General features: G+C 72.9%; 28 protein-coding genes, 1 tRNA gene and 1 pseudogene. 15 read left to right on the top strand and 15 right to left on the bottom strand.

All coding sequences use genetic code 11. The features are described from left to right. Positions 1-386 precede the first annotated feature (386 nt). From ACLQ2X_RS26965 to ACLQ2X_RS26955, 3 genes are all read left to right on the top strand, one after another. Positions 387-1,754: an FGGY family carbohydrate kinase gene (locus ACLQ2X_RS26965; RefSeq protein ID WP_425683883.1), complete on the top strand. Its 1,368-nt coding sequence runs from the start codon at positions 387-389 to the stop codon at positions 1,752-1,754. Between the two features lie 121 nt (positions 1,755-1,875). Then, on the top strand, positions 1,876-4,419 hold the full coding sequence (locus tag ACLQ2X_RS26960) for a sensor histidine kinase (RefSeq protein ID WP_425683882.1): 2,544 nt from the start codon (positions 1,876-1,878) through the stop codon (positions 4,417-4,419). Beyond that, on the top strand, positions 4,416-4,838 hold the full coding sequence (locus ACLQ2X_RS26955; RefSeq protein ID WP_425683881.1) for a roadblock/LC7 domain-containing protein: 423 nt from the start codon (positions 4,416-4,418) through the stop codon (positions 4,836-4,838). Before ACLQ2X_RS26960 ends, ACLQ2X_RS26955 begins: the two co-directional genes overlap by 4 nt. A gap of 61 nt (positions 4,839-4,899) precedes the next feature. Here ACLQ2X_RS26955 and ACLQ2X_RS26950 read toward each other — a convergent pair whose 3' ends face one another. Next, positions 4,900-6,393: a GH1 family beta-glucosidase gene (locus tag ACLQ2X_RS26950; RefSeq protein ID WP_425683880.1), complete on the bottom strand. Its 1,494-nt coding sequence runs from the start codon at positions 6,391-6,393 to the stop codon at positions 4,900-4,902. Between the two features lie 830 nt (positions 6,394-7,223). On the opposite strand from ACLQ2X_RS26950, the gene ACLQ2X_RS26945 reads away from it, so the two are divergent. Further along, a complete protein-coding gene (locus ACLQ2X_RS26945; protein ID WP_425683879.1) occupies positions 7,224-10,130 on the top strand; it encodes a glycoside hydrolase family 48 protein in 2,907 nt (968 codons plus the stop codon). Positions 10,131-10,418: 288 nt separating this feature from the next. On the opposite strand, the gene ACLQ2X_RS26940 is transcribed toward ACLQ2X_RS26945, so the two are convergent. Beyond that, positions 10,419-11,102 carry a DUF3159 domain-containing protein gene (locus ACLQ2X_RS26940; RefSeq protein ID WP_425683878.1) on the bottom strand — a complete coding sequence of 228 codons (684 nt, stop codon included), beginning with the start codon at positions 11,100-11,102 and terminating at the stop codon, positions 10,419-10,421. Between the two features lie 90 nt (positions 11,103-11,192). Between ACLQ2X_RS26940 and ACLQ2X_RS26935 the strand changes: the two genes are divergently transcribed. Both ACLQ2X_RS26935 and ACLQ2X_RS26930 read left to right on the top strand, forming a co-directional pair. Beyond that, positions 11,193-12,074 carry a phosphatase PAP2 family protein gene (locus ACLQ2X_RS26935; RefSeq protein WP_425683877.1) on the top strand — a complete coding sequence of 294 codons (882 nt, stop codon included), beginning with the start codon at positions 11,193-11,195 and terminating at the stop codon, positions 12,072-12,074. 6 nt (positions 12,075-12,080) lie between these two features. Continuing rightward, the gene (locus ACLQ2X_RS26930; protein WP_425683876.1) at positions 12,081-12,752 is read left to right on the top strand and encodes a maleylpyruvate isomerase N-terminal domain-containing protein; all 672 of its coding nucleotides are present in this window, start codon (positions 12,081-12,083) and stop codon (positions 12,750-12,752) included. A 3-nt stretch (positions 12,753-12,755) separates the two neighbouring features. Here the strand turns inward: ACLQ2X_RS26930 and ACLQ2X_RS26925 are convergent, their stop codons facing one another. Then, positions 12,756-13,595: a DUF1028 domain-containing protein gene (locus ACLQ2X_RS26925; RefSeq protein WP_425683875.1), complete on the bottom strand. Its 840-nt coding sequence runs from the start codon at positions 13,593-13,595 to the stop codon at positions 12,756-12,758. Here ACLQ2X_RS26925 and ACLQ2X_RS26920 point away from each other — a divergent pair. Then, complete coding sequence (locus ACLQ2X_RS26920; RefSeq protein ID WP_425683874.1) at positions 13,551-14,687, top strand: LLM class F420-dependent oxidoreductase; 1,137 nt, start codon at positions 13,551-13,553, stop codon at positions 14,685-14,687. The genes ACLQ2X_RS26925 and ACLQ2X_RS26920 overlap by 45 nt on opposite strands. Position 14,688: 1 nt before the next feature. After that, the gene (locus tag ACLQ2X_RS26915) at positions 14,689-15,489 is read left to right on the top strand and encodes an SDR family oxidoreductase (protein WP_425683873.1); all 801 of its coding nucleotides are present in this window, start codon (positions 14,689-14,691) and stop codon (positions 15,487-15,489) included. 225 nt (positions 15,490-15,714) lie between these two features. On the opposite strand, the gene ACLQ2X_RS26910 is transcribed toward ACLQ2X_RS26915, so the two are convergent. The 5 genes from ACLQ2X_RS26910 to ACLQ2X_RS26890 all read right to left on the bottom strand — a co-directional run bounded on the left by ACLQ2X_RS26910 (position 15,715) and on the right by ACLQ2X_RS26890 (position 24,413). Further along, a complete protein-coding gene (locus ACLQ2X_RS26910; protein WP_425683872.1) occupies positions 15,715-18,114 on the bottom strand; it encodes a transglutaminaseTgpA domain-containing protein in 2,400 nt (799 codons plus the stop codon). Continuing rightward, positions 18,090-19,244, bottom strand: a complete 1,155-nt coding sequence (locus ACLQ2X_RS26905; protein WP_425683871.1) for a DUF58 domain-containing protein — start codon at positions 19,242-19,244, stop codon at positions 18,090-18,092. The genes ACLQ2X_RS26910 and ACLQ2X_RS26905 overlap by 25 nt, the downstream gene beginning before the upstream one ends. A 2-nt stretch (positions 19,245-19,246) precedes the next feature. Continuing rightward, positions 19,247-20,242: an AAA family ATPase gene (locus ACLQ2X_RS26900; RefSeq protein ID WP_425683870.1), complete on the bottom strand. Its 996-nt coding sequence runs from the start codon at positions 20,240-20,242 to the stop codon at positions 19,247-19,249. Between the two features lie 23 nt (positions 20,243-20,265). Further along, positions 20,266-22,878 carry a fibronectin type III domain-containing protein gene (locus ACLQ2X_RS26895; RefSeq protein ID WP_425683894.1) on the bottom strand — a complete coding sequence of 871 codons (2,613 nt, stop codon included), beginning with the start codon at positions 22,876-22,878 and terminating at the stop codon, positions 20,266-20,268. A 155-nt stretch (positions 22,879-23,033) separates the two neighbouring features. Next, positions 23,034-24,413, bottom strand: a complete 1,380-nt coding sequence (locus ACLQ2X_RS26890) for a hypothetical protein (protein ID WP_425683893.1) — start codon at positions 24,411-24,413, stop codon at positions 23,034-23,036. A 13-nt stretch (positions 24,414-24,426) separates the two neighbouring features. Between ACLQ2X_RS26890 and ACLQ2X_RS26885 the strand changes: the two genes are divergently transcribed. Next, complete coding sequence (locus ACLQ2X_RS26885; RefSeq protein WP_425683895.1) at positions 24,427-24,972, top strand: hypothetical protein; 546 nt, start codon at positions 24,427-24,429, stop codon at positions 24,970-24,972. Between the two features lie 1,259 nt (positions 24,973-26,231). Here ACLQ2X_RS26885 and ACLQ2X_RS26880 read toward each other — a convergent pair. Further along, positions 26,232-26,435 (bottom strand): annotated as a pseudogene (locus tag ACLQ2X_RS26880) (tetratricopeptide repeat protein); the annotation flags it as partial. A 200-nt stretch (positions 26,436-26,635) separates the two neighbouring features. Here ACLQ2X_RS26880 and ACLQ2X_RS26875 point away from each other — a divergent pair. Then, positions 26,636-26,719 (top strand) — tRNA-Leu (locus ACLQ2X_RS26875). A 22-nt stretch (positions 26,720-26,741) separates the two neighbouring features. Here ACLQ2X_RS26875 and ACLQ2X_RS26870 read toward each other — a convergent pair. Beyond that, the gene (locus ACLQ2X_RS26870) at positions 26,742-28,220 is read right to left on the bottom strand and encodes a recombinase family protein (protein WP_425683869.1); all 1,479 of its coding nucleotides are present in this window, start codon (positions 28,218-28,220) and stop codon (positions 26,742-26,744) included. Between the two features lie 426 nt (positions 28,221-28,646). Here ACLQ2X_RS26870 and ACLQ2X_RS26865 point away from each other — a divergent pair, with 426 nt between their 5' ends. Together ACLQ2X_RS26865 and ACLQ2X_RS26860 are read left to right on the top strand one after the other, a co-directional pair. Further along, positions 28,647-29,846 carry an exonuclease SbcCD subunit D gene (locus ACLQ2X_RS26865; protein WP_425683868.1) on the top strand — a complete coding sequence of 400 codons (1,200 nt, stop codon included), beginning with the start codon at positions 28,647-28,649 and terminating at the stop codon, positions 29,844-29,846. Then, positions 29,846-32,893 (top strand): SMC family ATPase, encoded by a 3,048-nt coding sequence (locus ACLQ2X_RS26860; protein WP_355093846.1) that lies wholly within the window; start codon positions 29,846-29,848, stop codon positions 32,891-32,893. The genes ACLQ2X_RS26865 and ACLQ2X_RS26860 overlap by 1 nt, the downstream gene beginning before the upstream one ends. Before the next feature lie 179 nt (positions 32,894-33,072). On the opposite strand, the gene ACLQ2X_RS26855 is transcribed toward ACLQ2X_RS26860, so the two are convergent. From ACLQ2X_RS26855 to ACLQ2X_RS26845, 3 genes are all read right to left on the bottom strand, one after another. Next, positions 33,073-34,217, bottom strand: a protein-coding gene (locus tag ACLQ2X_RS26855) for an IS3 family transposase (RefSeq protein ID WP_425683867.1) whose coding sequence is annotated in 2 segments (ribosomal slippage) — positions 33,073-33,983 and positions 33,983-34,217 — 1,146 coding nt in all. Because the reading frame shifts where the segments join, the coding sequence is not laid out codon by codon here. 126 nt (positions 34,218-34,343) lie between these two features. Next, positions 34,344-35,186, bottom strand: coding sequence for a hypothetical protein (locus ACLQ2X_RS26850; protein ID WP_425683866.1), 843 nt, complete (start codon positions 35,184-35,186; stop codon positions 34,344-34,346). Positions 35,187-35,246: 60 nt separating this feature from the next. Then, positions 35,247-36,500, bottom strand: a complete 1,254-nt coding sequence (locus ACLQ2X_RS26845; RefSeq protein ID WP_225854805.1) for a tetratricopeptide repeat protein — start codon at positions 36,498-36,500, stop codon at positions 35,247-35,249. A gap of 324 nt (positions 36,501-36,824) precedes the next feature. Here ACLQ2X_RS26845 and ACLQ2X_RS26840 point away from each other — a divergent pair, with 324 nt between their 5' ends. Then, positions 36,825-37,370 carry an AfsR/SARP family transcriptional regulator gene (locus ACLQ2X_RS26840; RefSeq protein ID WP_425683865.1) on the top strand — a complete coding sequence of 182 codons (546 nt, stop codon included), beginning with the start codon at positions 36,825-36,827 and terminating at the stop codon, positions 37,368-37,370. Between the two features lie 123 nt (positions 37,371-37,493). After that, positions 37,494-38,537: a DUF808 domain-containing protein gene (locus ACLQ2X_RS26835; protein WP_425683864.1), complete on the top strand. Its 1,044-nt coding sequence runs from the start codon at positions 37,494-37,496 to the stop codon at positions 38,535-38,537. Positions 38,538-38,554: 17 nt separating this feature from the next. On the opposite strand, the gene ACLQ2X_RS26830 is transcribed toward ACLQ2X_RS26835, so the two are convergent. Together ACLQ2X_RS26830 and ACLQ2X_RS26825 are read right to left on the bottom strand one after the other, a co-directional pair. Beyond that, the gene (locus ACLQ2X_RS26830; protein WP_425683863.1) at positions 38,555-38,740 is read right to left on the bottom strand and encodes a hypothetical protein; all 186 of its coding nucleotides are present in this window, start codon (positions 38,738-38,740) and stop codon (positions 38,555-38,557) included. Between the two features lie 253 nt (positions 38,741-38,993). Continuing rightward, positions 38,994-39,854, bottom strand: a complete 861-nt coding sequence (locus tag ACLQ2X_RS26825; RefSeq protein ID WP_425683892.1) for an NADP-dependent oxidoreductase — start codon at positions 39,852-39,854, stop codon at positions 38,994-38,996. 587 nt (positions 39,855-40,441) lie between these two features. Here ACLQ2X_RS26825 and ACLQ2X_RS26820 point away from each other — a divergent pair. After that, on the top strand, positions 40,442-43,995 hold a 3,554-nt coding region (locus tag ACLQ2X_RS26820), incomplete at its 3' end, for an AMP-binding protein (protein ID WP_425683862.1).

Below are 43,995 nucleotides of genomic sequence, written 5' to 3'. Positions count from 1 at the left end.
CGGGCCGCGGGCGCTCCGCCCCCGGGCACCACGTCCCGGGGGGCGGCCCCGCCCCGGCCCCCGCGCCCCCCCGGCGCGGGGGCGCGGCCGCCCGCGACGGCGGCGAGCGGGTCGGACGGGTGGGTCATCGGGTCTCCTCGGTGGGCCGGTGACCGCCGCGACGGCGACCCGGGATGCCGGGGAGGACCGGCGGCCGCCTTGTCGGGCGGCCGCGTGGGAAAGCTACGCGCGGGGGTGGGCCGCCGGGTCGGCGGGCCACCAGCAGGACAGGGGCGCGAGCATGCCGGTCACAGTACGCGATCGGCCGGTGGCGCGGAACCCGGTCCCACGGCGGCGGCTAGGGATCTTGGCGTGGCCGTCCGTGGGGCCGGGTAGGTTGACCGGCGATGGACATTCTCGCGCTGGATCTGGGCACCTCCTCGGTGCGGGCCCTGGTGCTGGACGCGGACGCGGTGCCGCGCCCGGGCGCGCTGGCCCGCCGCCGCGTGCGCCTGGCCACCGGGGACGACGGCACCGGGACGCTCGACGGCCCCGGCTACCTGGCGTGCCTCGTGGAGTGCCTGGACGAGTTGGCCGCGGACGGGCGCCTGCGCGGGGTGGGCCTGGTGGCGACGTCCGCCCAGTGGCACTCGGTGCTGCCGCTGGGCGCCGACGGCAGTCCGGCCGGGCCGGTGTTGACCTGGTTGGACACCCGCCCAGAGCCGCCCGCCGGGGCCACCGGCCCGGCCGATCCGGCGGACTTCCACAGGCGCACCGGCGCCTGGTGGCACCGCTGCTACTGGTCGGTGCGGCTGCCCTGGCTGCGGGAGCGGGGCGTGTCCACCGACCGGGTCGTGGGCCTGGCCGAGTACGTGCTCGGCGAGCTGCTCAACGACGCACCGATGTCCCTGTCCCTGGCATCCGGCACCGGACTGCTGAACCTGGGCCGGATGGACTGGGACGAGGAGGCGTGCGCGATGGCCGGCGTAGGCCACCAGCACCTGCCGGCGCTGGCCCCCGACGGCTGGCGTGGTCGGCTCGCCCCCCGGTACGCCCGGCGCTGGCCGCAGCTGGCCGAGGCCGGCTGGGCGCCACCGGTCGGCGACGGCGCGGCGTCGAACGTCGGTTCCGGTTGCGTCGACCCGACCCGGGCCGCGGTGACCGTGGGCACCTCCGCCGCGGTACGCGTGATCCAGGCCGCGCCGGCCGGTGCGGAACCGCCGCCGTTGCCCGACCAGCTCTGGCGCTACCGGGTCGACCACCGGCACGTGGTGACCGGGGCGGCGTACTCCAGTGGCGGGAATCTGTTCGCCTGGGCCAACCGGGAGCTGCGGCTGCCGGAGGGCGCGGCGCTGGAGGCGGCGCTGCGCCGGGCCACCCCGGTGCCGGCCAACCCGCGCCTCGGCGGTGACCGGCCACCGGGGACGGCTCCGGCCGGCGCGGGTGAGCTGCACGGACTGAGCTTCGGCACCACCGCGGTCGACGTCCTCGCCGGCCTGATGCGCGCGCTGTGCCGCCTCGTCGCCGACGACCTGGGCCGGTTGGAGGCCGGCGGCGCCGATCCGACGGAGGTGATCCTCGGGGGCGGGGCGCTGACCGCGTCGCCGTGGTGGCGCGCGGCCTTCGTCGACGCGTTGGCGCCACGGAGCGTGCGCTGGCAGACCAACCCGGAGATCGGCGCCACCGGCGCCGCGCTGGTGGCGCTGGGCCGGGTCGCGGAGGCGGCCCGGATCGGTGGCATCGGCCGTACCGACGAGGGCACCCCGCACGCGTGACCGCCCGTCCTGCCCGCTGACCGTCCTGGTCATGCCGTCCGGGCGGCCGTTGACACCGATCGCCGGCCTGGTTGGATGGACTCCGCTCCCCGCCGTGGTGGAGTGGGACGAGGAGGCGAGTGTGGGCGCAGGTCCCGATCCGGCCCGCGACGCGGCGCCGCAGCCGCATCGACGGCGTTCGGGGTTCCGGCTGAGGGACTGGCGGATCGGCACGAAGCTCGCCACGGTGCTGGTGATCCCCACCCTGGCCTTCCTGGTCCTGGCCGGGCTCCAGACCCGAGGTCTGGTCGGACGGACGAACACGCTGAGTGACTTCGCCGAACAGGTCGGCATCGGTCGGCAGATCGTCGGCGCGGTGGACCGGCTCCAGCACGAGCGGGACCGCACCGCCGGTGAGCTGGCGGCGTTGCGCCGCGCCGGGGTGGACCGGGACGCCGCGGTCGCCGCGCTGGCCCCGCTGCGGGAGGCCACCGACCGGGCCATGGCGGAGCTGCGTACGGCGGCCGGGCCGTTGGCCGACGCCGACGCCGCCTGGCGGGTGTCCTACTCGGAGGCGTGGGAGGCCTACGACCAGGTGGTCAACATCCGGGCCGCGGTGCCGACCGCCGTGCTGTCCAACGAGACCGTGCTCGGCAACTACCACCGGTCGGTGGCGGCCCTGCTCGACCTGCTGGCCGAGCCGTCGCCCGGTGACGGCCGGCAGGATCTCACCGAGGCGGTACTGCGGTACGTGCAGCTGTCCCGGGTCAAGGAGCTGTCCTCGCGCATCCGCGCCGAGCTGTACGCTGCGGGCCGCTCCGGCCGGTACGACGGGGACGACCAGGTGACGCTGAGCGACCTGCGTGCCCAGCAGCTCACCGCGTTGGGCACGTTCCGGGTCGCGGCGACCGACGACCAGATTCGCCGCTACGACCGGACGGCGGTCGATGCGGCGTTCGTCGCGGCCACCCGGATGGAGGAGCGGACGCTGCCCGGCGGTGGCGCGGTGCCGCAGGTGCTGCCGGCCGCGGACTGGTGGGCGGCAAGCGAACAGCGGCAGGAGTTGTTCCGCCAGTTGGAGCGTGACGTCCTCGACGACGCGGTCCGCCGGGCCGACGACGCCAGTACCCGGCAGTTGCGCGACACGCTGCTGGTGGCCGGCGGGGTCGCCGCGGTGCTGCTGGTGGCGGTGCTGATCTCGCTGCTGGTGGGCCGGTCGTTGGCCCGCTCCATCCGGCAGCTGCGGCGCCAGGCGATGCGGATCGCCCAGGTGGACCTGCCGCTCACGCTGGACCGGCTGCGCGCGGTGGACCGCCCGGTGGGCGCGATCGAGGTCCCGCCGGCGGTGGTGGACGCGCACGACGAGATCGGTGAGCTGGCGGAGGCGTTCGTCGCGGTGCACCGCAGCGCCGTCGACGTGGCGGTCGAGCAGGCCCTGATGCGGCGCAACGTCAACGCCATGTTCGTCAACCTGGCCCGGCGAAGCCAGGTGCTCGTCGAGCGGCAGTTGGAGTTGCTCGACGACCTCGAACGCGAGGAGAGCGACCCGGAGCAACTGGAGAACCTGTTCAAACTCGACCACCTCGCCGCCCGGATGCGCCGTAACGACGACAGTCTGCTGGTGCTCGCCGGCACCGAGTCGACCCGGCGGTGGAACCGGCCGGTGGGTCTGGGCGCGGTGCTGCTGGCCGCGAGCGCGGAGATCGAGCAGTACCAGCGGGTGCGCCACGAGAACCGGACGGACCTGTACGTCGTCGGGCACGCGGTGGGTGACCTGGTGCACCTGTTCGCGGAGCTGCTGGAGAACGCCACCGCCTTCTCCCGGCCGGACACCGTGGTGCGGGTCGTCGCCGAGGCGGCCGGGTCCGGCGCGCTCGTGGAGATCGTCGACGAGGGGCTCGGCATGAGCCCGACCGCGGTCGCCGAGGCGAACGCCGTGCTGGCCGAGCCGCCGACGGCGGACGTGTCGGCGTCGGAGCGGATGGGCCTGTTCGTGGTCAGCCACCTGGGCGCCCGGCATGGCGTGCGGGTGGGGCTGCGTGCCGGCCGGGTGGGCCTGACCGCCCGGGTTCGGATCCCCACCGAGCTGCTGGCCGAGCCGCCCGCGCCGGGACTGGAGCCACCCGTGCCGGCCCGGATGCTGACCGGTCAGGCCGCCGCGGCCTCCCGGGCGCTCGGCGCGGCGACGGCGGAGTTGCCGGTGACCGGACGGGTCCCGGCGCAGCCGGTCCCGGCCGCGGCGTTGCCGGTGTCGCCGTTGACCGGTCGCCCGCTGGGTGCGGCGGCGGAGCCGGTCACGCCCGACGCGCCGGCGCCCGCCGGGCCGCCGGCCGCCGCGCAGCGCCCCCGGCCGCCCCGGGCCGGGGGCGTGTCCGCCCCGGCTGCCGACGTGGGTGGCGGCTGGTTCAGCCGCCACGGGCCGGCCAGGTCGACGCCCGGTGTGACGCCCGCGCCGGTCGCGACGCCGGTGACCGGAGGAACCAACGAGCGGGGCCTGCCGGTACGCGTGCCGATGGCCCAGCTCGCCTCGGTGTCCCCGTCGGGCCGGCCGGCGGTCCGGCACGAGCCGGACCCGGAGGCGGTCGGCGGGATGCTGTCCCGCCTGTACCACGGGGTGCGGCGGGCCGAGGCGGAGGAGACCACCGAGCTGTACCTGCCACGTGACGAAGGGGGACGACGACAGTGACGACGTTGAGCCAGGAGGCCCGGGACCTGAGCTGGCTGGTGCACGGGTTCGCCGAGCGGGTGCCGGGAGTGGCGCACGCGGTGGTGGTGTCCTCCGACGGGCTGCTGGTGGCGATCTCGGCGCACCTGCCGCGGGACCACGCGGACAAGTTGGCGGCGGTGACCTCCGGGCTGATGAGCATCACCGCGGGCGCGGCCCAGATGTTCGACGGTGACATCGTCAAGCAGACCGTGGTGGAGATGGGCCGGGGCTACTTCCTGGTGATGCAGATCCGCGACGGTTCGATCCTGGCCACCCTGGCCGGGGCGGACGCGGACATCGGCGTGGTCGGGTACGAGATGGCGCGGCTGGCCAAGCAGGCCGGTGAGATGCTCACCCCGGCGCTGCGGGCGGAGTTGCAACAGGCGTTGCCGCGCTGAGACGGGTCGGGTGCCGCCGTGCCGGGCCCGGCACGGCGGCCCTGCGACCGGATCCGGCCGGCTACAGCCCGTTGCGGCGGATGACCTCGCGGTACCAGTGGGCGCTGCGCTTGAACACGCGCCGCTGGGACTGGTAGTCCACGTACACCAGGCCCCAGCGCTGGTCGTACCCTTCGGCCCACTCGAAGTTGTCCAGCAGCGACCAGACGTGGTAGCTCTCCAGCGGCACCCCGTCGCGGACGGCCCGGTGGGCGGCGGCGACGTGGTCGCGCAGGAAGATGACCCGGCCGGCGTCGTCGACGGTGCCGTCCGATCCGGGCACGTCCGGGCAGGGCAGGCCGTTCTCGGTGATGGTGATCGGCACCCGGCCGTAGTCGCGGGTGACCCGGGTGAGGGTGTCGTACAGGCCCTGCGGGTAGATCTGCTGCCAGTCCGCCTCGGAGGTGGGCCACTTGCGGACCGTGCCGCCGGCACCGGTGACGTAGATCGGGGTGTAGTACTGCACGGCGAGCAGGTCCACCGGGCTGGAGATGGTCGCCAGGTCACCGTCGCGGATGCCGCGGACCATCCGGCTGTCCGGCCCGAGGTCGGCCAGCACGTCCTGCGGGTACGCCCCCTTGAAGATCGAGTCGAGGTAGAGGCGATTCTCGTAGCCGTCGTGGAGTCGGGCCGCGGCGGCGGCCCCGGCGGTGTCGTCGGCGGGGTAGCAGGGGTGCAGGTTGAGCGCCGGGCCGATCCGCCCGGTCGCCCCGGAGGCGCGCAGCGCCCGCACGGCCAGGCCGTGGGCGAGCTGGAGGTGGTGGGCCACCAGGTACGCCGCGGCGGCGTCCTGACGGCCGGGCGCGTGGTGGCCGGACAGGTAGCCGTTCTGCACCACGGTCTTCGGCTCGTTGATGGTCAGCCACACCGGCACCCGGTCGCCGAGGGCGTGGAACACCGCGTCGGCGTAGTCGGCGAAGCGTTCGGCGGTGTCCCGGTTCTCCCAGCCGCCGTCGTCCTGCAACGCCTGGGGGAGGTCCCAGTGGAAGAGCGTGGCCATCGGCGCGATGTCGCGTTCGTGCAGCCCGTCCAGCAGCCGGCGGTAGAAGTCCAGGCCGCGCTGGTTGGGGCGGCCGGAGCCGTCGGCCTGGATGCGCGGCCAGGAGATCGAGAACCGGTAGCTGCGCAGCCCCAGCTCGCGCATCAGGTCGAGGTCCTCGGCGTACCGGTGGTAGTGGTCGGCCGCGACGTCGCCGGTGTCGCCGTTGCGGGTGCGGCCGGGGGTGCGGCTGAAGGTGTCCCAGACGGACTCACCCCGGCCGTCCTCCTTGGCGGCCCCCTCGATCTGGTACGCCGAGGTCGCCGCGCCCCAGCCGAAGCCGTCCGGGAAACGCAGCCCGGGGTCCGGCGCCGGCTCGGGGTCGCGCGCGGGTGTGTCCTCGCAGCCGCCGACGGCGGTGGTGGACGCGGCGAGCCCGGCCGTGGTCGCGCCGGCGAGCCCGGTCCGGGCGGCGCTCGCCGCGCTCGCGGAGAGGGCGGCGCGGCGGAGCAGGCGCCGTCGGGTGAGTAACGACATGGGGTTCTCCTCGGAATGACGGGCCGCCTTGGGCCGGGAGCGCTCCCAGCATAGGCCGGAGGCGGCCGGCTCCGGTCCGGCGGTCGCGATGGGGGACGCGGCACTGCCGGCGGGAGGCCGGATAAGGGGTGGGCGGATCTCGCTCGGGGGCGGCGCGAGCGGCGAGGGGTGGGGCGGATAGCGCGAAAGGCCGTCCGGGTGGCGTGTCACGCCTGTCCCGTCGGCCTCTTTTGCCGTCGACAACGGGGGTTTAGTGTGGGGACGGGGGAGGGCAACCCCCGTCCCCACCGTTGGTGCACACACGCACGAAGTGGATTGGCGTCCGTCGTGCGCGTCGCGCGGGAGCCGGGCCACGCGAGTGGCTCTGGTTCCACCTCCCTCCATTCTGGCGGGTGATGGCCGGTGGCGGCGTCCGGGCTGGTCCGCCGCCGGCCTTGGCCGACGCGCCGGGCACAGGTGCACCCGACGATCCAGTACTTTGCATCTCCGTCGATGGAAGCGCTCCCATCGGCGATGTTGCGACTGTAACGCTCGTCACGGGTTTGGAAAAGACCCTAAACGAGATCGAAACATGGACGTGTGTATCTGCGCTGGCCGTTGTGGTGGGAGCGCTTCCATGTCACACTCTCGTCACGCACTGGAGCCAGCACCACGCCAGCGCGGGCCGCCGAGGGCACCCGGTGACAACCGGTGCGGCGCCCCGATCCCCGGCACGACCGGGGCGACCACCTTTCCGGACGCCTCCGTCCCCCCGCGTACGCCACGGCGACGCGTGGAGGCGCCCTGCCGGGACCCACGGTCCCGGCCCGGTCCGAGGAGACACCGCCCACATGAGACTTCAGGCCAGACGTCGCCGCACGGCGATGTTCGCCGCCACCGCCCTCGCCATCGGCGGGGTGGCCCTGCCCGCGGGCGCCGCACAGGCCGCACCCGCGTGCGACGTGAGCTACGCGACAAACGACTGGAACAACGGGTTCACCGCCAACGTCACCATCAAGAACCTGGGCGACGCGCTGAACAACTGGTCGTTGAAGTTCACCTTCCCGAACAGCAGCCAACGCGTGACCCAGGGCTGGTCGGCCAGGTGGAGCCAGTCCGGCAGCGAGGTGACCGCGAGCAGCGAGGCGTGGAACGGCAGCCTGCCCACCGGCGGGTCGACGAGCATCGGCTTCAACGGCACCTTCAGTGGCAGCAACCCGAAGCCCACCGCGTTCACGCTCAACGGGGTGGCCTGCAACGGCGCCACCGCCAACCAACCGCCCACGGTGTCCCTCGGCGTGCCGGCCGGCCCCTTCGAGGCGCCCGCCGACGTTCCGTTGACCGCCACCGCGAGCGACACCGACGGCACCATCAGCAAGGTCGAGTTCTACCGCAACGGCCTGCTGGTCAACACCGACACCACCGCCCCGTACGGTTACGACCTGCTCGACCTGCCGGCCGGCAGCTACACCGTGCAGGCCAAGGCGTACGACAACGCCGGTGGCACCGCGCTGGCGGAGAAGTCGTTCACGGTCAGCGCGGCCACCGGGCCGAAGCTGGTCGCCACCCCGTCCGCGGTCAGCGTCGAGGAGGGCGGCAGCGCCACCGTCCGGTACACGCTCAGCGCGGCGCCCAGCGCCAACGTGCCGGTCACCCTCGCCGTCACCGGGGACAGCGACGTCACGGCCTCGCCGACCACGCTGACGCTCACCCCGAGCAACTGGAGCACCGGCGTCACCGCCACCGTCTCCGCCGCCGAGGACGCCGACACCGTCAGCGGCACCGCCACGGTCACCGCGTCGGCCACCGGCTTCGCGCCGGTCGCGGTCGTCGCCACCGAGGTGGACAACGACAGCCCGGGCGGCGACAACGCCTACATCAAGAAGTTCCTCGACCAGTACGGCAAGATCAAGAACTCGGGCTACTTCAGCGCCGAGGGCGTGCCGTACCACTCGATCGAGACGCTCATCGTGGAGGCGCCCGACCACGGGCACGAGACCACCTCGGAGGCGTTCAGCTTCTGGCTCTGGCTGGAGGCGCAGTACGGCCGGGTCACCCAGAACTGGGCCCCGTTCAACAACTCGTGGACGGTGATGGAGAAGTACATCATCCCGTCGCACGCCGACCAGCCCACCGCCGGCGCCGCCGGCACCGCGCAGTACGCCTCCGAGCACAACCTGCCCAGCCAGTACCCGTCGACGCTGGAGGCAAGCGTCCCGGTCGGCCAGGACCCGCTGCGCTCGGAGCTGCAGTCCACCTACGGCACCGGTGACATCTACGGCATGCACTGGCTGCTCGACGTCGACAACACCTACGGCTTCGGGCGGTGCGGCGACGGCACCACCCGGCCGGCGTACATCAACACGTTCCAGCGGGGCACCCAGGAGTCGGTGTGGGAGACCGTGCCGCAGCCGTCCTGCGACACGTTCAAGCACGGCGGCACGAGCGGCTACCTCGACCTGTTCGTCAAGGAGTCCAGCGCCCCGGCCAAGCAGTGGAAGTACACGAACGCCCCGGACGCCGACGCCCGCGCCGTGCAGGCCGCGTACTGGGCGCTGACCTGGGCCAAGGCGCAGGGCAAGCAGGCCGACGTGGCGGCCACCGTGGCCAAGGCCGCGAAGATGGGCGACTACCTGCGCTACGCGCTGTTCGACAAGTACTTCAAGAAGATCGGCAACTGCGTCGGCGCGTCCACCTGCCCGGCCGGCACCGGCCGTGACTCGGCGCACTACCTGCTGTCCTGGTACTACGCCTGGGGCGGCGCGTACGACACCTCGCAGAACTGGTCGTGGCGGATCGGTTCCAGCCACAACCACTTCGGCTACCAGAACCCGTTCGCGGCCTGGGCGATGACGAACGTCGCGGAGCTGAAGCCCCAGTCGCCGACCGCGGTCGCCGACTGGCAGAAGAGCCTCGACCGGCAGTTGGAGTTCTACACCTGGCTCCAGTCCGCCGAGGGCGGCATCGCCGGTGGCGCCACCAACAGCTGGGACGGCAGCTACGCCCAGCCGCCGGCCGGCACCGCCACCTTCTACGGCATGTACTACGACGTCGACCCGGTCTACAACGACCCGCCGTCGAACCAGTGGTTCGGCATGCAGGCCTGGTCGATGCAGCGCATCGCCGAGCTGTACCTGGAGACCGGCAACGCCAAGGCCAAGGCGCTGCTGGACAAGTGGGTGCCGTGGGCAATCGCCAACACCACCACCGGCACCAACTGGTCGATCCCGTCGGACATGAAGTGGACCGGCCAGCCGACCAACTGGAACCCGAGCAGCCCGCAGCCGAACACCGACCTGCACGTCGAGGTGACGGTCAAGGGCCAGGACGTCGGCGTCGCCGCCGCCTACGCGCGCACCCTCATCGCGTACGCGGCCAAGTCCGGCAACACCGCGGCGAAGAACACCGCCAAGGGCCTGCTGGACGCGCTGTCGGCCGCCGCCGACTCCAAGGGCGTGTCGATGCCGGAGAAGCGCGGCGACTACAAGCGCTTCGACGACGTCTACAACGCCGCCGACGGTCAGGGTCTCTACGTCCCGCCGGGCTGGACCGGGAAGATGCCCAACGGTGACGCGATCGCCGCCGGCAAGAGCTTCCTGGACATCCGTTCGTTCTACAAGAACGACCCGGACTGGCCGAAGGTGCAGGCGTACCTGAACGGCGGCGCGGAGCCGGTCTTCAACTACCACCGGTTCTGGGCGCAGGCGGACGTCGCCATGGCGTACGCCGACTACGGCACCTACTTCCCCCAGGGGTGAGGTGACCACCCGGTGGGTGCGGGCACAGACCCGCACACACCGGGGTCCGACCCGGCCGATGGGGGAACGGAGCGGCCGGGTCGGCGGACGGGCCTGACGCCCACGGTCAGGCCCGGTGGGCCGGCCGTCCGGCCGACGCAGCGGATCGGCCGGCCCACCACCGCACACGGCGAGCACCCATGGCGCGAAAAGGCACGCGAGATTCAGCGGGCCGCGGGATCACATCCGTGCCATGGACCGAGTAACGTATTTGGCGGAGAGGCCGCTCCCCCCGTGGCGGCCTCTCCATTATTCCGCCCGCGGCGGCTCCGCCCGCGGTGACCGGGCCGGCTGGACCGGATGCCGCAGCCCCGGATGCCCGGCCGGCAGCGACCGCCGGATCACCACCCAGCTCACCGCCAGCGCCGCGGCGATCAGCGGCCAGGTCAGCGCCGCCCGCGCCACGGTCAGCGCGACGACCTGCCCGTCGAGCCAGAGCGGGACGAACACCGCCAGCCGCAGCACGTACGTCGCGGCCCACACCCAACTACCCCGGCCGTACGCCCGCAGCAGCGCCGGATCGCGCCGCCACCGGGTCCGCTGCCCCAGCGCCGTGCCGACCACCACGCCGAGCAGCGGCCAGCGCACCACGATGCTGACCGCCCAGGCCAGCGCGCTGGCCGCGTTGGCGGCGATCTGCACCAGAAAGAAGTCGGCGGCCCGACCGGTGCGTACCGCGATCAGCGCGGCCAGGCAGACCGCGAGCAGCCCGACCAGCACCGACCGGGGTCGGTCCCCGCGCCGCCACCGCCAGCCGGCCACCGCCGCGCCGGTCAGCACGGCCGCGCACACCCCGCCCCACAGCCCGCCGAGCACCCAGCCGAGCCCGAACGCGAGCGGGGGCAGCGTGGCGTCCACCGCTCCCCGCCGCCCGCCGAGCAGGTCGGCCAGCGACTCCGGGCCGGACCGCCGCGGATCCGACGTGCCGCTCACCCGCCACCTCCTCGAAGCGCCCGCCTCACGGTACGCGGCGTCGGGCCGCTCCGACGCGCGCCGGAGCGGCCCGACCGCTAAGTTGTCCGGGTGCGGGAGACGGCGAGGGGTTGGACGGCAGTCTGGTTGGTCGTACTGGCCTTGGCCCAGACAGCGGCATTCGCGCTGGTGTGGCGCTTCGCGGTGCACACCGAACTGGGCCAATGGCTGGACACGGTCGCGTTGACCGGCAACCAGATCGGGCAAGACCGCATCGACGGTCCGGTGGACACCCTGCTCAACGCCATGTCCGTGGTGTCGCTGCTGGTCGCCACCGCCGTGATCGGCTTCATCGCGTTGATCCGGGGGCGCAAGGCGCTCGCAGTCACCGCGACGCTGCTGATCGCCGGGGCGAACGTGAGCACCCAACTGCTCAAGCACTACCTGGCCCGCCCCGACTTCGGCGTCGACCCGGAGCGGGCCGCGGCCGGCAACAGCCTGCCCAGTGGACACACCGCGGTGGCCGCCTCGGTGGCCATCGCACTGGTCCTCGTGCTGCCCCGCAAACTGCGGCCGGCCGGGGCGTTCCTCGGCGCCGCCTACGCGGCCGCCGCCGGTGTCGCCACGCTCTCCGCCGGCTGGCACCGGCCCAGTGACGCGGTCGCCGCGTACCTGCTCGTCGGCGCCTGGGCCGCGACCGCCGGGCTGGTGCTGCTGTTGTTCCAGCGGGAACAGGCCGTGGTGGAGCCGGAAGACGCGCACCGGCCGGCCGCCGTCGTGCTCGGCGTCGCCGGCGCCGTCGCGTTGCTGGCCTGCGTGCTGGCACTGTCCTGGTTGGTCGACCGTTCCTCGCTCGCCGTCGACGAACTCACCCGCCGTCCGCTCTTCGTCGGGTACGCCGGCAGCGCCGCCGGCATCGCCGGCACGATCGCGGTGGTGGCCGCGCTGGTGCTGGCCGTGGTGCACCGGCTGGTGCCCCGCTGGAAGGGCTGAACGCCGATGCAGGCGGTACGGGCGGCGTTCCGCGACGAGTGCGCGCGGCTGGAACAGGTGCTGCACGGGCTCGACGACGCGGCGCTGGAGCGGTCCACCCCGTGCCCGCCGTGGCGGGTGCGGGACCTGCTCGCCCACGTACGCACCGGAGCCGGGCGCCTGGCCGGGATGCTCGCCGAGCCCGCGCCGGCCCGCGCCGAGGTGGACGCGGCCGGCTACTTCGACGCGGCCAAGTTCAGCCCGCCCCTGGACCGGGAACGCGTCGACGCGGCGCGGCGGGCGGCCCGGGAGTTGCCGGGGGCACCCGAGGTGGCCCGGGAGTTCGGCCGGGCCTGGCGGGCCACCGACGAGGCGGTGGCCGCCGCCCCGCCCGGGCGGCTGGTGCGTACCCGGCACGGTGACGCGATGACGTCGACCGACTTCCTGCGTACCCGGGTGGTGGAGGTCGGGGTGCACGGCCTGGACCTGGCCGACGCGCTGGACCGGCCACCGTGGCTGACCCCGACCGCCGCGACCGTGGTGGTCGAAGTGCTCACCGGCGGCACCGCGCTGCCGCCGCACCTGGGCTGGGACGCGCTGACCGTGGTGCGCAAGGCCACCGGACGGTTGCCGCTCACCGACGCCGAGCGGGCCGACCTGGCGCAGGCCGGCATCGGCCGGCTGTCCTTCGGCGGCTGACCGTCAGTTCGCCGCGCACTGCCGCAGGTGCGCCAGCACGATCGGGTCGATCCGCCCGGGCACGAAACGTTCCTCCAGGTTCTCCAGGCCGGACCAGGCGGCCAGCGCCTCGTCCAACCCGGTGGGGCCGACCGGGTGGCCGGTGGCGGCGAGCAGGTCGGCCACCTCGGCGGCGAGCGCGCCGGTCAGGTCGCGCAGGGTCGCCGGGTCGGGCCGACCGAAGATCATCGTGTGCAGGTCGAGCAGGCGACTCAGCTCGGTGACCGGGTCCGGGTGGTCGTCCACCCGCAGGTCCACCAGTTGGTCACCGGTACCGGCGTACCCGCCGTGGCGCTTGACCACCAGCAGCGCGGCGCTCTGCCGGCCGCGCCGGTCGCCGCCGGCCCGGTCCCCGGCGACGAGCGCGGCGAACAGGCGCTGCGGGAACGGCAGGTCGCCGCCGGCCAGCCAGGCGTCACGCAGCGCGTCGATCACCTGCGGACCGGTGAGGATGTTGCCCTGGGCCGCCCAGCCGTCGCCGGCCTGACCACCGGCCCAGGGATGGCAGCGCGGCCCGGTCCAGGTGGCGCCGTCCCCGCTCATCCCCACCACGGCGAGCTGCCGGTCCTCCCGGCCGGGGTCGGCGGTGACCAGCCCGGCCACCGTGTCGGCCGCGGTGACCCCGGTCCGCAGCAGCGCCAGCGCCTGCGCCCGGTAGGCCAGGTTGGCGTGCGCCTGGGTGGCGACCGCGCCCACCTGGGCCTGCGCGGCCGGCACCAACGCCCCGGCGGCCAGGAACCGGCTGGCCACGGCCACCCCGTGCAGACGCCCGTCGGCGGAGCGGGCGACGAGCGAGAAGGTCACGCGCGGATCGTAGCCCCGGCGCGGGCGCCGGCTCCGGTTCCCGCACACATCCGCCTCGGGATCTTGCTCCCGACGGTGTCGGGCGGGCACCATCGACGGGTGACGAACCGATGGGGCATGACCGTGCCGTTGGGCGGGATTACGCTCGCCGACCACGCCGAGGTCTACGCGACCCTCGACCGGGCCGGCTTCACCGACGTGTGGTCCTCGGAGGTCGCCGGGGCGGACGCGTTCACTCCGCTGGCGTTGGCCGCCGCCTGGTCGCCGGGCCTGCGCCTCGGCACCGCGATCACCCCCGTGTTCACCCGCGGGCCGGGGCTGCTGGCGATGAGCGCCGCCGCGCTGGCCGAGGCCGCGCCGGGCCGCTTCACGTTGGGCGTCGGCGCCTCGTCGCCGGTGGTGGTGCGGGACTGGAACGGGGTGCCGTTCGACGAGCCGTTCAAGCGGACCCGGGACGTGCTGCGTTTCCTGCGCGCCACGCTGCGCGGGGAGACCGTCGACGGGGTGTTCGACACGTTCACCGTCCGGCGGTTCACCCTGGAACGCCCGCCGGCCGTGCCGCCGCCGGTGCTGCTCGCCGCGCTGCGCCCCGGCATGCTGCGCCTCGCCGCCGCCGAGGCCGACGGGGTGATCCTCAACTGGCTGGCCCCGACCGACGTGCCGACCGCGCTGGCCGAGGTGGGGGAGCGCCGCCCGGGGTTCACGGTCGCCGCCCGGATCTTCGTCTGCCCCACCGAGGACGTCGCGTACGCCCGGGCTCTGGGCCGTCGGATGATCACCGGCTATCTCACCGTTCCCGCGTACGCGGCGTTCCACCGCTGGCTCGGCCGGGAGGACTCGCTCGGCCCGATGTGGGCGGCCTGGGCGGCGGGGGACCGGCGGGGCGCCGCCGCGGCCGTGCCGGACGAGGTGGTCGACGCGCTGGTGCTGCACGGCTCGCCCGAGCGGTGCGCGGCGGCCGCGCGCCGCTACGCCGAGCAGGGCGTCGACGTCCCCGTGCTGGCGGTGCTGCCCACCCCCGAGACCACCGAGGGCGGCGCCGCCGCCTGGCTCGACCTGCTGCCCCGGCTCGCCCACACGGAGGGAACCTGAGATGAACCTGACCGACCGGGTGGTGGTGATCACCGGCGGGGCCGGCGGCATCGGTGCGGCCCTGGGCCGACGGTTCGCCGCCGAGGGCGCCGCCGCCGTCGTGCTGGCCGACCTGGCCGCCGACGCGGCCCGCGCGGCCGCCGAGGCGATCGGGCCGGTGGTCACCGGCGTCGGGCTCGACGTCACCGACGAGGCGGCGGTACGGGCGCTCGTCGACGACACCGAACGCCGCCACGGCCGCATCGACCTGTTCTGCGCCAACGCCGGTGTGGCCGTCGGCGGTGGCATCGAGGCGCCGGACGCCGACTGGGACCGGGCCTGGCGGGTCAACGTGCTCGGCCACCTGCACAGCGCCCGCGCGGCGCTGCCCGGGATGCTGGCCCGGGGCCAGGGCCACCTGCTGCTCACCTGCTCGGCCGCCGGCCTGCTGACTGCGGTTGGCGACGCCCCGTACACCGCCACCAAACACGCGGCGGTCGGCCTCGCCGAGTGGCTGGCCATCACCTACCGGGACGCCGGGATCCGGGTCAGCGCGCTGTGCCCGCAGGGTGTGGACACCCCGATGCTCGCCGACGGCCTCGTCGACGGGCACCTGGGCGCCCGGGTGATCGCCGCGTCCGGGACGATCCTCACCCCCGAGCAGGTCGCCGACGCGGTGGTCGCCGGGCTCGCCGAGGAGCGGTTCCTGATCCTGCCGCACCCGGAGGTGGCCGACTACGCTCGGCGCCGCGCCGAAGACCCGGACGGCTGGCAGGCGGGCCTGCGCAAGCTCGTGCGCAAGCTGCGCGCCGCCAACCCCTGACGGCCGAGGCTGCCGCTCTGCGCCGTGTGGTGCGGTGTCGTGCCGTGCCGTGCCGTGCGGACGCAAGAAAGGTCCTCGGTGAGCGCCTTTAGAGCTGAGTCGTTGGTGATATCGCGCTGGGGATGCCACTGAGTCGCTGGCGATATCAGCTCGACAGCGTCCACACTGCTGCCTTTGACCCCGTCGTGGGACCGGTCGGAGAGCCACGGGCGGGTAGGCAGGTGGTCAGCGGCGCCAGCGCAGCGGCCCGGGACGGACCGTCCACCACAGCCGCGCCCACCGGGCCTGGGCGGCCCGCAGCGCCCGGACATAGTCGGCGGTCACCGCCGCCGCCCGGTCGGCCCCGGCCGGGCCGACGCTGCCCGGGGCGAAGGCCACCCGGTTGACCAGGTCGGCCAACTCGTCCAGCCCGGCCAACTCGGCCATCCTCGGTGCCGGTGCCGGTGCCGGTGCCGGTGCCGATGCCCCCGCCCCGTCGGCCGATGCCCCGAACCCGTCCGCCGGTCCGCCGGCCCGGGACGATCGGGCCGCGCGGGCCTCGACCAGCGCGCCGCGGGCCTGCTCCGCGACCTCCGCCGCCGCCAGATCCGCCCCGACCGGGCGCCCGGCCAGCCGCAACGCGTCGGTCAGCTCCCGCCACGCGCCGGCGACGCGTCCGGCGGGGTCGCCGGCGTCCAGGCGGGACCGGGTCAACCGGCGGCGCATCGCGGCGAGCACCACCAGAGCCGCCCCGACCAGCAACACCAGCCCACCGACACCACCGCCGACCAGCACCGGCGTGCCCACGCCACCACGGTCCCGGCCCGGCGCGGGCGCGGCGACCGGGGAAGTGGCGCTCGGCTCCTCGGTGGGTGCCGGCACCTCCGACGGCGGTGGCGTCTCCGGTTGCGGCCGGAAGTCCTCCTCCACCGGGCGGGGCTCGGTGTCCGGACGGGGCATCGGGTCGAACGGCACCCAACCCACCCCCTCGAACAGCACCTCCGGCCAGGCGTACGCGTCGGCGGCCCGCACCGGGCCGTCCGCCTTGGGCTCGAACCCCACCACCACCCGGGTGGGCAACCCGGCGAGGCGACCGAGCACCGCGAACGCCGCCGCGAACTGCTCCGAGGTGCCCCGCTGCCCGCCGCCGTTACGCGGCCCGAACAGGAAGAACGTCAGGTTCGGATACGCGTGCCCGCTCGGCGAGTCAGCGGTCACCCGGTAGTGCTCGGCGAGGAACGCGGCGATCGCGTCGGCCCGCGCGTACGGGGCGCCGTTGGCCTCGGCGAGCTGGGTGGCCAGCCGGCGCAGCGGCTCCGGCGCCCCGTCGGGCACCCGCAGCACCCGTGCCACCGCGTCGCCGGCCGGCACGTTCGCCGTGGACAGCAGGTTCTCGTCCGGGCGCTCCCGCACCGAGGACACCGCGTACCGCAGTCCCGGCGTGAGCCCTTCCGGCCGGATCAGCGTCCCGCTGGCCGGGTCGTAGGCCACCCGCGCGCCGCTCACCTCCCGGGGCGTGGGTACGGCCGGCAACAGTCGCCCGGTCAGCTCCGCCACGGTGATCTCCTGCTGTACCGCCTCGGTCACCGCGCCCGGGGTCGGCTCGGCGGCGGGCAGGGTCCGCCCCGCGTTGCGGTACGTGCCACCCACCCGCCAGGTCACCCCGTCGTAGTCGCTGAGCACCGCCAGCCGGATCCGCGGCGGCCCACCGCCGGTCGGCGCGTCCACCGTCCGCACGTCGAGCAGCCGCTGGTCCGGGTTCAACGCCCACCCGGAGATCCGGACCAGCGGGTTCTCGTCCAGCGACTCCACCTGCGGCGGCTCCACGTAGCGGCGCGGGTCGACCGGCCGGTCGTCCACCTGCCCGGCCACCACCGGGGCGAGCAGCGTCGCCAACGCCACCACCACGGCCAGCCCGCCGGCGCTCGCGCCGACCAGCCGCAGCCGCACCGCCGCGCGTACCGTCGGGGCCAAGCCGTCGGTCGGGTCGGCGGCGGCCGGACCGGACCCACGCCGCGGCGCGGCCAGCGCCACCGCCGCGACGGCCGCGAACAGCACCGTCGGGCCGACCGCCGGCTCCGCGTTCGGCCCGACCACGTACAGCGCGCCCGCGTACAGCAGCGCCGGCGGCAGGCAGCCCAGCAGCACCCGGCCCGCCCGCAGCGCCACCTCGGCGGCGGTCAACCCGGTCAACCAGGCGGCGACCACCGGCACCAGCACGGTGTCCGGCGCCGGCTCGACCGGGATCATCGCGGTGAGCAGCCGCGGGATCGCGTTGCGGGCCGCGTCGACGGTCACCTCGCCCAACCCGCCCGGCACCGCCGCGTGCGCGGCGGCCAGCCGCAGCGACAACAGCGTCCACCCGGCCAGCGCCACCACCGACAGCGGCGCCACCAGCCACGACGGCAACCGCCGCGCGGCCACCCCGACCAGCACCGAACCGGCCGCCGCGCCCGCCACCAACCGGGTCAGCAGCGGGTCCGCGTACACCCGGCCCAGCACCACCCCGGCCAGCGCGACCAGCACGACGAGCGCGGCCGGGACCAGCGCGGCCCGCAGCACCCCGACCAGACGCCCACCCGGCGCCGGCCCGGCGGCCGGGCGGCGCGGCGGTGCCACCGTCACCACCGGCGCACCCCGTCCCACTCGGCGGCGAACGCCGCGGCGTCGGCCGCGTCCAACACCACCAGACCCGCCGCGCCGTCCGCCGTCGGCCGCGCACCGCCGAACATCCCCACCACCACCGACGGGTACGCCCCGCGCAACGCGCCAACATGCCCCAGGTCGTCCCCGCCACCGGGGCCGGTGAGGAAGACGAGGGTGTCGCCGAGCCGGTCCCGGCGCAGCCGCCCGGTCGCCGCCGGCAACACCTCCGTCCCGCCCTCGACCAGATCCACCGCGGCCAGCCGGTCAAGCGGCCCGGCGACGCCCGCCGGTTCCCCATGCGCGGGTACGACCAGCAGCAGCTGCACCGGCAGGTCCTCCCGCACCGCGGCGGCCACCACCGACGCCGCCGCCTCACACGCCGCCTCGAACGAGTCCGCCACCCCACCCACCCGGTGCGGATGGGCGCGGGCCCGGTTGTCCAGCACCACCACGATGCTTGGCAGGCTGGTGTCCACGTTCTCCCGGACCATCAGCTCACCCACCCGGGCGCTGGTCCGCCAGTGCACCCGACGCAGCTCGTCGCCGACCACGTACTCCCGCAGCGAGTCGAACGTGATCGACCCGTGCGGCACGCTGTCGGCACGCCCGTCGAGGCTGCGCCCCGCGCCGGTGGGCACCGCGGACAGCGGATGGATCCGCGGGTGCACCCACACCGGGACCGTGCCGCCGTAACCCCGGGTCAACGCCACCAGCCCCAACGGATCCCGACGCACCACCCGCAGCGGGCCCACCGGCACCACGCCCCGACGCTGCGTCGGCACCTCGTACCGCACCACCGTGTCCCGCCCGGGACGCAGCCGCAGCAGCGGCACCGGCACCAGCGCCCCCGCGCAGCGGTCCTCGGCCACCAGGTTCGCCGCCCGCAGCCGGCCGGTGTTGCGTACGGTCAGCTCCATCGCCGCCGGCTCACCCCGGGCCACCCGGTCCGGGTCGGCGCGCCGCCCGACGGTCAACCGGGGCCGCCAGGCGGCGGTCACCACGGCGTAGCCGACGGCCACCCCGGCCGCGGCGCCGAGCACCGTCAACTCCGGGTACGAGAACCGGAACCCCACGCCGAGCAGCACCACGGCGGCGACGAGCAGCCCGACCCCACGGGCGGTGATCCCCACGCTCAGCCGTGCACCGCGGCGGCCGGCCCCGACGGCAACGGCACCGGCACCGACGCGACCGCCTGGCGCAGCACCTCGGCCGGCGTGACGCCGCGCACCTGCGCGTCCGGGGTCAGCAGCAGCCGGTGCGCGAACACCGGCTCGACAAGCACCTTCAGGTCCTCCGGCATGATCCAGGCACGGCCGTCGACGAGCGCGTACGCGCACGCCGCCCGGGTCAACGCGATCACCCCGCGCGGGCTCACCCCCACCCGCACCTGCGGGTGGGCGCGGGTGGCCGCGGCCAGCCGCACCGCGTACGTGTACAGCGGCTCGGCGATGTGCACCCGCCGGGCCATCTTCACCATCTCGCCGACCGTGGCGGTGTCGGTGACCGGGCGCAGCGAGTCGGGGGAGCGGACCGTGGCGCCGCGCAGCACCTCCACCTCCACCGCCTCGTCCGGGTAGCCGACGGACAGCTTCACCAGGAACCGGTCGAGCTGCGCCTCCGGCAGCCGGTAGGTGCCGTCCATCTCCACCGGGTTCTGCGTGGCCACCACCAGGAACGGCTGCGGCACGGGGTGGCGTACGCCGTCCACGGTGACCGTCCGCTCCTCCATCACCTCCAGCAACGCCGACTGCGTCTTCGGCGACGCCCGGTTGATCTCGTCGGCGATCACGATGTTGGCGAACACCGGCCCGGGGTGGAACTCGAAACCCCGACTGGCCTGGTTGAAGATGGTCACCCCGGACACATCGGAGGGCAGCAGGTCCGGGGTGAACTGGATCCGCCGCCACTGCCCCTTCACCGTCGCCGCGATCGCCCGCGCCAGGGTGGTCTTGCCGACCCCCGGCACGTCCTCCAACAGCACGTGCCCCTGCGCGAACAACGCGGTCAGGGCCAGCCGCACCACCTGCGGTTTGCCCAGCACGACCGCGTTGACGTTGTCGGCCAGCCGGGCGGCCAGCGCGGCGAAACCCTGCACCTCCGGGTGGCTCAGCGGTTCGTGCGTGTTCACGGGTGTGCCTCTCGGTGGTGCGGTCAGCAGGCGGGCAGGACGCTCAGGTCGTCCCCGCCCTCGAGGTTCAGCCAGGCCCACGGGATGTAGGTCCTGCCCTTGTAGTCCACCTGGATCCACCACGTGCTCTGCTTGTTGTCGTTGTAGATCCAGGCGTCCACGTTCTCGCCCTTGACCCGGCAGTACGTGCGCAGCCGGCGACCGTCCGGCACCCAGCCGGCCTGGCGGTCGTTGTCCTGCTGCGGGACCTTGAAGATCTCGTTGCCGTTGCGGCCGTCGACGTCCTTGTCGCAGTACGTCCGCTGCTCGCCGTCCGGTCCGTTCTTACAGGTCGCGACCCCGTACAGCGGGCTGGTGGTCTGCGCACGGCGGGCCGTGCCCTGACCGGCGGCGTTCGACGCGGTCAGCGCCACGGTGTACGCGGTACCCGGCGTCAGGCCGGTCACCCGCAGGCTGGTACAGCTCCCGCTGGCCGACTTCCCGCCTGTCGACGCGGTGCAGGTGGTCCGCCCGCCACCGGCGTCCACGGTGAACTTCACGGTCACCGAGGTGGCGTCGGCCGATGAGCCGGTCACCGTGATCCGGGGCGCGGCCACCGTACGCGCGGTGGTGCTGGCCTCCGGCCCGGCGCCCGCCTCGTTCACCGCCTTCACCTTCACGGTCACGTTCTGGCCGTTGCCCAACCCACCAACGGTGGCCCGCACATCGGTCACCTCGACGGACTTCCCGGCGGCCTCCACCACGTACCTGGTGACCGGGCGGCCGTTGTCCACCGCCGGGGACCACTGCACCGCCACGGTGCCCGGCTTGTCGGCCACCGTGGACGCCCGCAACTCGGTCGGCGCCTTCGGCACGGTGAACGGCACCACCGTGTTGCTCACCGGCGACGCCTTCGACCCGGCGCCGGTGTCACTGACCGCGGTCACGGTGAACGCGTACTGGGTGCCGTACTCCAGTTGCCCGGCCGGCACCACCAGATCCGTCTTCGGCGACTCGCCGGCCGGAGCGCTCGCGCCCGCCGACGTCGCGGTCACCGCGTACCGCGCCACCTTGTTGCCCTGCCCGTTCGCCTCCGGCCAGCTCACCCGCACCGTGCCGTCCGGCCGCGCCTCGGCGGTCACCGAGGCCGGCGGGTCCGGCACCTCGGCGGTCGGCACCACCGGGTTGCTGCGGCGCGCCGGCCCGTCACCCTTGGCGTTCACCGCGTGCACCGAGAACGTGTACGACTCACCGTTGGTCAGCCCGGTGATCTCCAGCGAACGCTGGTTCGCCCCGACCTGGTGGGTCTGATCGCCGCCCGTCACCACGTACCTGGTGATCTCGGCCCCGTTGGACGCGGCGGCCTGCCAGCTCACCCGCGCCGAGGCGTTGCCGGCGGCGGCGGTGACCGACTTCGGCGCCCCCGGCCTGCTCACCTTCGGCTTCTTCGGCGGCGGGGGCGGAGCGACCGGCGGTGGGTCGCCGCCGAGCACGTCGTTGGCGTACTTGTCGACCTCACGGACCCGGTTGCGGTCGTCGACCACCTGCGCGGTGGACGAGTCCGGCGGGTTGATGAACAGGTGGTTCTCCCGGACCTCCAGCTCCACCGGCCCGGGCCGGCCGGAACCCTTGACGGTCTGCACCAACTTCCCGTCGGCGTCGAACGAGTAGACCGCCCCGGTGCTCTCGTCGGCGCAGTAGAAGCGGCCCGCCCAGGCCACCGCCGGGCTCAGGCGCGCGCCCGCGCCGGGCACCGTGAACCGCCGCACCTCGGCGTCGCCGCGTACCACGTGCACCGACCGCTCGCCCGCGACGGTGACCGGCACCTGCGGCCCGGTGGTCCGCGCCGGCAGGGAGCCCGGCGCGGTCATGGTCAGCTGGGCCCGTTCGGTCCGGCCACCGACAACCGTCACCAGCGACGCGGACGTGCGGTCCAGCACCGCCACCCCCTCGTCGAGAGTGGACACCACCAGCTCGTGTGCCGGCTCCGCCACGTCGTACGTCTCGACCCGCTTCGGACTGAGCCCGGCAGACGGCGCGTCACCCGGCGTGTCCGGCAGGTCGGCGGCGGTGATCGCCGAGACGGTGCCCTCGCTCGGCACCGCGACCCACAGTTTGCCGGCGCCGTCGAACTCGCCACCGGCGATGCCCGGCGGGTAGCGGACCGGCTCACCGACCGGGGTCAACGCCCGCGGGTCGAGCTGCCGGACGATGCCCTGCACCGCGTCCACCACGAACGCCGCGTCCTCGTGCAACGCCACACTGACCCCGAACCCCGGCGCGGTCGGCGTGGTGGCGGTGATCCGCAACGTGGCCAGGTCCAGCGAGCTGACCTGCCCGGTGTTGAGGTCACGCAGGATCAGCAACCGGTCGGTCTGCACCACCTGCATCTGGTGTCGTCGTCCGCCCGGCACCTCCAGCCGGGTGTCCACCCGGGCGGTGACCCCGTTGACCCGGGCCAGCTCGCTGCGGCTGGTGCTCCACAACCAGGAGGAGGCGTCGAAACTGGCGACCGCGTTGTCGGCGGCACCCAGCCCGAGCACGGTCAACCCCATCGCGGCCAGCAGCGCGGCCACGGTGCCGATGGTCACCAGGCCGCCCCGCATCCGCGATCGGGGACGGGCCGCTCCCGGCCCGCTGCTGGCGACGTCCCCCATGGTGGTCACTTCCGGCTGCCTCCCCGCCTCGGTGGGACAGGGGCGCCGCACACGGTCGCCCTCCCCCAGAGCCGGGAGCCATCATAGGCGCAGGCAGAGGCCTGTGGAACCCACACCGTCTCACTGTGGACACCGAGCGTGCGCCCGGGAGCCGGTCAGTTCGCCGTGGGGCCACCCTCCCGGTCCGTGCACACCTGACCCGAGGTGGCGTACGTCTCGGTGGAGTAGACCGCCAGCACCGTGAAGCAGTAGTCCAGCTTGGCGCTCAACCCGTTCACCGTGTACCGCGTCTGGCCGGCGTCCACAGTGGCCATCACGCCGAGCTTCTGCCCGGCCCGGCCACCGGCCACCATGAACGGCACCCCACCGTTCGTGGGGTCGGTCCAGGTCACCGTGACGGTGGTGGTCTCGTCCCGTAACCGCAGGTCACCCGGGGGCGGCCCGGCCACCTTCGACGCGGACGGGCTCGGCGTGGGGCCGGGCGGGGCCGCCGCACTCCGGCCCAGCCACACCGCGCCGCCCACCACGGCCGCCACGAGCAGCACGCCCGCCACGACGAGGACCAGCACCGTGCGGTTGCGGCCGGTACGCTCCGGCTCCTCCGCCTCCGCCTCCGGGTACGCGGTCGGCTGGTGGAACGCCGGCGGCGCGACCGGCCAGGCACCCGGCCCCGGCTCGGGCGATGTCGACTTCGGTTTCGCCAGTTCGGGAAACTCCAGCAGCCCGTCGTAGACCGGCAGCGGCCGCTTCCCGTCCGGTGCCTCCTCCGCGGGCTCCCCGTCCGCGTCGACCGCGTCGGGCTCCGCCGGAGTCGGTTCGGGCTCGCCGGGACGGTCGACCGGCTGCGACGGCGCCATGCTGCTCCACGGCGGCGCCACCATGCCCCACGGCGGCACGGATGCGCCGCTGACCGGGGTGGCGCTGACCGGCGCGGCGGGCGGTGCGCTGACCGGCGGCGGGTAGCCGCCCGCCGGTGCGGCACTTGTCGGGTACGCGGGCGGTGCGCCGGCCGGGTGTCCGGGTGGCGCGCTGACCGGATATCCCGGGGGCCCGCTTGTCGGGTGTCCCGGCGGTGCGCTCGTCGGGTACGCGGGTGGCGCGCTCGTCGGGTACGCGGGTGGTGCGCTCGTCGGGCGTCCGGGTGGCGCGCTGACCGGCGGGGCGCTCACCGGACCGGCGGTGGACGGTGGTGCGCTCGCCGGGGGTGCGTACATCGGAGGGCCGCTGACCGGGGGTCCGCCGGCGGGCGGTGCGCTGACCGAGGGCGCGCCCTCGGGTGACGTGCGGGGCGAGCCGTCGGCACGTCCGGCTTCGCCGGTCGTGCCCGTGGGCCGGGCCTCCTGCTGTGCGGCGGCGGCGCGTTCCATCTCCTCGCGCAGCAGCGGGGCGATCTGCTGTACCTGGATCGTCGGTTTGTCCCACCGCGGCTCACCGGGAACGGGTGCCGCGGTGCCGGCCTCGGGCCCATGCGCGCCCGTTCCGGCCGGCCGGTCCGTTGTCCGCGGCGGTGCTCCCCGCAGACGGTCAGGTGCCACCGCCGGCTGCTCGGTGGCGACCGGCGCGGAGGCGGGCGTTTCCGGCCGGGTGGCGTCCGACCTCGGCGTCGCGGGGTCGGCGGGTGGGGTCCACGCCGGTGCCGCCGCGGAGTTGGCAGTCGACGGCGGGCCGGAGACCGCCGGCGGGGCCGACGTCGGCGGTGCGGCCGGAATCGGCGGAGGAGGCGGAACGACCGGCGGGGGAGGCAGGAGGGGCGCCGCCGACGCGGCGGCGTGCGGCGTTGACGGCCCGCTGCTCGAAGCAGTCGGTGCCGGCCGCGGCTCCAGGTGCGACGGCGGTGACACGGCCGCTGCCGCACGCGTGGCCGCGCTCGGCTGTGGGGCGGGCGGCGGCGGGATCACCGGCGCCGGCGGCAGCGGTACCGCGGCGCGGGGCGCCGTCGGCGGTGCGGAGGTCGGCGGTGCGGAGGCCGGCGGCACTGAGGCCGAGGGCGCGGACACCGGCGCGATGGCGGCCGGGCCGGCAGTGGCCGCCGGTCCGGTCACGGGTGGCGTCGGGTTGGCAGGCGGCGTGGCGTGGGCAGGTGTCGCCGGGTGACCGGGCCGACCGGCGTGGGCAGCGGGTGCCGGACGCGAGGACTGCCCGGTATGGGCCGACGGCGCCGAGTTGCCGGGCGACATGGCCTGCGCCGGCGGTGTCGGCGGCGCTGACTGCGGAGCGTGCGGAGGCGGTGCGGTGTGGGTGGCCGGAGCAGGCTGTCCGGGTGGCGCGGGACGGCCGGGTGCCGCGGTGTGCGGGGGTGGTGCCGGCCGTGCGACCGGTGCCTGTGCCGGCCGCGGGTGAGCGGACGGGACGGCCGGGGGCGGCGACGCGGACGTCATACCCGGAGCGGTCGCTGCCGGCGGGGTGGCGGCATCGGACCGGTGCCGGCCGCGTGGGCCGCCGGGCTCCACGGGGGTGACACCCTGGGCGGACGGTACCGGTCGGACGCCGGGGACGAGTGGAACGACCGTCGCCGGCGACGCCACCCCGGGAGGTCGGGGCTGGCCCGGATCGGCGGCCGGTGCCGCGCGGTGGGCGGTGGGCTCCTCGGGCGTCACCGGGAACCGGCTCGTAGCGGCCTCCGACGGTGCCACGAACTGGGTCGTCGCTTCCGAGGATGGCGTCGACGGGGGTGCCCAGGAACTCGCCGGTACGTTCGCGCCGCCCGTGGGGTCCGGCGGCGTCGAAACAGGAGGCACCGGTCGGGTAGGCGGTGCGGGTGCGGGTGCGGGTGCGGCCCGCGGCGGAGCGGGCGGTGTCGAACGAGGTGGCAGAGTGGGATACGCCGGTGCCGGTGCTGTCGGCGGAGCGGATTGCGGCGGCGGGGCCGCGTGCCGACCCGGCGCGGGATGCCGGGGCGGTGCCGCCTGTGGGGCCGGGCCGGGCGCAGGGTATGCCGGGCCCCGCTGCGGCGCCCACTGAGCCCCGGGCACCGGCCGTGCGGCTGGCGCTCCGGCAGGGCCGGGACGCGGTGGAACCTGCTGAGCAGGGTACGGAGGCGGCACCGGCCGCGCCGGGCCGGCCGGCCCCGGGGGCGTCGGACCGGGGGGCATGCCGGCGGGAGGCGGACCGTAGCCGGGCGGAGCGGCGGCGGAGCCGCCGAGATACTGGCGCGCTGCGCGTACCGCGGGGTGGTCCGGACCCAGCACGGCGGGCCCGGCGTTGGCCACGCGGGTGTAGTTGCGGCGGGCCTCGTGCCGGTTGCCCAACTCCTCCGCCACGCCGGCGAGGTCGAAACTCAGCGCCAGCATCAGCGGGTCGCCGTGGCCGCGGCGGCGCTCACCGGCCGCGAAGGCCTCCTCCAGTACGCGCCGGGCGGCCGCCGGGTCACCCGCCTCCCGGTGCAGCCGGGCCAGCAGGTGAGCGGTGGCGAGAACCTCCTGGTGGTCCTCACCATAGGCAGGTCGGGCCGCGGCTACCGCGTCGGCGAGCAGGCGTCGGGCGTTGATCAGGTCGCCTGCGGCGCGCAGCGTGAGGGCCTGGTTCTGGGCGGCGGTCAGCGGCGAGGGGTGGGACACGGGAGCAATGCTGCCCGGAATGGTCCGCTCGGCGCTACCCGCCTTGCGGTTGGGCTTGCTGAGCTGCGCAAACAGGCTCGCCCGGAGCTGATGTGCATGATCGTTCCGGGCCGTGTACAGTAATGCCCCGTGCGGCCCGCCGGGCCGGCTGATCCGGTGAGAAGATCACCGGGGCCGACCGGGTAGGCTGGAACATGCAGGTCCGGGTGGCGGAATGGCAGACGCGCTAGCTTGAGGTGCTAGTGCCCGTATAGGGCGTGGGGGTTCAAGTCCCCCCTCGGACACGTTAACCCCCACGGGTGGTCTTCACGGTAGATGAAGCGTCTCGGTGGGGGTTTCTGCTGTCCTGCGCTGGTGCGGGATCGCCGGTAGTCGATGCGCGGTGGCCGCCTCGGAGATCTTTGTGATGGTCAGTGTCCCGCCGATCGCGCAGGTGACGTGGAGCTCGTGTTCGAGTAGCGCGTCGGTGACCGTGTGGGGGTCGGCGGCCGGGATGCCGATCCATTCGGCGAGTTGTGTGATCGCTTTGGCTTCGTGGATGTAGACGTTGCGCGGTCGGGGCGCGTCGCCTGTTGAGGCGGTGCGGTGGCCGTGGCGGCAGCGGTAGGCGGCGTGCTTGTTGACCCAGTGCGCGTCGAGGATTCGTCCGCATTCCTGGCAGCGGATCAGCCCGGTGAGCAGGTAGCGCCCGCTCGCGCCGTCGGCCGGTGCGGGCAGGGCGTTGGCCTGTTGGGCGGCGACGAAGTCGTGCTCGCTGACCAGCGGCGGATGCGCGATGTCCCGGGAAATCACCCACTGCTGCATCAGGTTCCAGCGGCGTGCCTCCGACTGGCCGAGGAGATCATCGGCGGCGTCGAGTGGGCCGCGGTCGGTGTGCTGCCGGTTCCAGACCTGCCGGCCGGTATAGCGAGGGTTGGCGAGGATCGCCGCCACCGTGCGTAGCGTCCATCCAGTGCCGCTGCGGTGCGGGTTGCGGCCGGGATCGACGCGGGACGGGCAGGGCACATGCCGATCGTTGAGGTCGCGGGCGATTCCGGCGACGCTGCGGCCGGCGAGGCGCTGGTCGAACATCCACTGCACATGCGGTGCAGTGGACGGGTCAGGTTCCAGCCGGTGGGCCACGCGTCCCCATTTGGCGTGTGCCCGGTTCGGGTGCGGGCCCGCGTCGGCCAGCCGGTAGCCGTAGGGCGGTCGGCCACCGAGATGACGGCCCTGCTCGACCACCTGGGCGCGCATCGCCGCCTTGGCCCGAAACCGGGAGCGTTGGACCTCTCGTTTCGAGTGCACGCCGAGCAGGGCCAGCAGCGACAGGTGGAACTCGTTGCTGGCGTCGACCGGTCCGTTGAGCTCGGGCAGCCACAGCTGCACGCCGTACAGGTTGAACAGCGGCGCGAGGTCGCGGAACTGGTTGCCGTAGAACGCTCGCTCGAACTCGCCCACGACCACCGCGTCGAACCCCCGGCCAGGGTCCGCGAGAGCTGCCAGTAGTCGTGCGGCTTGCGGGCGACGCGTCCAGGGCACCTGACGGGACTCGCCGACGTCGAAGAACTCGGCGACGATTACGCCCCGGCCGTCGATCACGTCCTCGGCGAAGTCGCGTTGCCACCGCGCCGACGACAACCGGTCCTGGAACTCCCGCGTCGACATCCGGCCGTAGAACGCGAACGGGATACCCAGCGGCCTTGATGTTGCCTGGTACCGCGTCCGGGGGCGGCCCCGCCGGGGCGGCTGCCGTATCCACCAGCCGAGCAGGTCAGGGCCGTCGAGTTCCGGCGTGTACTGCATCAGGACCTCCCACACCGAGGCTTACGGTCAGCCCTCGGTATGGATGGACAACGATGTAGTGGTTTGTTGGACTCGGCCACTCACCACACCCGTCGGCGCGGACGAGGGGTCAAGGCTATTACTCGCCTGGCGCGGTGCCAGTGTCGGCCGTGTGTCGGTATCCCCGCCCGAACTTGGTGGAGTCCTCTCTCCACCGAAGTGGGGGTAGCTCACCGCACGGTCTACACCGGGCGACCCTTCACCCGAGGTGTCCCCGCCGAAGTGTGAGACAGTGCGACCGGTCGGCTGTGGCGGTATGGCACGGGGCCCTCGAAGGCCAGTGGCGCCGACGGTGCCAAGAGGACCGCCCCGCCGGTCCTCCAGCCATGCCATAGCAAAGGTTTCCCGTACGGACTGCCGGGACACACCCGATCTTCGTCCGGAAGTGTGGTCGGCTGGGGTGATGTGCTGCGGTCAATGGAAGTTCTAGCGTCTCGGCTCGTGCGTTTTCTTCACACCTCGGACTGGCATCTGGGCCGCCATCTGCACGGCCTCAGCCTGCACGACGCGCATCAGGCGTTCATCGACCACCTCGTCGAGGTCGCTCGGAGCGAGCGGGTCGATGCGGTGCTCATCGCGGGTGATCTCTACGACCGGGCGGTGCCGCCGCCGGACGCGGTCGGTCTGTGGGATCAGGCGCAGACCCGGCTCGTGCTGGAGGCGGGAACCCAGGTGGTCGTCATCGCCGGGAACCATGATTCGCCGGCGCGGTTGGGTGTCAGTTCCCGGTTGCTGGAGCGGGCCGGTGTGCACGTGCGGGTGGGCACGGGTGCGGTGGGTACGCCGGTGCTGCTGGAGGACGAGGACGCGAGGGTCGCTTGCTACCCGGTGCCGTTCCTCGAACCGGCGTCGGCGGTGGCCGCCTGGGGGGTCGAGGATCGGAGTCACGCGGCGGCGCTGCGTGCCGCCATGGGTAGGGTTCGGTCGGATCTGGCGCTTCGTCCCGGCTATCGGTCCGTCGTCATGGCGCACGCCTTCGTGTCCGGCGGTCAGGGTTGTGACACTGAGCGGGACATCAGCGTGGGTGGGGTGCAGCATGTGCCCGGTGCGGTGTTCGAGGGCGTCGACTATGTGGCGTTGGGTCACTTGCACGGGCGTCAGCGTCTGGCCGACGGGTTGCGGTACAGCGGTTCACCGCTGGCGTTCAGCTTTTCCGGGGCCGCGCACGTCAAGTCGTCCTATCTGGTGGATTTTGGTGTCGACGGGCTGCGCGGTGTGGAGGAGGTTCCTGCTCCGGTGCCGAGGCGGATGGCCCGGCTCACCGGCACCGTGGAGGAATTGTTGAACAGCCCTGCCTACAGCGCGTATGAGCAGTGTTGGGTCGAGGCGACGTTGACCGATGCGGTGCGTCCGTTGTCGCCGCACGAGCGGCTCAAGCGTCGGTTCCCACATCTGCTGAAGCTCGTGGTGCCGAGCCTGGCCGTCGAGGTGGGCGGCCGGGATCTCGCCGATCTGGATCGGCTGTCACCGGTGGAGGTGGCGCTGGACTTCGTGACCGAGGTGCGTGGTCGGCCGGCGGACAACGACGAGGTCGCGCTGCTGCAGCGGACCTTCGACGAGCTGCGCCGGGTGGAGGTGACCCGTTGATGCGACTGCACCGGCTGACCATGACCGCCTTCGGGCCGTTTCCTCACACGGTGAGCGTGGACTTCGAGGCGCTCACGGCCGACGGCCTGTTCCTGATCCACGGGGATACCGGCGCGGGGAAGACCACGATCCTGGACGGGATCTGCTTCGCCCTGTACGGGTCCGTGCCCGGTTTCCGGGACGATGCCAAGTCGCTGCACTCGCAGCATGCCACCGTTGGTGTCGGCCCCCGGGTCGAACTGGACGTCACCCTGACCAACCGACGGCTGTTGATCAGCCGCAGCCCGGAGTGGATGCGTCCCCGTAGACGCGGCAGCGGGACCACCCGGCAACAGGCCCTTGTCGAGATCGTCGAACAGCTCTCGGACCGGACCGAGTTCGTCACCAGGGACCACCGGGAAGCCGCCGACCTGATCAGGGCGGAGACCGGCCTTGAGGTCCAGCAGTTCTGCCAGGTGGTCCTGCTGCCCCAGGGCGGGTTCGCCAGGTTCCTGCAGGCGTCTGCCGACGACCGGCAGGGGCTCCTGCGGCGCCTCTTCGACATCGAGATCTTCACCCGCGCCGAGGGATGGCTGGCGGAGCACCGGACGCAACTCGGCCAGCAGGAACGCGCGGCCCTCGGCACGATCCGCGACCTGACGCAGCGCTTCGCCGAGGTGGTCAAGGTCGAGGTGCCCGCCGATCTCGACAAGCCTGACACCTTGAGTGAGCTGGACGCCTGGGCCGCCGTGCACCGAAACCGGGCCGCTGACCTGGTGGAGGCCCTGGCCCAGAACATGGCCGTGGGTACGGCGGAGGAGCAGCGCCTCGACCAGGTTCGGCAGGCCGCCGCGACCCTCGCCGGGCAGCAACGGGAGTACCAGGCGGCGGTGCAGCAGCGCGATGAGCTGACGACACGCAAGCCGGAGCGTGACCGCTGGAAGCGCCAGCTCGACTCCGCCCGCGCGGCAGCGACGCTGAAGCCGTACCTCGACCAGGTCGACCGGCGGCACACCGACCTCGACCTGCTCCGCCGCACGACGATCGAACACCTCGCCTCGCTGCCCGCTGACGTGGCGGTGCTGCCGGACCGTATCGCGCTGACTGTCCGGGACGGCGGGGAGGCCGTCGACGTGGCCGACCTCGACGTCGACGCGCTGACCCGGGCGGAACAGACCCGCACCACGCAGCTGCGTGCCGCCGAGGCCGCGATCGACAGCGAGGCGCGACGGACCACGCTGCGAGGGCAGCGGACGGCGGTCGGCAAGAAGCTCGAAGATCTGGCCAGCCGGAGCGAGAAGGTCAACGCCCGCCTGGTCGAGCTGCCGGTCGAGCATGCCGAAATCACTGGCCGGCGCGAGCAGGCCCTGGCGGTGGCCGCCGACCGGGAGGCCGCCGAGCTGCGGCTGGACGAGGCGCAGAAGCAGGCCAAGGCGTGCAAGCGCCGCGACGACCTCACCGCGCAGCTTGCGACCGCCGAGGAGGAACGGCGTACTGCCGTCGACCGCCACCAAGCCGCCGAGGCCCGGCACCTCGACGTACGGCAGCGTCGGCTGGCCGGCATGGCCGCGGAGCTCGCGGGTGAACTGCGGCCCGGTCAGCCCTGCGGGGTCTGTGGCTCCCCGGAACACCCCGGACCCGCGCAGGCAGCCGCCGACGCCGTCTCCGCCGCCGACGAGGACCACGCCAAGACGGAGGCGGGCGAACTGCTCGACGAACGTCGCAGCGCCGAGATCACCGTCGAGCGCATCAACGCCCAGCTCAACGAAGTCACCGAGACGGTCGGTGACCTGACCGCAGCCCATGCGAAGTCGACGGTCACCGAGGCACGCAAGGCGGTGCGGGCGGCGACTGAGGCGACGAAACTGGCCGACGAACTCGGCGCCCACCTGGAAACCCTCGACGTGATGCTGGCCGATCAGCACCGCGAAGCCGCCGACATCGGCCGCGACGAAGCGGTGGCGAACGCCCAGCAGGCCGCCCTGACCGCGCAGATCACCGAACTCGACGAGACCATCGACGCCGTCCGCGGCCAGGACAAGACCCTGCGGGTGCGGGTGACCCGCCTGACCGGGGAAATCGCCGAGGTCAGGACCGCAGCGACCAACCTGGGGCAGTGGCTACAGGCAGGAAGGGAACTCGCCGACGCCCACCGGGAGGCGCAGCACCACCTGCACCTGTCGGAGTTCGCCGACAACGTGGCAGCGCGGGCCGCAGCCCTGACCGACCCCGAGATCGTCGACCTGCAGGAGCGTATCGACGCTTTCGACGGCGAGTACCACCAGGCCGCAGGACGAGCACAGGACCCCACCCTGCTCGCCGCCGCACACCAACCATCACCGGACGTTGAGGGCAGCGAACAGACCTACCAAGCCGCCCGACTGCGGGCCACGCAGCTGCACGCCCAGCATGGCCTCGCCGTCGAGCAACACGACCGGCTGAAGCAGCTGGGCCCGGATCTGGTCAACGCCCTCGCTCAGTGGAGACCTATCCGCGCCGAGTACGAGATCGCCAACCGCCTCGCCCAACTCGTCGAGGGCAAGAGCAGCGACAGCGGTACCCGGATGACCCTCTCCACCTATGTGCTGACCCACCGGTTCCGGCACGTCGTCACGGCGGCGAACACCCGACTCGGGCAGGTTACCCACAACCGCTACCTGCTGCGCCATGTCACCGAGTCGGACACCGGCCGCCGCGCCGGCCGCAATGGGCTCGGCTTGTCCGTCGTCGACGCCTGGACCGGCCAGGAACGCCGCCCGGCCACCCTCTCCGGCGGGGAAACCTTTCTGGTCTCGCTGTGCCTGGCGCTCGGCCTCAGCGATGTCGTCCTGGCTGAGGCTGGCGGCACCCAACTCGGCAGCCTCTTCGTCGACGAAGGCTTCGGGACTCTCGACCAAGAGGCGCTCGACCAGGTACTCGACGCCCTCGACGGCCTGCGCTCAGGTGGCCGTACCGTCGGACTGGTCAGCCACGTCGCGGAACTACGTCGGCGGATTCCATCCCGCCTCTACGTCCGTAAGACAGCCACTGGCTCCACTGTGGCCGTCGAAACCCAAGCAATCGACTGAGGACACTTTGTCTACGCCTGATCCTCCCGGTCAAGCTCAGCTACCAGGGCTTTAACGACTCCGGTTGGTCAAGCCACTACCACCAAACAACGATCGACCTGTAGGGGTCGGCAGTAGCCCCGCCGCTGGTGCTTGCCGGGCGGCGTTGCTGAGGTTCCCCCCGGGATGTGGACACCGGGTTATGCCGCGATCTGTTGCAGCGTAGTCGGTGCGAGGGTCTGTTCGTAGTTGGTGGGGCTGAGGTAGCCGAGTGCGGAGTGGCGGCGTCGGTGGTTGTAGAAGGCGATCCAGCGGAACACGTCGCGGCGGGCGTCGGTCTCGGTGGCCCACTGTCGGTGGTCGACGTCGAGTTCGCGTTTGAGGGTGGCGAAGAACGCCTCGGCCAGGGCGTTGTCGTACGACGAGCCGATGCGCCCCATCGAGCGGCGCACGCCGTGGCGGCGGCAGGCGTCGGCGAAGTCGCTACTGCCGTATTGACTTCCGCGGTCGCTGTGGAAGATCACCCCGTCGACCCGGCCGCCGCGGGCGGCGACAGCCGCGTCGAGGGCGTCGATGACCAGTTCCGCGCGCATGTGGGTGTTGATCGACCAGCCGATCAGCCGGCGGGTGGCGATGTCGATGACCGTGGCCAGGTAGAGCCAGCCGGTCCCGACGCGTAGGTAGGTGATGTCGCCGCACCACCGCTGGTCCGGTGCGGCGGCGGTGAAGTCCCGGCCGATCAGGTCCGGCACCGGCGCAGCGGTCGGATCCGGGATGGTGGTGCGTTTGCGGCGGCGCAGGTGCCGGCCCACCACGTCGCGTTGCCGCATGATCCGCTCGACCCGCTTGCGGTTGACACGCACACCCCGCTCGTGCAGCTCGTCGGCGAGGGCGTCCTCGGCGGCGGCGCGTGCCTGCCGGGCCGGCTCGCTGGCGCTCCAGCGGTAGAACCCGGAGCGGGAGACCGCCAGGACCCGGCACAGCCGCTTGACGCCGAACACGGCGCGGTGGGTGGAGATGAACCGGAAGCGGCTGGTCACCGATCCATCTCCTTGGCGAAATAGGCGGCTGCCTTGCGCAGGATCTCCTTCTCCTGCCGCAACTCCGCCACCTCACGCCGCAGCCGGGCGATCTCGGCGTCCTTGTCCGCCACCGACAACCCGTCCCCACCCGAGGCGGTCGCAGCGGCCCCGGTCCGGCGTTCGGCGGCGCGGACCCAGTTCCGCAGCGTCTCGTGACTCATCCCGAGCTCACGAGCCACCTGGTTGATCGGCCGCTGCGACGAACGGACCAGGTCGACCGCGTCACGCCGGAACTCTTCCGTGTACTTCGATGGACGCCCCAACGGGGACACCCCTTCCTCTGGACCAACATCCAGTCTCAGGGTGTCCACATCTCAGGGGGAAGCCCATTGCCCTGTCCTGCGGCGGGCGGCACAAGCATCGCGCGGCATTACCTCCGCGCGCGATGATCAGCAACCGGCCGTACCAGCCATTCCTACGGCGTGCTCAGCGAGGAGATCGGCGTAGATGTCGACGTCCACGGTGTCGTAGTGGCAGCGTGCAAGGAGCCGGTTGAGTCGCTGGGCGATCTCGTCCGAGGGCAGGTCGAGGCGTTCGCACAGGTCACGGTGCGCGCCTACGAGCGGCTCGGCGATCACCTGCGGTTCGGTGCGGGTGATGTGGTAGGCGTCGCGGAGATGACCGGACAGGTCGTCCCAGACGAGGATTGCTTCCTCGACCAGGTCGAGCGCGGCAGGGGTCGCGGGGTGGGCGCAGAGGATCTCGACTTCGCCGGCCAGGCGGTGCCCCGTGGTTTCCACGTCGGAGATCTGCCACTTGCTGCTGGCGGTCACGGTCGACGCGTCCCGGACCGCAGTGCGGAAGTCGGCGAGGCCGGAGGTGTCGGCGGCGTCGAGCATGCCGGCCTCGCTCAGCAGCAGGGTGGCGAAGAGGCGGTCCCGGGCCGCGTGCCCCGCCACCAGTTCGGCGAGTTGGCGGGGCGACAGCCGCTGCACGGCTTGAAGGTAGCGGGCGTGTTCGGGCGCGCCGGGAGCGGCGCCGGGCGGGGTGGCGGCGCCGGAGAAGGTGGCGCCCGCGTGGAACGCGGTCAACGCGGTCGCGACCGCGTGTGCGCACAGGTCGTCTCCGCTGATCCCGCAATCGCAGTCCCCGGTGAAGATCCCGTCGACGATGCCCACCCAGGGCTGGAAGGTGGCGTCGTGCTCGCGTACCAGGGCCTGGACACCGCCGCCGGCGGGCTCCAGCTCACCGACGCTGCCGTCGGTCAGTAGCCGCGCCGCTGTCTCGCCCACGGCAGTGGGGATCGAATCATGAAACGCCTCAACGTCGATGCGGACCGCCACAGGCACACCCTATCGGCCGGACTGGAAGCGGGCGGCGTCGAGCTTGGCCAGGAACGTCGGCCGGCGGCGGTGTGCTGCGCGCAACGCCTCCAAGTACGCGTCGAATCGGCTGCTCTCGCCGGTGGCCGCGCACGCTTCGCGCAGGCGGGACAGCAGCGTGATCGCCTTGTCGTAGCGGCGTTTGTCGTAGGAGTCCAGCAGTTGGGCGTCGATGAGTGCCTGGTAGGGCTCGCGTACCTCGGCCGGGTGGGTGCGCCGCCGCAACTCCACCAGTTCGACGCGCTGCCGAGCGGGCATCTCGTTCCAGCGCGCGAGCCCGGTGCGCCAGGCCTCGTTGTCACGACCGGCGAGGATCAGCACGTCGATCAGGTGGAGAAGGTATCCCGCCTGCCCTGCGGCACGCTCGCGTACCACCGTCAACGCCCGTTCGGTGTGCGCGGCGTCCTGATCGGTCTCGGCCACCGTGGCCAGCAGCGACCGGAAGTTGTCGATCGTCGGTTGGACATCGAACGCCGTCCGGCGCTCGGCCACCGCCGCCTCCGGTTCACCGGTCTCGATCAACAGCTGTACGAGTAGGTCACGTAGCGCCACGGCCTGATAACCCGACGGGTGAGCGGCGAGTCCGCGTCGGGCCCAGTCGATCGCCTCGGTGGGGCGCTGCGCCTGCCCCAGTACCGTGACGATCCGTCCGTACTGGTCGGCGCTGACCAGACGCTCCGCCAGGACCTGTACGTGGCGGTCCACGTCGCCGGAGACCTCAGCGATCTGCTCCCGCAGGTACCGCACCGCCCATTGCCGATGCCAGTCATCGGGCTCGGTCTCTGCGGCACGCTCGTCGACCAATCGCGCGACCTCGGCAAGGCCCTTCGGCCCCAGGGCCGGAGCCCACTCGCGCAGCACCACGTCCGGCCAGCCCGGGCCGTCGCACACCAGCTTCACCAGCCACGCCGCCAACCCTGCCGGCCGAGGCGGCGCGGCCCGACACGCCCGGGCGTAGACCTCCATCAGGTACGCCAGGTCGTTGCCGAGCACGCCAGAGGAGCTGTCCATGTACATCAGGGCGCCCGTCATCCGATCGACCGCCTTGCGCAGCAACGGCACCGCGACCGACGCCTCACCCACGTCGATCAACTTTTCGCAGCGGTCGGCGACCTCACGCGCCGTGCGCGAGTAGGAGTCCCGGCCGGAGTACGGGTCACGGCGACGATCCCGCCGCAACCGATCCACCAGCACCGTCAACTCGCTGTCGCCCTGCACCCTCACCGGTACATCACACCAGACACGCAGGCCGCCCCGATGGGCTGACCCGACACGGCCGCGAGGTCAACCGACCTGCCAGCGATCACCGTCGAGAAGACCTTCCTGGATCCGGAGCGGGGGGGGGGGGCGCGGCCCCCCCCCCCCCCCCCCCGCTCCAGTCCAGTAGGGTGAAATCAGATCAGATCAGCTGAGCGGGATGACGCCGATCAGGCCCAATCCAAGTTGGGCATCGGTTCGTGTCGATCCTCGGACACCAACTGAATCCCAACGGTGCGCGGCAAGATCGACACTTGCCCGCACCGTTTGCGTTTCCGGGTCGTACGATAGGTGCAGCCCGAGGCCGCGGCAGACCTCCAGTTTGTGTTCCGGCTGTTGCTCGACAGCCAAGAGGTCACCATCCGCCGCAGCGCCGCCCTGCAAATCCTCGTCTTCCTCGCGGTGCACCCCGATGGCGCCACCACCACGCAACTCGTGCATGCCCTGTGGCCCGGCCTACCCGCCCGTACCGTCACCGGCCGCCTCTACACCACCCTCAGCGACCTACGCTCGACCGTCCGGGCCACCAGCGTCGACCAAGTGGTTGTCCACACTGAGGGCCGCTTCCACCTCGAGCCTCGCACCGACGTGGACCTGTGGTGGCTGCAGGCCGCTGCCCACCACAGCGCCACCACTGACGCACCCGGTGGCTGGCAGCCCGCGATGGACGCCTACACCGGCGAGCTCGCCGCCGGGCACACCTGGCCGTGGATCGACCCAGACAGCGACCGGAACGCATCTACGCCGACCCTGGCTGACGTGACTGCGGCGGACGGGTTCGGCCTGAGCTGGCGCCAGGTGATGACCCGGACGCGGTGGTGGCGGGTTGTCGGCTGAGCGCGATAGCCGCTCACCTCGAGCTCGCGCCCGATATACGGCCGGGCGGCGGCGTGCCGCGCGCAGGGACCTGAGCGAGAATGGGCCAGTTCGAACTCTGCGCAACCCTGGAAGGACCCTCCCTTGGCCGGTGGACTCGTAGCCCTGCTGGACGACGTGGCGGTGCTGGCCCGGGCCGCTGCCGCGTCGATCGATGACATCGGGGCGGCCGCCGCGAAGGCCGGCGCCAAGGCTGCGGGTGTCGTCGTCGACGATGCTGCCGTCACGCCGCAGTACGTGCGGAGCCTGGCGGCCGAGCGCGAGTTGCCGATTATCAAGCGCATTGCCGTGGGGTCGCTGCGCAACAAGTTCTTCATCATCCTGCCGGCGGTGCTGCTGCTCAGTCAGTTCGTGCCCTGGCTGCTCACTCCGATCCTCATGCTCGGCGGCGCCTACCTCTGTTACGAGGGCGCGGAGAAGGTGTGGGCCAAGATCGCCCATCACGGTGCCGACGGCGCGGGCGAGGAAAAGGTGCAGGACGAGAAGACCCTGGTGTCCGGGGCGGTACGAACCGACCTGATCCTCTCGGCGGAGATCATGGTCATCAGCCTTAACGAGGTGATCGATGAGCCGTTCTGGTCCCGCCTGGTGATCCTGGCTGTCGTCGCCGTCGTCATCACCGTACTGGTGTACGGCGTGGTGGCTTTGATCGTGAAGATGGACGACGTCGGGCTGCGCCTGGCGCAACGTTCCGGCGCCGTCGCCACGTTCGGCCGCGGTCTGGTGAGGGCGATGCCGATGGTCCTCAGCGTGCTGACGGTAGTCGGCACCGCGGCGATGCTGTGGGTGGGCGGGCACATCCTGCTGCTGGGCACGAACGAGCTGAACCTGCCCTTCCTGTACGACGCCGTGCACCACGTGGAGGTCGCCGCCCACGACGCCACGGGTGTTCTCGGCGGGCTCGTCGGCTGGCTCGTCAACACGGTGGCCAGCGCGATCCTCGGGCTGATCGTCGGAGCGCTTGTCGTGCTGGTCATGACTCTCACGCTCCACCGCCGCAAATCCAAGCCTGCGGCTGCGGCTGCGACTGCGGCGGCCACGACTCGTACTGACGGCACCATCCCCGCGCCGTCGAGCCGTGCAGCTCAGCGTCGCGACGTTCCTGCGGACCGAGCGCCGCGCGGTTGACCGCACAATCATCGCAACTAGAGCACGGAGTAGCCGCGCTGCCGAGACCCGGCCACCCGCACGCCGTCCTGCCGCTGACCGGGGCCACCCACCACCGCCTCGCGGCGCTTCGACCGTTGGGCGCGGTGGTCGCGGCGCTGGGCGACGAGGAGCTCGATACGCCATCGTGGATCGGGAGCGGTGTCCCCGGTGACGGGGAACATGCCGCCGGGCAACGGCGACGCCCCCCGGCGCGGGCGCCTCGTCCTTCGGCGTCAGCGGCACCCACGCCCTCGTCGTCATGGATGAGGCCTTCGACGAACCGGCGGCCCCCACCTTCACCGGATTCCGCACCCTGCGGCCCGATTCCCGCGATCCGGTCGGCGCGCGGCGTGCCGGCCCTGCGGGCCCAGGCGGTCCGAGCCTGACCACCGCCTCGGATCGCCTGCTGCCATGGTCCACCGGAGCGGGACGCCGTCAGATGGTGATGACGACCTTGCCCTTGACCCGGCCGGTATCGCTGTAGCGGTGAGCCTCCGCCAGCTCCTCCAGGGGATAGATGCGGTCGACGTGCACCCGCAGCAGGCCCTGCTCGACCAGCTTGCTGACCTGTTCAAGCTGCGAGCCGTCGGGTCGGACGCCCACCCAGGCGTAGTGCCAGCCGAGCGCTTCGGCCTGCTCCACGCTGGTGCCGGGGTTCATCGTCGCGGCCAGCAGGGTGCCGCCCGGGCGTAGGCAGCGCAAGGATCGCGGGCCGTACTCGCCGCCGATGAGATCGAAGACCACGTCCACGTCCTGGACCGCCTCGGTGAAGTCGACGGCCTGGTAGTCCACGAGCTCGTCGGCGCCGAGGTCGCGCAGGAAGTCGTGCTTCGTCGCCCGAGCGGTGGTGATGACGTACGCGCCGCGTAGCTTCGCCAGCTGGACGGCGAGGTGACCGACTCCGCCGGCTGCCGCGTGGATGAGAACGCGCCGGCCGGGGGCCGCGCCCGCGGCCTCGACCGCGGTCATGGCGGTCTGCGCGGCGACCGGAAGGGCGGCCGCCGTCACGTGGTCGACGCCGGTGGGCTTGACGGCGAGACTGCTCGCCGGCACCGCGACGTACTCGGCGAACGTGCCGATGAAGAAGATGCCGTACACCTCGTCGCCGGGTTGAAAACGACCCACGTTGACGCCGACCTCGCAGGCCACCCCGGAGAGGTCGGAGCCGAGGGTGAAGGGCGGGCGGGTGCCGGGCGCCCGGCCCTCGCGGACGTGCGCCTCGCCGTAGTTCACCGAGGCCGCCTTCACCTCCACCAGCACCTCGTCCGGGCCCGGTACTGGCCGTTCCGTCTCGATGACGGTGAGGACCTCGGGACCGCCGAACCGGTCCTGACTCGAGGCGCGGGCGGCTGGTCACGCCGAGACAGCCGACAGAGGACGGCGAAGGAGAGCCCCTGCCGGAGCACTATTTGGACTATTTTCACGGCAGGCTCCGCGTGTCACCCGGCGGCCGTCGCATCGCCGATGACGGCTGGGTATGGAGTCCCTTCGGGCTGGTAGCTCAGCCGGAGCCCGTGGTGTTCTCGGCGCTGCTGTTCGGTTTGCTGGCAGCGATCCCGTCACTGGTCTCGATTTGATCGCTGCTCGGGAAACACCGCACGCCAGGACGCCGACCGGCGACGCGAGCAGATCACCGCGCTGACCGGTGAACTCGCCCGCCTCGACGGCGAACCGGCCGACCTGGCGACGGCCCGGACCACCGTGCGCGTGAGATGGAAAGCGGCTCCTGACGCGCGATATAGGGACGGTAGAGGGGGGTGGATAAGGGTCCAATCGACCAGCACTGCCGGGGAGACTGGCGGACATCGCCATTCTTGTTGCTTCCCGCTCTACGGACAAGCCGACAGGCGAGCCAGCCCATTTCCCGAGCGAGGAGCGTTCGCATGCTGCGTACGGACTTGATCCGGCCGATTCATGAGATCCTCGAGGGAAACGCCGGACGCTTCGGCGACAAGATCGCTTTTTCTGACGCGCACCGCACCGTGTCCTATGCGGACCTCTATCGCCGCACCGGCCGGCTCGCCGGACACTTCGCCGCGCTCGGACTGGGACGGGGCGATCGAGCCGCGATCCTGCTTGGCAACCGCGTCGAGACGGTCGAGACCTATCTGGCGATCACCAGGGCGGCAGCGGTCGGCGTACCGATCAACCCGCGCTCCACCGATGCGGAACTGCGCTACCTGCTCACCGACAGCGCTGCCCGGCTTCTCGTTACCGATGCCGGACACGTAGATCAGGTCCGTCGGATCCTCGGTGAGAACGCGGGCGTCACTCTGGTCGTGGTGGACGCCGCTCCCGGCGCTGGCGCCCACTCCTACGCTGACCTGGCCGACACCGACGCGGGTATCCCTGCCCAGGACGACCTGGGCCTCGACGAGGTCGCCTGGATGCTCTACACCTCCGGGACGACGGGTGAACCCAAGGGGGTCCTCTCCAGCCAGCGCAACTGCCTCTGGTCCGTAGCGGCGTGTTACGTACCGGTGTCGGGGCTGTCCCCCGACGACCGTGTGCTCTGGCCGCTGCCGCTCTTCCACAGCCTCGCGCACATCGTCTGCGTCCTCGGGGTGACCACGGTCGGTGCCACCGCCCGGATCATCGACGGATTCGCTGCCGACGACGTGCTCGCGGCGCTCACCCAGGAATCCGCCACGTTCCTGGCTGGCGTGCCGACGATGTACCACCACCTGGTCGCGGCCGTCCGTGCGCGAGGGCTGCGGATCCCCAACCTGCGCATGTGTCTGGTTGGCGGCGCCATCACCACACCCGCGCTGCGCAGCGCCTTCGAGGAGACGTTCGAGGCGCCGCTGCTGGACGCGTACGGCTCCACCGAAACCTGCGGGTCGATCGCCATCGACCGGCCCGGTGTGGCCCGCCCCGAGGGCGCCAGTGGACTGCCGGTGGACGGGCTCGAGGTCAGGCTGGTCGATCCCGACACCGGCCGCGACGTCGCCGACGGCGAGGAGGCGGAGGTCTGGGTACGCGGCCCGAACGTGATGCTCGGTTATCACGGTAAGCCCGCCGAGACCGCCCGGGCGCTGCCCGACGGCTGGTACCGGACCGGGGACCTTGCCCGACGCGCCCCAACGGGGCACCTGACCGTGGTCGGCCGGATCGACGAAGTGATCATCCGGGGCGGTGAGAACATCCATCCGGCTGAGGTGGAGGAGGTGCTGCGTTCGGTGGCCGGCGTCGCCGACGTCGCTGTCGCGGGCCGCCCGGCCGCCGCGCTCGGTGAGGTGCCGGTGGCGTTCCTCGTCTCCGGAGCGGACGGCATCGACGTTCAGGCCGCCCTTGCCGCGTGCCGCGAGCGGCTCTCGTACTTCAAGGTCCCGGCGGAACTGTACGAGATCCAGAGCATCCCCCGTACGCAGTCTGGCAAGACCCGGCGTCGCGCCACGTTGACCGAGCCCGCCCGGCTGATCGGGGCGAGCGGAAGGTACGAATCGCTGCTGCGGCTGACGTGGGTCGCCGATGCGGCCGAGCCGGTGTCATCCGCACCTGCCGTCGTACAACTGGGCGGGCCGCTCGACGAGTCGGCGGACGGGCCGGCCGTGCAGAGCGCGGTGGATGAGGCGGCGCTGTTGCTGGAGCCGTACCTGTCGGGCACGGACAGCAGCCCGGTGGTCGTCCTCACCCGGCAGGCCACGGCCGTCGGCGACGAGCCGATGGTGTCCGCCCAGGCGGCGCTGGCTGCAGCCGTGCAGACGCTCTCCGAACGGCATGCCGCGCCGATCGCCGTGGTGGACACGCCCGAGGACGACGTCCCCGAGGCGGTGCTCCGGGCCGCGGCCGCCTCGGCGCCGGCGCTGCTTGCCTATCGCGACGGCCGGCTCCTGCAGCAACGCCTAGAGTGGGTCCCCGCCGTACGAAGTGGTTCCCCCGGCCTTGAGCTCAACTCCGGCACCCTGGTGGTGGCGGCCGAGGACCACGTCACTACCGCTGACCTGGTTCGGCACCTGGTCGACGTGTACGGGGCCAGGGACGTCCTGTTGATCGGAGGGTCGGTACCCGGCCCCCTGGTCGCGGAGCTCGCCGCCAAGGGCGTCGAGGTACGCGTTGCGAGCTGCGGCCTCACCGATCAGGCCGCCGTCGCGGCGGCTCTGGCCAGCGCGCCGGTCATCGCCGCGGTCGTGCTGGAGGCAGTGCGTCCCGCCACCCTCGCCGCCGCTGTGGACAGCGTTCGCACCGTGGTCGGACTGACTCGGGGGCGTGCCGGGGTCACCACTCTGCTCCTCACCTCCGCGGCCTCCGCGCTCGGCCCCACCGCGCTCGGTCTGGACGTCGCCGATGCAGCCACCGACGCATACCTGCGCGCCCTGGCTCACCCCCGCGGCGACGGCGCCACTCGGCTGGTGAGCCTCGGCTGGGGCCGGTGGGCCGGGCTGGAGGAACTCGCGGAGAACCCGCCGGCGGCACGCACCGGGGTCGGCGTGCTCGACAACCGGACCGGGCTGGCCGCCTTCGACGCGGCGCTGCTCAGCGGTGAGACAGCCCTGGTGCTTGCCACCATCGACACCACCGCGCTGGACCGTACCGCGCTGCCGGCCGCGCTTCGCGGCATCGTGGACAGTGCCGGGTCGGCAGGTGACGCGGACCCGGCGGTCGCCAACGAGCTGCGTACCCGACTGGCCGGCCAGGACGAGGCGGGGCAGTTGGGGATACTGATTCGCCTCGTCCTCGACGCCGTCGTGGAGGTCGGTGGTGACCACGACGCCACACGGATCTCCGCCGACCGGGCGTTCAAGGACCTTGGTTTCGCCTCGTCGCAGGCGGTCTCCCTGCGCAATTCGCTGGTGCGGCGGACCGGGCTGACGCTGGAGGCGACGTTGGCCTTCGACCATCCCTCCGCCCGGAGGGTCGCCGATCACCTGCGGCGTTTGCTCACCGGGTCGGGTCAGCCGAAGAACGCCGGACACGTGCCGACTCCGGCCGACTTCGAGGACCCGATTGCGATTGTGGGTATGGCGTGTCGGTTGCCGGGTGGGGTGGGTTCGCCGGCGGATTTGTGGGATTTGGTGGTGGGGAATGTTGATGCGGTTGGTGATTTTCCGGTGGATCGTGGTTGGGATGTGGATGTTTATGATCCGGTGCCGGGTGTGCCGGGGAAGTCGTATGTGCGTTCGGGTGGGTTTTTGGGTGGTGTGAAGGGTTTTGATGCTGGGTTTTTTGGGGTGTCGCCGCGTGAGGCGTTGGCGATGGATCCGCAGCAGCGTTTGTTGTTGGAGGTGGCGTGGGAGGCGTTGGAGGATGGGGGGATTGATCCGTCGGGTTTGCGTGGTTCGCGGGTGGGTGTTTATGCGGGTTTGATGTATCACGATTATGCGGCGAATTTGTGGCCGGTGCCGGTGGAGTTGGAGGGTTTTCTGGGGACGGGTAACACGGGGAGTGTGGCGTCGGGTCGGGTGTCGTATGTGTTGGGGTTGGAGGGTCCGGCGGT

It is taken from the genome of Micromonospora sp. DT31 (assembly GCF_049841795.1).
Taxonomy (GTDB): domain Bacteria; phylum Actinomycetota; class Actinomycetes; order Mycobacteriales; family Micromonosporaceae; genus Micromonospora.
The sequence above is the reverse complement of the archived record's forward strand: the minus strand, read 5'-3'. Positions and strand labels throughout refer to the sequence as shown.

What these genes read in the sequence shown, in the direction of transcription:
- ACLQ2X_RS26965 (WP_425683883.1), top strand. Translation starts at nt 387, where the DNA reads ATGGACATTCTCGCGCTGGATCTGGGCACCTCCTCGGTGCGGGCCCTG.
- ACLQ2X_RS26950 (WP_425683880.1), bottom strand. Translation starts at nt 6,393, where the DNA reads ATGTCGTTACTCACCCGACGGCGCCTGCTCCGCCGCGCCGCCCTCTCC.
- ACLQ2X_RS26945 (WP_425683879.1), top strand. Translation starts at nt 7,224, where the DNA reads ATGAGACTTCAGGCCAGACGTCGCCGCACGGCGATGTTCGCCGCCACC.
- ACLQ2X_RS26930 (WP_425683876.1), top strand. Translation starts at nt 12,081, where the DNA reads ATGCAGGCGGTACGGGCGGCGTTCCGCGACGAGTGCGCGCGGCTGGAA.
- ACLQ2X_RS26915 (WP_425683873.1), top strand. Translation starts at nt 14,689, where the DNA reads ATGAACCTGACCGACCGGGTGGTGGTGATCACCGGCGGGGCCGGCGGC.
- ACLQ2X_RS26895 (WP_425683894.1), bottom strand. Translation starts at nt 22,878, where the DNA reads ATGGGGGACGTCGCCAGCAGCGGGCCGGGAGCGGCCCGTCCCCGATCG.
- ACLQ2X_RS26870 (WP_425683869.1), bottom strand. Translation starts at nt 28,220, where the DNA reads ATGCAGTACACGCCGGAACTCGACGGCCCTGACCTGCTCGGCTGGTGG.
- ACLQ2X_RS26860 (WP_355093846.1), top strand. Translation starts at nt 29,846, where the DNA reads ATGCGACTGCACCGGCTGACCATGACCGCCTTCGGGCCGTTTCCTCAC.
- ACLQ2X_RS26830 (WP_425683863.1), bottom strand. Translation starts at nt 38,740, where the DNA reads ATGTTCCCCGTCACCGGGGACACCGCTCCCGATCCACGATGGCGTATC.